This is a genomic window from Agromyces sp. NPDC004153, from assembly GCF_053603635.1.
Window position 1 is genome coordinate 623,507 of the sequence record NZ_JBSGFY010000002.1, and the last position, 56,292, is coordinate 679,798.

Here is a 56,292-nt window from a genome sequence, read left to right on the forward strand (position 1 = left end):
GAGCGGATGCCTCGGCGGGCACGCCCGCGACCGTCGCCCTCACCCACGCCGGCGTCGCCTTCACCGCGCACGCCTACGAGCACGACCCCCGTGCCGCCGCGTACGGACTCGAGGCGGCCGAGAAGCTCGGCATCGACCCCGACCGGGTGTTCAAGACCCTGCTCGCGAACGTCGACGGCGCGCTCGCGGTGGGCATCGTCCCGGTCGCGCAGCAGCTCGACCTCAAGGCGCTCGCGCAGGCGCTCGGCGGCAAGCGCGCCGAGATGGCCGACCCGGCGGTCGCCGAGCGCAAGACCGGCTACGTCGTGGGGGGCATCAGCCCGATCGGCCAGAAGACCGCGCTGCCGACCGTCCTCGACGAGTCCGCGATCCTCTGCGAGACGATCCTCGTCTCGGGCGGCCGTCGGGGCCTCGACCTCGAGCTCGCGCCCGACGACCTGCTCGCCATCACCGGCGGCCGCTACGCGCCGATCGCCCGCGGGCGCTGACTTCCCTGCCCGCTGAGCCCGTCGATGCGAGCACCACGGCGGGGGTCCCCTTCGACGAGCTCGGGGACCGGGTCTCACCCCGCGACGGCGACGAGCCCGAGCTCCGCGGGCGACGTGAGCAGCGGATGCCGCGGAACCACGCGCACCGTGTACCCGAATGCGCCGGCGCGGTCGAGCACCACGGTGCCCGTGTACAGGCGCGGACCCGACGCGCTCGCGGCATCCGTCGACCGGTCGGGCTCGAGGGTCGTGCGGCGCACGCCCTCGATCGACTCGTCGCTGCGGCTCCGGCCGTACACGACCTCGACCGCGACATCGTCGGGGGCGAGCCCGTCGAGCTCCACGTAGGCGCGGAGGTTCAGCTCGTCGCCGACGTGCGGCGACTCGACGCCGCCCGACTCGACGTGCACGACCTGCACCTTCGGCCAGGAGGTGCGGACGCGAGCGCCGAACGCCGCGAGCTCGCGTGCGCCGCGGTCGCCGTCGGCCTCGACGCGGGCGGCCTGCTCGGCCGCCGGGCGGTACAGCTCCTCGACGTACTGGCGCACCATGCGGTCGGCGCCGAGCTCGGGCGCGAGGGTCGTCAGGGTCTGCCGCACGCGGCGCACCCACTCCACGGGCACGCCGTCGCCGTCGCGCTCGTAGTACCGGGTCGCGACGCGGTGCTCGAGGAGCTCGTAGAGGGCGGCCGCCTCGAGGGCGTCGCGCTCGCCGGCATCGCCCGCGGCATCCGCCGACGGGATGACCCAGCCGTAGTCGTCGCCCGCGTACTCGGCCCACCAGCCGTCGAGGATCGACAGGTTCAGGGCGCCGTTCATGGCGGCCTTCATGCCCGACGTGCCGCACGCCTCGAGCGGGCGCAGCGGGTTGTTGAGCCACACGTCGCATCCGGGGTAGAGCAGCTCGGCCATGCCCATGTCGTAGTCGGGCAGGAAGACGATGCGCTCGCGGAGCTCGGGCTGCTGCGCGAACTGCACCAACTGCTGGATGAGGCGCTTGCCCTCATCGTCGGCGGGGTGCGACTTGCCGGCGATGACGAACTGCACGGGTCGCTCGGGGTTCGTGAGGATCGCCTTCAGGCGCTCGGGGTCGCTGAGCATGAGGGTGAGGCGCTTGTACGTCGGCACGCGTCGCGCGAAGCCGACCGTGAGCGTGTCGGGGTCGAGCACGCGCGAGACCCACGAGGGCGCCTGGCTGCCCGCATGCTGCTCCGCCCACGCCGCGCGAAGCCGCCGCCGCGCGTCCTCCACGAGCTGCAGGCGCATGCCGCGCTTGACCGCCCAGAGCTCGCCATCGCTCAATGCGGCGCTGTTCCAGTCGGCGTGCTCGGTGTCGCCCGTGCCGAGCCGGGACTCCGCGAGCCCGATGAGCGCGGGATCGGTCCACGTGGGCGCGTGCACGCCGTTCGTGATCGAGGCGATCGGCACGTCGTCGGCGTCGAACCCGGGCCAGAGGTCGCCGAACATCCGGCGGCTGACCTGGCCGTGCAGCTTCGACACGCCGTTCGCGCGCTGCGCGAGCCGCAGGCCCATGACCGCCATGTTGAACGGGCTCGTCGCCGGGTCGGCGCCGGGCTCCACGCCCAGCGCGAGCGCGTCGGCGGGATCGACGCCGGGCAGCAGCGAGCTGGTGAGGTAGCGCTCCACGAGGCCGCGATCGAACCGGTCGATGCCCGCGGGCACGGGCGTGTGGGTCGTGAACACGGTGCCGGCGCGCACGAGCTGCAGCGCCTCGGCGAACGAGCGCCCCTCGGCGATGTGGGTCGCGATGCGTTCGAGCCCCAGGAAGCCGGCGTGGCCCTCGTTCATGTGGAACACGTCGGGTGCGGGGCCGCCGCTCAGCTCGGTGTAGGCGCGCACGGCGCGCGCGCCGCCCACGCCGAGCAGCAGCTCCTGGAGCAGGCGGTGCTCGCCGCCGCCCCCGTACAGGCGATCGGTGACCGAGCGCAGCTCGTCGTCGTTCGCGGGGATGTCGGTGTCGAGCAGGAGCAGCGTGATCCGCCCGACCGCTGCCTTCCACACACGGGCGTGCAGCGCGGCGTCGTCGGGCAGGGCGAGCGTGACCTGCACGGGCGAGCCGTCGGGGCGGCGCAGCACCGAGAGCGGGAGGCCGTCGGGGTCGAGCACCGGGTACCGCTCCTGCTGCCAGCCGTCGGGCGAGATCGACTGCGAGAAGTAGCCGGCCTTGTAGAACAGGCCGACGCCGAGCAGCGGCACGCCGAGGTCGGATGCCGCCTTCAGGTGGTCGCCCGCGAGGATGCCGAGTCCGCCCGAATACTGCGGCAGCGCCGCGGTGATGCCGAACTCGGGCGAGAAGTACGCGACGAGCCGCGGGGCATCCGTGCCGAGCGACTGGAACCAGCGCGGCTCCGAGAGGTACTCGCGAAGACCGGCCCGCTCGCGCTCGGCCCACTCGACGTACCCGTCGTCGGCCGCGAGCCGGTCGAGGCGGGCCGGGTCGACCTCGCCGAGGAAGGCCACCGGATCGCGCCGCGACGTGCGCCAGAGCTCGGGATCGATGTGCTCGAACAGGCGCTTCGTCGGCTCGTGCCACGACCAGCGGAGGTTGCCGGCGAGCTCCTCGAGTGCGGAGAGCGAGCCGGGCACCACGGCCCGGACGGTGAACTTGCGGATGGGCTTCACGCGCTCCACCCTAAGTCGGACGCGTGTCGAATGTGTGAACGGGCAACCCCGCGACGCGGATGCCCATTCCGCGCTACGGTCGGAGCGTGACGACCCACGCAGTGCAGGCCGGCCGCATCCCGGTGACCCGGGTCACCCCAGCCCTCCCCGACGGGCGGTGGAGACCCAAGGCGTACGAGGGCGAGGTCGTGCCGTTCCGGGCCACGGTCTTCCGCGAGGGCCACGACCAGGTCGGCGCGATGCTCGTGATCACGAGCCCGTCGGGCACCGTTCGCCACGAGCGGATGTCGCCGCTGACGGCCGGCACCGACCGGTGGGAGGCGCAGGTGCTCCTCGACGAGCGCGGCGTCTGGCGCTGGCACGTCAGGGGCTTCGACGACGAGATCGCCACCTGGCGGCACGACGCCGCCCTGAAGGTGGACGCGGGCGTCGACGTCGAGCTCATGTACGAGATCGGCGCGCGCCTCCTGGATCGCGCCGCCGACGAGAAGGCGCGACCCGTCGCCGCCCGTCGCCGGCTCGCGTCGCTGGCGACTGCCCTGCGCGACGACACGATGTCGCCGGCAGAGCGCCGCGCCCTCGTCGACTCGCCGGTGCTCGGCCTGTTCGCCGGCTGGCCGCTCGCGAAGCTCACGAGCGACACGCCCGAGCACGAGATCCTGGTGGAGCGCCGCCGTGCCGGAGTCGGCGCCTGGTACGAGTTCTTCCCCCGCTCGGAGGGTGCGAAGCGGTTCCGCGACGGTCGCTGGAAGAGCGGCACGTTCCGCACGGCCGCGAAGCGCCTCGACGGCGTCGCCGCCATGGGCTTCGACGTCGTGTACCTGCCGCCGATCCACCCCATCGGCGTCACGAACCGCAAGGGCCGCAACAACACGCTCGACCCGGGCCCCCAGGATCCGGGATCGCCATGGGCGATCGGCGCCGCAGAAGGCGGCCACGACGCGATCCATCCCGACCTCGGCACGCTCGCCGACTTCCGTGCCTTCGTGCGCCGCGCATCCGCCCTCGGCATCGAGGTCGCGCTCGACCTCGCCCTGCAGGCCTCCCCCGACCACCCGTGGGTGGCGGAGCATCCCGACTGGTTCACGCAGCTGCCCGACGGCACCATCCGCTACGCGGAGAACCCGCCGAAGAAGTACCAGGACATCTACCCGGTCAACTTCGACGACGACCCCGAGGGGATCTACGACGAGGTGCTGCGCATCGTGCGGCACTGGATCAAGCAGGGCGTCCGCATCTTCCGCGTCGACAACCCGCACACGAAGCCCCTCGCGTTCTGGGAGCGCCTCATCGGAACCGTGAACGCCGAGGATCCCGACGTGGTGTTCCTCGCCGAGGCGTTCACGCGCCCCGCGATGATGCAGGCGCTCGCGATGGTGGGCTTCCAGCAGTCCTATTCGTACTTCACCTGGCGGAACACGAAGCAGGAGCTCGAGGAGTTCCTGACCTCGGTGTCGCAGGACACGGCGGACTTCATGCGGCCGAACCTGTTCGTGAACACCCCCGACATCCTCACCGAGTACCTGCAGTTCGGTGGCCCGGCGGCATTCACGGTGCGCGCCACCGTGGCCGCGACCGCCGCGCCGCTCTGGGGCGTCTACGCAGGCTTCGAGCTGTTCGAGTCGGTCGCCCGGCCCGGCGCCGAGGAGGCCATCGACAACGAGAAGTACGAGTACAAGCCGCGCGACTTCGCGGCCGCCGAGAAGGAGGGCCGTTCGCTCGCGCTCTACCTGGGCATCCTCAACCGCATCCGCGCCGACCACCCCGCGCTCGGGCAGCTGCGCAACATCCGGTTCCACGGCAGCGAGGACGACTCGGTGCTCGTGTACTCGAAGCACCTCGACGGGCGCTTCACCCACGACGGCGTCGCCGACACGATCATCGTGGTCGCCAACGTCGACCCGCACTCCGTGAGGGAGACCACCGTGCACCTCGACCTCGCCGCCATCGGGCTCGAGCCCGGATCCCGCTTCGAGGTCGAGGACCTCGTCACCGGGCACCGCTGGGACTGGGGCGATGCGAACTACGTGCGGCTCGACGCCTTCACGAGACCGGCCCACGTGCTGCACGTCGTGCGGGGGTCGCGATGACCGAGCGGATGCCGCGTACCGGCCCCGTCGTCGCCGACGGCGAGCTCGCCGCGATCGCCGAGGGCCGCTCCTTCGACCCGCACGCGGTGCTCGGCCAGCACGGGTTCGACCTCGCCGGATCCCCCGGTTCCCACACCGTGATCCGCACCAGGCGCCCGCTCGCCGACCGCGTCGAGGCGCTCCTCGACGGCGGCGGCGCGCTCGAGCTGGAGCACGTCGGCCACGGCATCTGGGCGGGCGCCGGCGACTTCGGCCCCGTCGACTACCGCATCCGGGCCGCCTACGGCGACGACGAGTGGACGAGCGACGACCCCTACCGGTTCGCCCCGACCATCGGCGAGCTCGACCTGCACCTCATCGGCGAGGGACGCCACGAGGAGCTCTGGCGCGTCCTCGGCGCGCACTACCGCGAGCACTGGGGCGTCGGCTCGGGCGTGCGCGGCACGAGCTTCACCGTGTGGGCCCCGCGAGCTCGCGCCGTGCGCGTCGTCGGCGAGTTCAACCGGTGGGACGGCGCGGGCCACGCCATGCGCAGCATGGGCTCCGCGGGCATCTGGGAGCTGTTCGTTCCCGACCTCGAGCCCGGCACGGTCTACAAGTTCGAGATCCTTACCGCCTGGGGCGAGTGGATCATGAAGGCCGATCCGATGGCGCGGCAGGCGGAGGTGGCGCCCGCGACCGCGTCGGTCGTCAGCACGAGCTCGCACGACTGGGCCGACGGCGACTGGATGTCGCGGCGCACCCGGGTGAACCCGCACAACGAGCCGATGAGCATCTACGAGCTGCACCTCGGGTCCTGGCGGCCCGGGCGCGGATACCGCGACGTGGCCGACGAGCTGATCGAGTACGTCCAGTGGCTGGGCTACACGCACGTCGAGTTCATGCCCCTCGCGGAGCATCCGTTCGGCGGCTCGTGGGGCTACCAGGTGACCGGCTACTTCGCCGTGACCAGCCGCTTCGGCTCTCCCGACGACCTCAAGCACCTCATCGACCGGCTGCACCAGGCCGGCATCGGCGTGATCATGGACTGGGTGCCCGGGCACTTCCCGAAGGACGACTGGGCGCTCGCGCGCTTCGACGGCGAGGCGCTCTACGAGCACGCCGATCCGCGGCGCGGCGAGCAGAAGGACTGGGGCACGTACGTCTTCGACTACGGCAACCCGCGCGTGCGCAACTTCCTCGTGGCCAACGCGCTGTTCTGGCTCGAGGAGATGCACGTCGACGGGCTGCGCGTCGACGCCGTCGCGTCGATGCTGTACCTCGACTACTCGCGCGAGGACGGCGAGTGGCTGCCGAACATCCACGGCGGCCGCGAGCACCTCGAGGCGATCGGGTTCCTGCAGGAGGCCACCGCGACGGCGTACAAGCGCAACCCGGGCATCGTCATGATCGCCGAGGAGTCGACGAGCTGGCCGGGCGTCACCGCCCCCACGAGCTCGGGCGGCCTGGGCTTCGGCTACAAGTGGAACATGGGGTGGATGCACGACACGCTCCAGTACATCGAGAAGGACCCGATGTACCGTTCGTACCACCACCACGACCTGACGTTCTCGTTCCTCTACGCGTTCAGCGAGCACTTCATCCTGCCGATCAGCCACGACGAGGTCGTGCACGGCAAAGGATCGCTGCTGCGCAAGATGCCGGGCGACCACTGGCAGCAGCTCGCGAACGTGCGCGCGTACCTCTCGTACATGTGGGCGCACCCGGGCAAGCAGCTGCTGTTCATGGGCCAGGAGTTCGGGCAGCTCTCGGAGTGGAGCGAGGAGCGCGGGCTCGACTGGTGGATCCTCGACCAGCCGACGCACAAGCAGCTCGCCGAGTTCGTCGGCGCGCTCAACCGCACCTACCGCGAGCAGCCGGCGCTCTGGCAGCTCGACGACGACTCCTCCGGCTTCGAGTGGGTCGAGGGCGGCGCGGCATCCGAGAACGTCATCGCGTTCCTGCGCTACGACCGCGACCGGCGGCCGCTCCTCTGCGCCGTGAACTTCGCCGGTCGGCCGCACGAGGGCTTCCGGCTCGGGCTCCCGAGGGCGGGTCGCTGGCGCGAACTGCTGAACTCGGATGCCGCGGAGTTCGGTGGCTCGGGCGTCGGCAACCTCGGCGGCGTCGAGGCGACCGACGACCCCTGGGCCGGCCGGCCGGCGTCGGGCGTCTTCACGCTGCCGCCGCTCGCGGCCGTGTGGTTCACGATCGACGAGTGAGGCGCGTGGGCTAGAAGAGCAGGTTGGCCAGGCGGCGCCGGGCCGCGGTGACGCGGGGGTCCTCGGTGCCGACGACCTCGAACAGCTCCACGAGGCGCTCGCGCACGCGCTTCTTCCCGTCGCCGTCGAGCTTCGGGAACAGCGACAGCAGCCGGTCGAACGCATCGTCGACGTGGCCGCCCGAGACGTCGAGGTCGGCGACGTCGAGCTGGGCGTCGAGGTCGTCGGGGGCGGATGCCGCGGTGTTCCGGATGGCGTCGAGCGTCTTGCCCTGCAGGCGCCCGAGGAGGTTGGCCTGCGCGAGGCCCGCCACGGCGAGCTCGTCGCGGGGATCCTGCGCCATCGCCGTGCGGTAGGCGTTCGCGGCGGCTTCGTAGTCGCCACGCTCGATCGCGTCGTACGCCTCCTGGTGCAGCGGCGGGAGCGGCTCCTCGACGGGCTCGGCGGGCTCGGCGCCCTCGGACCCCGTCTCGGCGTCGATGCGACCCGTGACGCCGTGCTGGCCGGCGAGCTCGAGCAGCTGGTCGAACACCTGGTCGATCACGTCGTCGGGCTGCACGCCGGCGAAGAGCGGCACGGGCTGGCCGGCGACGACCGCCACGACCGTGGGGATGGCCTGCGCCTGGAACGCCTGCACGAGCTGCGGGCTGCGATCGGCCTCGGCGGCGGCGAGCACGAGGCGCCCCTCGCGTGCGCGCACGAGGCGCTCGAGGGTGCCGACGAGCTCGGTCGACTGCTCGCTCCACGTGGCCCAGAGCACGACGACGACCGGGACGGTGCGCGACAGCTCCAGCGTGGAGCCGAAGCTCGCGTCATCCGTCGCGAAGACGACCTGGTCGCCCGTCGCGTCGCCGCCTGCCGCCGCCGGCTGCGGCTGCTGGCGCTGCACGAGCGCCGAGAGGTCGACGGCTCCGCGGAGGCCGCCGGTCGGGGTGGGGTCGGTCACGGTACCTCCGATGCTCCGATCAGGCTCTCGGACCACCCGAGGAGCCGGATCTGCTCGTCTGAGCCGACGCTCGGCACGTAGAACAGCAGCTGCACGCCGATGACGCGCTGCACGCCCCTGGCGCTCTTCTCGGTGAAGCCCGACAGCGCCGCGCCCGGCGCGCCGGCCTCGAATCCGATGGTGCCGCCGTCGTTCGGGGTGACCTTCTCGGTCTGCTCGATCGAGGCGGTCACGAGGGCGCCGGAGTCGTTCGTCGCGAGCGCGACGACGGGGCTCTCGCCGACGACGTTCGAGAACGTGATGTCCGCAGTGGCTGGCAGCGCGTCGTTGATCGCCTGCTGGCCCGTGACGCCGAGCTGCTCGCGCAGCACGTCGCCCTCGGGGTCGAACAGCGTGGCGTACTGGGACGCGTCGCCCTGCAGCAGCACGTCGGCGTAGGCCGCTGCGACCTGGCCGGGCGGCAGCACCAGGCCCTTGAACTCGGGCGAGATGAGCGGGGCGCCGATCGACGCGGGCGCCACCTCGGGCACGTCGGCGTCGGGCGCGAGCGACATCGCGTAGGCGATCTTGTAGTTGTCGCGGGGGGCGACCTGCTGCAGCACGAGCGCGGTCGGCGCGACCGTGGGGTCGTCGCCGTTGGTCGCGATCGTCAGCACCGTGCGACCCGAGGCCGGCCATCCGGCGACCTGCTGCGGCAGCGTGAGCGTGAGCGGCGCGGCGGGGATCGGCGTGGGCCCGGGCTGGTCGGGCAGCGTGTTGCGGATCGTGTAGTTCGCCTGGCGCGCCTCGAGGGCCGGTCCGGTGAACCGCGCCGGGAGCGCAGCGCCGTCGCGCGCCTCGTCGGCCTCGTTCGTCGAGACGGCGATCGAGCGCATGATCCGCTCCATCTGCGGCACCGTGACGGCGGGCTCCATCTCCTCGGACTCCGCGGGCGCCTCGGCCTCCCCCGTGGGCGCGGGAGTCTCGGTCGCGGGCGCCGTCGACGCCGGAGCCGCATCGAACGTCGGCCAGTAGTCGGCCGAGCACGCGCTCAGCGCGAGCGCCGGGATCGCGACGAGCGGCACGATCGCTACCCGCTTCGCACGGCTGATGGACCGGCGGCCGCCGCTCGTGACCTGATTGCGGCGCGAGGGCTTCGGCGCGCTGGGGAGCTTGCCCCGGTTGCGTCGCGGCCCGCGCGACCGGCGGTGGTGCACGAAGCCGGAGACCAGCAGCGCGATGCCGAGGCCGAAGACGAGGGCGCCGCCGAGGATCAGCGGGCCGGCCCACGGCGTGGCGTTGTCGAGCGGCCAGGCGATCGCGAGGTCGTTCGGCGCGGGCGCGGTGCCGTCGCTGGCGAGCAGCACCGAGATGTCGTCGGGCACGTCGATCGTGGTCGTGACCTCGTTCTCGCCGGTGAACTCGTCGAGCCAGAGGTCGGAGCCGACGGGGGACGCCGCGGGATCGGGCACGGCCGGAGCGACCGGCTCGGTGGCCGGCGGCGTCGCCGTGGCCGTGCCGTCGGTCGCGGCATCCGTCGACTCGGGCTCGACGACCTCGCTCGTGAACTCGTCAGCCTCGGCGTCGTAGCCGACCACGACGTAGGGCTCGTCGCCGATCCACGCCGCCACGTCGGAGCTGCGGCCGTACGAGACGAAGACCGCGTCGGATCCCGAGACCGTGATCGTCTGCTTGCCGGGATGCGCCCCGAGGGCCTGGGGATCGATCACCGTGTACGCGGCCTCGTCCTCGATCTCGGTCGACAGCGAGACGCGGTCGGGCTCGAGGAAGACGGTGCGCTGGGCGATGCCGAACCCGATCATCACGGCCGCGGCGAAGAATGCCACGATTGCCAGGGCGAATCGCACGAACGTTACCTCCGGTGCCGCCAGGGAGCGGCTTCGAACAAAGACACCCCACACTACCGGCGGTGTCTGGGAGGTTCCTAACCACCTCCTGAGCGTCGGGTCGGCCGCCCGTCCACCACCGTCGGTCGGCTCGCGCACCCCTCGGCGCCTGTGCACGACGCGCACGGCGGATGCCGCGTGCCTCTACAATCGACACATCCCGCACGAGCCCCCACGAACGCGGGACAGAGCCCGGAGGAAGAATGGCCGTCGAAGAGACCGAGTTCACGCAGGTGTTCCGCGGATACGACAAGGACGAGGTCGACAAGAGCATCAATGGGCTCCGTCGCGACGTCATCAACACGAACAACCAGCTCGCCGAGCAGGGCAAGGAGAACAAGCGCCTGCTCGCCCGCATCGAGGAGCTGACCGCCGAGCTCGAGGAGGTCGGCAGCCCCACGTTCTCGGGCCTCGGCACCAAGCTCGAGAACACGCTCCGAGTCGCCGAGGAGCAGTCCACCCGCCTCATCGCGCAGGCCGACATCGACGCCGAGAAGCTGCGTCGCGCCGCTGAAGACGAGGCGCACCTCATGCGCTCCGACGCCCACGAGCTCGCCGAGCGCACCCTCACCGAGGCGCGCGCGCAGGCCAACCGCCTGCTCGAGAACGCCCGCGCCGAGGTCGACGACATGGTCTCCCGCGCGCACGAGTCGAGCGAGCAGCTCCGGCAGGAGGCCGCGCGCGACGCCGCCTCGATCCGCGGGGCCGTCGCCACCGAGGCCGCAGAGGCCCGCTCCAGCGCGAAGCGCGAGGCGTCGGCCGCCGTGTCGTCGGCCGAGCGCAAGGCATCCGAGATCCTGGTCGCTGCGAACACCGAGGCGAACGAGGCGCGCGCGACCGCCGCCGGCCTCGCGCAGGAGACCGAGCAGACGCGCGCCGAGGTCGCCATCGAGCTCGACCGGGCTCGCGCCGAGCTCGCCAAGGAGACCGAGCAGGCCCGCATCGACCTGGCCCGCGAGACCGAGCAGTCGCGTCTCGACCTCGAGCGCGAGTCCGCAGAGGGTCGCGCCGACATCGAGGCCGAGATCACCGAGCGCCGCGCCGCCCTCGTGCACGAGCTCGAGCAGGCCCGCGCCGACCTCGACAAGGAACTCGAGGGCGGCCGTGCCCAGCTCGCGCAGCAGCAGGAGCAGGCCAAGGTCGACCGTGAGCGCGAGGCCGAGGCCGCGCGCCTGAAGCTCAAGCACGAGCTCGAGCGCATCCGCGCCAAGCACGCCGCCGACCTCGACCAGATGCGCGCCGACCTCGCCCTCGAGCAGGAGCAGGCCCGCGCCGACTTCGAGGCGGAGTCCGAGCAGTCGCGCATCGACCTCGACAACCAGCTCACCGCGATGCGCAAGAAGACCACGCACGAGGTCAATCGCCTGCGTCGCGAGGTCGAGAAGGCCCGCCTCGACCTCGAGGCCGAGCTCGCCACCAAGCGCGACGAGGCCGAGCAGGAGCTCCTCGCCGCCCAGCAGGAGGCGACGGCGCAGACCCAGAAGTTCCTCGACGAGGCGAACGCCGAGCTCGCCGAGACGAGCTCGCGCACGGCGGAGACCCGCGCCGAGGCCGACCGGCTCGAGGCGAAGGTGCGCAGCGAGATCGCCGTGGTCCGCGACAAGGCCGACGAGGAGGCCCGCGACCGCGTGGCCGCCGCGCACGACCAGGCGCGCAAGCTCATCGCCGACGCCGAGGAGCGCACGCGTGCGCTCGTGGCCGACGCCGAGGACCGCCTCTCCCAGATCAAGATCGAGCGCGACGCGGTCGCGGGCTACTTCGAGAGCCTCCGCGGCGTGCTCACCCAGGCCGAGCAGGTGGCTGCGGACAACCGCTGAGCCGACGGGCGGCCGGCCCCATGAAGATCCAGAACGCGTTCCGCATCGGCCTCATCGGAACGCTCGGGGTCGGGGTCGGCCTGCTCATCCTCATGTCGATCGCGAGCCTCTCGACGATCATCGCCTACATCGGCGCGGCACTCTTCCTGGCCCTCGGCCTCGATCCGGCGATCAGCTGGCTCGAGCGCCGGGGGCTTCCGCGTTGGTCCGCGATCCTCATCGTGATGACCGCCGTCGGCCTCGTCGTCGCAGCCCTCGTGCTCGCGGTGGTGCCCATCGTGGTCGACCAGGTGAGCCAGCTCGTCGACGAGATCCCGTTCATCGTGGCGCGCGTGAACTCACAGGACTGGATCGAGAGCCTGCAGGAGCAGTTCCCGCAGGTCCAGGTCGACGAGATCAGCCGCCAGGTCACCACCGCGGTGAACGAGTTCGTCACGAACCCCGAGAAGCTCAGCGAGCTCGCCGGCGGCGTGCTGCAGGTCGCGGTCGCGATCGGCGCCGGCCTCTTCGCCGTCGTGATCGTGTTCATCCTCACGCTGTACTTCGCCGCGTCGCTGAACAGCATGAAGCGCGCCACCTACCAGCTCGTGCCGGCCTCACGTCGCGAGCGGTTCGCCGACCTCACCGAGCAGATCACGCAGTCGGTCGGCCGATACGTGGCCGGGCAGGTGTCGCTCGCGGCGGTCAACGGCGTGCTGAGCTTCATCTTCCTGTCGATCATCCAGGCCCCGTTCCCGGCGGTGCTCGCGTTCATCGCGTTCCTGTTCTCGCTGGTGCCGCTCGTCGGCACGGTGACGGGCTCGGTGATCATCGTGCTGGTCTGCCTCATCCCGGGGCTCGGCTCGCCCGTCACGGCCCTCGTGGCGGCGATCTACTACTTGGTCTACATGCAGGTCGAGGCCTACGTCCTGAGCCCGCGCATCATGAACCGGGCCGTCAAGGTGCCCGGCGCGCTCGTCGTCATCGCGGCGCTGGCCGGCGGTGCGCTGCTCGGCATCCTCGGCGCCCTCATCGCCATCCCGGTCGCCGCGTCGTTCCTGCTCATCATCAAGCAGGTCGTGATCCCGCGCCAGAACGAGCTCTGAGCGGCGCGGCGGACCCCGCCGAGGGGCGTCGAAGCCCGACTCGGCGACGACGACTCAGACCACCTCAGCCCGCCGGAGGTGCCTGCGTCGCGGTGGCGGGCCCGGGCGGCCACGTCGTGGGCAGCGGCAGCGCCGAGGGGTTGACGGCCGCCACGATCTCGTCGAGCACCCGACGCGTCTGCGACTCCCCCACCCAGAGGTGCCTGCCGCCGGCGACGTCGACGCGACGGAGCCGGGGCAGCACCGCGAAGCGCTCCTCGGCCTGGTCGGGCTTCAGGTAGTCGTCGTGCTCGGGGATGACCGCGACGATCGGCGCGGCCGAGCCGTTCCAGCGACGCAGCTCCTCGTCGGTCGTGCGATGCAACGGCGGCGACAGGAGGATCGCGCCCGCGATGCCGTGCTCCAGCCCGTACTTCAGTGCGAGCTCGGTGCCGAAGGACCAGCCGACGAGCCACGGGTTCGGCAGTCCTCGCGCCGCGACGAAGTCCATCGCCGCGGCCACGTCGGCCCGCTCGGCCACGCCCTCGCCGAACGCGCCCTCGCTCGTGCCGCGTGGCGACGACGTGCCGCGCGTGTTGAACCGCAGCACCGCGAGGTCGGCCAGCGCGGGCAGCCGCGCCGCGGCCTTGCGGAGGATGTGCGAGTCCATGAAGCCGCCGGCGGTGGGCAGCGGATGCAACGTGACGAGGGTCGCGACCGGCGGGCGGTCGACCGGGGTGGCGAGCTCGCCCACGAGGCGCAGGCCGTCGGCCGTGTGCAGCTCGATCTCCTCGCGGACCGCGGGCAGCTCGACTCCGGCGCGGATGTCGACAGGGGTCGTGTCAGGGGCGTTCACCGGGCGCCGATCCTCCAGCAGTGCGTGTGCCAATGACGCCGCGCCGCGAGGTCGGCGGCGTCGCCCAGCACGCCGTCCGCGCGCCAGGTGACGAGGTGCGCCACGCCGGGCGCCACCTCGAGTCCGCAGCCCGGGCAGACGTAGGCCTTCACGGCCTGCGCCTCCGAGACGGGCTGCACGTTCCATTCGCGGCCGCCGCGCACCTCGGTGCGTCGCCAGCCGGCGGTGAGCCGATCCACGTCGAGCTCGGGGTGCTCTTCGCGAGCACGGGCCGCACGACCGCGTGATCGGTTCGAGCGTGCCATGGGTTCCAGTCTAGGTGGGGCGCGGCATCCGCCAGTTCGTCGACCGCCCGCCCGGCGACGCACCGCAATGGCGTCGAGCGGACGTCAGCGCAGCGATCGGATCTGAGGCGTCAGTACCAGCCGACGTCCTGCGAATGCGCCCAGGCGCCGCAGGGCGCCGCGTAGCGGCCCTGGATGTAGCCAAGGCCCCACTCGATCTGCGTGGCCGCGTTCGTCTCCCAGTCGGCGCCGGCCGTGGCCATCTTCGACCCGGGCAGGGCCTGCGGGATGCCGTAGGCGCCGCTCGACGCGTTGTAGGCGTTCACGCGCCAGCCCGACTCCTTGCTCCAAAGCGCGACGAGGCAGTCGAACTCGGTCGACGGCCAGCCGCGCGCGGCGACGGCGCCGGCCGCGTAGGCCTGCGCCGAGCCGGGGTCGGGGGTGATCGCCGGCGGAGCCCAGCCGCTCGACGCGGAGGTCGAGGCGGGCGCGAGCTTCACCTCGGGCTTCTTCTCGACGACGTAGCCCTCTTTGGAGACGTCGATCGTGTACTCGCCGTCGACGTCGAACGCCTGCACCTCGGCGCCGCCGAACCGCTCGCCGCGCTCGGCGAAGTCGGGCGAGGCGGTGGCGCCCGAGAACGGGTCGACCACGTTCACGAGCAGGAAGCTGACCGACGCGACGAACGCGAACACGACGGTCGCGCCCTGCTTGACGGCGCTGCGCGTCGAGGTGCGCGGTGCGGGGCCCGAGGTCGAGCGCGACGCGGCAGGAGCGGCCGCAGGAGTCGTGGAACGGCCGATGGACGGTTGACGCACGGGTGCCGTCGAAGCTTCGTTCCCGGTATGCCTGCCCACGATTCGTCGAGTGTATCGGAGCGATCGCCGCGGAGTCGAACCCGAGGTCAACGTACGGCGAGCATGACGTCGACGACGGCGTCGAGCACGAGGTCGACCTGCGACTCGCGGTAGCCGCCGCGCTGGGTCGTGAAGACCACCGTGCGCACGTCGTCGATGGAGATGGGCCATCCGTCGCGGAAGTAGCGGGTGAGCTTGTCGGCGAAGCGATCCACATCGCGCACCCGGTAGCCGAGCGCGAGCGGGCTGACTCGGTCGAAGCGCTGGCCCTCGGGGCGTGCGAGCCGGTTGGAGACCACCTGCGCGGTCGTGCGCGCCTCGCTGAGCCACGCTTCGCTGCCGTGCAGGCGGGCGGCCACCTGGCGCTCCTCGGCCGCGAACGCGTCCTCGAGTCGCTCGAGCGCCGCATCGACGTGCGCCGTGGAGTATCCGCCCTTCTGCATCGCGAACGCGGTCAGGCGGATGCGCTCGGACGACAGCGGCGGGTCGTCGTGGCGGGCAGTGCCGTCGTACGCGCGACGGGCCACTTGCAGGAACTCCTCGACCTGGGCGGTGTTGTATCCCAGCTGAGGCTTTCTGACGCGAGGGAAGGTGGAATCCACCGCACCATTATCGCGGACGCTCAGCCGAAGATCCGGAAGGCCACGAACGCAACCGCCGCCGACGGCAGGATCGAGTCGAGCCGATCGAGGAAGCCGCCGTGCCCCGGCAGCCACGAGCTCATGTCCTTGATGCCGATGTCGCGCTTCACGAGGGACTCGGCGAGGTCGCCCAGCGTGGCGGTGAGGAAGATTGCGACGCCGAAGATCAGGCCGAACCACCACGTGTTGCCGAGCATGAAGAGCGAGAGCAGCACGCCGGCGACGAGGCTGGCGCCGGCTCCCCCGGCGAAGCCCTCCCACGTCTTCTTCGGGCTGATGACCGGCGCCATCTTGTGCTTGCCGAACATGAGACCGAACGCGTAGGCGCCCACGTCGGCGGCGACCGCGATGATGATGAACGCGAGGGTCCACCACTGCCCGCCCTCGGCCGCCGTCAGCACGACCGTGAACGTGGCGAGGAGCGTCACGTACCCCTGCACGAAGACGCCGGCCGTCAGGTCGCGCAGGAGGCTCGCGCCGGTGCGTCGTCGCGACGGCACCGTCTGCTCGAGGAGCCGCCACGCCGTGACCACCACGATGCCGCCGAGCACCGCGAGCAGCTGCCCGCTCGCGCCGCCGTAGTACGCGATCGGCACCGCGATGACCGCGGCGGCCACCGTCGGGATGCGCGGGACGTCGTACTCGCCCTTCCGCAGCGCCTGGCTGAGCTCGTAGGCCGCGAAGCCCGAGAGCACCACGGCGAAGAGCATGAACAGCTCCTTGATCACCAGGAGGCTGAGCAGCAGGACGCCGCCGAACGCCAGGCCGATGATGATCGCCAGGATCAGGTTGCGGCCCGTGCGGGCCTTGATCTTCTCCTGCGCCTGGTCGAACTGCGCCTTCGACGCCTCGAACTGCTTCTCGAGGTCGGCCTTGCGGGACTGCACCTGCGCGCGGAACTCGTCGCGCGAGGTCCGTTCATGCCCCCCGGCGTCCGACCTGTCATCCCCTGGGACGCCCGACATCGTGCTCCCTCAGACCTCGAGGAGTTCGGCTTCCTTGCGCTTCAGCGCATCGTCGATCGCGTCGACGTTCGCCTTGGTGATGTGCTCGAGCTCCTTCTCGCCGCGGGCCACCTCGTCGTCGCCGACCTCGCCCTTCAGGGCGTCGAGGTCGTCCTTCGCCTTGCGACGGATGTTGCGCACCGACACGCGGGCGTCCTCGGCCTTCGACTTCACGATCTTCACGTACTCCCGGCGCCGCTCCTCGGTGAGCTCGGGCAGGGTGACGCGGATGATGTTGCCGTCGTTGTTGGGGTTCGCCCCGAGGTTCGGCATGTCGCGGATCGCCTGCTCGATGTCCTTCAGGGCGCTCTTGTCGTAGGGCGTCACGACGAGTGTGCGCGCCTCGGGGTTCTGCAGCGAGGCGAGCTGCGAGAGCGGCGTCGGCGTGCCGTAGTAGCTCACCATGATCTTCTGGAAGAGCTGGGGGTTCGCCCGCCCCGTGCGCACGGTCGCGAAGTCCTCCTTGGCGACTTCGACGGCCTTGTGCATGCGTGCGGTGGCATCGGAAAGTACATCCGCGATCACGGGGGCTCCTTCTGTTCGCTGCTCGGGACAGTCTATCGAGTGGACACCGGCACGCCGTTGCTCACGACCGTGCCGAGTTCGGTGCCGAGGATGGCCTTGGTGACGTTGCCGCTCGGCTCCATGCCGAACACCTGCATGGGCATGCCGTTGTCCATGCACAGGCTGAACGCCGTCGAGTCGACGACCTTGAGGCCGCGCTGCAGCGCCTCCTGGTAGCTGATGCGGTCGATCTTGTGGGCGTCGGGGTTGGTGCGCGGGTCGTCGGAGTAGACGCCGTCGACGCCGTTCTTCGCGACGAGCACGACGTCGGCGCCGATCTCCAGGGCGCGCTGCGCGGCGACCGTGTCGGTCGAGAAGTAGGGCAGGCCCGCGCCGGCGCCGAAGATGACGACCCGGCCCTTCTCGAGGTGGCGCTCGGCACGGCGCGGGATGTAGGGCTCGGCGACCTGCGTCATCGAGATCGCCGACTGCACGCGGGTCTCGGCGCCCGCCTGCTCGAGGAAGTCCTGCAGCGCGAGGGAGTTCATGACCGTGCCGAGCATGCCCATGTAGTCCGCGCGACCGCGGTCCATGCCGCGCTGCGAGAGCTCGGCGCCGCGGAAGAAGTTGCCGCCGCCGACCACGATCGCGACCTCGACGGTGCGCGCGGCATCCGCGATCTCGCGTGCGAGTGCGCTCACGACGTCGGGATTGACCCCGAGCGCTCCCCCGCCGAACGCCTCTCCGGAGAGCTTCAGCATCACCCTGCGCTTGCGTTCCGTCATCCCCGACCGTCCCTTCGTCCCCGTGTCAAAACTAGTGGTTCACCGGCCCCGATGCAGTGCCGGTGCCGGATGTCGCGCGGCGTGCCACTCGGCCACGGCACGTGGCGGCGGCATCCGCGCATGGAAGAGGGAGCCCGGATCGCCTGTGCGATCCGGACTCCCTCACCTCGACTTACGCGCCGACCTTGAAGCGAGCGAAGTCGCTCACCGTGAGGCCCGCGTCCGAGAGCACCTTGCCGACGGAGACCTTGTCGTCCTTGGCGTAGGGCTGCTCGAGGAGGGCGACCTGCTTGAAGTAGGCACCGAGGCGACCCTCGATGATCTTCGGCAGGGCGGCCTCGGGCTTGCCCTCGTCGCGCGTGATCTGCTCGACGATGGCACGCTCCTTCTCGACCGCGTCCGCCGGGACGTCCTCACGCGTGAGGTACTCGGGGTTCGCGAACGAGATGTGCTGCGCCACCGAGCGCGCGGTCTCCGCGTCGTCGCCGGCGTAGCCGAGCACGACGCCGACCTGCGGGGGCAGGTCCTTCGACGTCTTGTGCAGGTAGATCGAGAACTGCTCGCCCGTGACGAGGCGGATGCGACGGAGCTCGACCTTCTCGCCGAGGATCGCGGCCTCCTCGCTGATGACGTCGGCGACGGTCTTGCCCTCGGCGGGCGCGGCCAGGGCGGCCTCGACGGTCTCGGCGCGAGCCGCGGCGGCGGCGGCGAGCACGCGGTCGGCGAGGCCGACGAACTTGTCGCCCTTGGCGACGAAGTCGGTCTCGCAGGCGAGCTCGATGAGCGTGGCGGTGCCGTCGCCGTTGTCGACGGCGGCGACGAGGCCCTCGGCGGTGGAGCGGTCGGCACGCTTCGCGTTGCCCTTCGCGCCCTTCAGGCGGAGGATCTCGACGGCCTTCTCGAGGTCGCCGTCGGCCTCCACGAGTGCGTTCTTCGTGTCGACCATGCCGGTGCCGAGGCGCTCACGCAGGGTCTTGACGTCTTCGAGGGTGAAGTTGGCCATAGTTGTCTCCTGGACTTGTGGTCGTAGGTGGAGTGGATTACTTGGACTCGGCGGCGGCGGCGCCCTCGGCGTCCGCCTCCGACTCGGTCGCGGCGATCTCCGTCGCGGCCTCGTCGACGACCTCGGCCGCCTCGGCCTTCGCCTCGGCGACGGTCTCCGCGACATCCGCGGTCTCGGCCGACGCCTGCTCGGGGGTGGTCGCGCTGCCGGCCTGGAGGAGCTCCTGCTCCCATTCGGCGAGCGGCTCGACGGCCGAGACGTTGCCCTCGGCCTCGGGCTTCTGGTGGCGCTCGATGAGGCCCTCGGCTGCGGCGTCCGCGATGATGCGGGTGAGCAGGCTCACCGAGCGGATCGCGTCGTCGTTGCCCGGGATGGGGTACTGCACCTCGTCGGGGTCGCAGTTGGTGTCGAGGATGCCGATGACGGGGATGCCGAGCTTCTTGGCCTCGTCGATCGCGAGGTGCTCCTTCTTGGTGTCGACCACCCAGAGCGCCGACGGGGTCTTCGACAAGTTGCGGATGCCGCCGAGCGACTTGTGCAGCTTGTCGAGCTCGCGCTTCTTGATGAGCAGCTCCTTCTTGGTGAAGCCGCTGGTGGTGCCCTCGTAGTCGAGCTCCTCGAGCTCCTTCATGCGCGCGAGGCGCTTGGAGACCGTGGAGAAGTTGGTGAGGAGGCCGCCGAGCCAACGCTGGTTGACGTAGGGCTGGCCGACGCGGGTCGCCTGCTCGGCGATCGACTCCTGGGCCTGCTTCTTCGTGCCGACGAAGAGGATGGTGCCGCCGTGGGCGACCGTCTCCTTGACGAAGTCGTACGCCTTGTCGATGTAGGCGAGCGACTGCTGCAGGTCGATGATGTAGATGCCGGAACGCTCGGTGAAGATGAAGCGCTTCATCTTCGGGTTCCAACGGCGGGTCTGGTGCCCGAAGTGCACGCCGCTGTCGAGCAGCTGGCGGATGGTGACGACGGCCATGAGCCGTACTCCTTTGTTCTCAGTTGTCGCTCGCGCCGGCGGCGCGGAGCCCTGGTGCCCGGCACGGCTCCGCCTGCTCGGCTGGAGACCAGCGCTTCGCGGGACTGAGTGGAGTCGGTGGCCGAATGGCACGCGTAGTCACCCCGGCGGGCCGAGGTGCATCGGATACTCTACCACGGCACCCGTCCTCCCCAGCCCGGGCGCGGGCGTCGGCGGTGCCCGGTGCCGTTGCATGCGAGCACGGATGCCGCGTGCCCGGCCAGCATCGGCGCATGACCGTCACCGCCTCCTCCTCCACTTCTCCCGAACGCTCGTCGGCCGCTCGCCGATCCCGGCGGATCGGCGCACTCGCCGCTGCCGTCCTGAGCCTGCTCGTCGGCGCTGCGCTCGTGTCGATCAGCCCCGGCGCGGCCGATGCACTCGGCCGCTCATCGGCCGCCTCGGCTCCCCCGGCGGTGGCCGCGCCGGTGCAGTGGCGCTGGCCGGTGCCGCCGCCGATCCGCGTCGTCTCCCCGTTCAGGGCACCCGCCTCGCCGTACGCCTCCGGTCACCGCGGCATCGACATCGAAGTCGATCGGGGCGCGACGATCGTGGCGCCCGAGTCGGGCATGGTCAGCTTCGCCGGTGCGGTCGCCGGGCGGAACGTCGTCGCGATCGACCACGGCGACGGGATCGTGAGCGCGATCGAGCCGGTCGACGGGCTCGTGAGCGAGGGTCAGGCGGTCGCGGCCGGCGATGCGATCGGCGTCGTTTCGTCGGGCGGCCACTGCGACTCGGGCTGCGTGCACTTCGGCGTGCGCATCGACGGGGAGTACGTATCGCCGTTCCTGTTCCTCGGCGGCGTCCCGCGCGCGGTGCTGCTGCCGTTCTGACGGAGGGCTCTCCCGGGCGACTCCCCGTGCCGGGAGAGCCCCCGCATCGGGGATGCCGGCCGACGACTCAGGCGCGGGGGTGCGCCGTCCGGTAGCTCTGCTTGAGCCGCTCCGCCGAGACGTGCGTATAGATCTGCGTCGTGCCGAGGCTGGCGTGGCCGAGGAACTCCTGCACGGCGCGCAGGTCGGCGCCGCCGTCGAGCAGGTGGGTCGCGGCACTGTGGCGGAGAGCGTGCGGGCCGCCCGGGCCGGAGCCCGGGATGTCCTCGAGGAGCGAAGCGATCTGCCGATGCACGCTGCGGACGCCGAGGCGGCCTCCGCGCACTCCGAGGAAGACGGCCGACGTCTTCGGCGCCCCCTCGGCGCCCGAGACCAGTGCAGGACGAGCGGACTCGAGGTAGCGGTCGAGGGCGCGCGCGGCGGGTGCGCCGTACGGGACGACGCGTTGCTTCGCGCCCTTGCCGGTGACCAGAACGGTGCGTCGACGACGGTCGACATCGGCGAGGTCGAGCCCGACGAGCTCCGAGACGCGCAGCGCAGCGGCGTAGAGCAGTTCCGCGATCGCGGCGTCGCGCACCGCCACCGGGTCGCCGTCGGCCGCACGGTCTCCGAGTGACGCGAGCGCCTCGGCGAGAGCATGCTCGGTGACCACGCGCGGCAGCGTGCGTTGCGCCCGCGGCGCCTTGAGCCGTGCGCCGGCGTCGGCTGCGATCAGGCCGCGCCGATGCAGCCAGGCGGTGAAGCCCCGAGCGGATGCCGCGCGACGCGCGATGCTCGCGCGCGCGAGTCCGCGCTCGGTCGCCGCCCAGAGCCAGTCGCGCAGCAGCCCGAGGTCGATCCCGCCGGGATCGTCGACGCCGCGCTGCTCGGCGAACCCGATGAGGTCGACGAGGTCGGCGCGATACCCCGCGACGGTGTGCTCGGAGTACCCGCGCTCGGTGCGGACGTGCGCGAGGTAGTCGTCGAGGGCGCCGTCGAGGGTCATGGCCCCTCGGGCTTGCGCGAGAAGCGATCGAGCCGGCCCTCGGGCGGAAGCCCCTCGACCTCCGCGAGGAAGGCCTCGCCGAAGCTCGTGACGACCGGGAAGGGGCCGAGCGGCACGACGATCGTGACGTGCGCGTGGTCGTACACGTGCACGAGGTCGAACGACCGGCCACCGTCGACGCCGACGAGTTGGCGCGGCGGCGCGGAGAGGTCCATGGTGTACGCCGTGGCGCCCGCGACCGAGACGGGGATGCCGGCGAACTCGCCGTTCGTCGGGTAGTGCAGGTGCCCGCCGAGGATGAGCCGGATGTCGCGACCCCGGATCACGTCGGCGAGCGCGTCCTGTCCGCGCAGCTCGAGCACGTCCATGAGCGCGAGGGGCGTCGCCAGCGGCGCGTGGTGCATCGCGAGGACGGTGCCCTCGGGCGCAGGTTCGGCGAGGACACGATCGAGCCATTCGAGCGAGGCGTCGTCGAGGGCGCCGTGATGCCAGCCGGGCACGCTCGTGTCGAGCGCGATCACCCGGAGTCCGTCGAGATCCACGACGTGGTTGACGGGCTCGTCGGAGGCCGGTTCGCCGAGCAGGCCCTCGCGGAACGCTCCGCGCACGTCGTGGTTGCCCATGACCCAGACGACCCGGGCGCCCGACGACGCGGCGAGCGGATCGACGAGCTCGCGCACGCGCCGGTACGCATCGGGCTCCCCGAGGTCGGTGACGTCGCCCGTCACCACGATCGCGTCGAGGCGGTCGCCGAGCCGTTCGAGCTGGGACACCACCTGCCGCAGCGCGCCGACCGTGTCGGCACGGCCGCCGAGGGGCGCACCACCGTGGAGCAGGTGGGTGTCGCTCACGTGCGCGATGACTCGTCTCGCCGCCGGATACCTGCCGAGCTGCTCCGCCATGCCGACCTCCTCGCGGTCAGCCTATGGCGTGCCTCCCGAGCTGCTCCGACGTTCACCCGGCACGCCGCCGACGCCAACCTCGCGCGTCCCGCACCGCGACACCCTCGGCCTCGAGCGATCCGAGCACCGACATCACCTCCGTCACGGCCAGGCCGGCGCGCCGCGCCACGTCGGCGAGCGGCCGCGGCGTGCGACTGCTCATGGCGTCGAGCACGCGGATCAGCCTCGGGTCGGCGCGATCGTCGGGAAACGATGCCGTGACGCCGGCGTCGCCGGATCCCGCCTCGCCGTCCAGGTCGATGCCGGCCTCGCCGCTCCAGCGCGGTCGACCGCCGGCCGCCACGAGCTCGGCCATCTGGTCGGCGTCGACGACGCAGACGGCGTCGAACTCGCGCAGCAGCCGGTGGCATCCGGCCGAGGCCGGACTCGTGACCGGCCCCGGCACCGCGCCCAGCGGACGTCCGAGGGCGGCCGCGTGCCCGGCCGTGTTGAGGGAGCCCGAACGCATGCCCGCCTCGAGCACGACGGTCGCCTCGCCGACGGCGGCGATCAGCCGGTTCCGCTGCAGGAACCGCCACTTCGTGGGCGCCGCGCCGCAGGGCAGCTCGGCGACGACAGCACCGGACTCGGCGATGCGCGCGAGCAGCGACTCGTGTCCGAGCGGGTAGTAGCGGTCGACCCCGCCCGCGAGGAACGCCACCGTCGTGCCGTCGCTCGCCAGCGCAGCACGATGCGCCATGCCGTCGATGCCGTACGCCCCGCCCGACACAATCGCGAAGCCGCGGTCGACGAGCCCCGCCGACGCCTCCATCGTCACGTGCTCGCCGTACCCTGTGGCCGCACGAGCGCCGACGAGCGCGATGGCGGGCTGCCCGCCCGCGAGCGCGTCGACGCGGCCGCGCACCCACAGGGCGAGCGGGGCGTGCGCGCCGAGCTCGTCGACGCCGCTCGGCCAGCTTGCGTCGCCCGGCACGAGGAGTCGTGCGCCCACCCGCGCGGCCTGCGCGAGCGACGTGACGAAGCCCCGATGATCGAGTCGCGGAAGCCAGCGGTCGCGCGCCGAGCTCGCCTCGCGCCCGTCGAGGTCACCGCCGGCCCCGACGACCGCGTCGACCAGCGCCTCCGCGGGGGCGCGGGCGAGCAGGTGCTCGGCGACCGCCGGCGCGCCCGCGGCGGAGATCGCGCGCCCGAGCACGCCGTCCCCCGGTTCGGCGACGAGTCCGAGCACTGCGCGTGCGAACGCGTCGAGCGATGGTTCCGCGCCGCGACGCACGGCGGCGAAGTCTGTCGCGGACGCTCCTGCGGCTTCGGTCAACAGCTTCACTGGTCGAATCCCCTCCTCAGGAACAGTGCGCGGCCGACATGCTCCCGGGTGGGCGCGACCGCCCCCCCGAGGTCCGCCAGGGTCCACGCGGTCTTCAGCACGCGGTCGTAGCCGCGCATCGTGAGGCCGCCGAGTTCGAGCGCCCGGTCGGCCGCGGCGCTCGCCCGACCGCCGGGATGCAGGCGACCGGCTCCGCGCATCCACGGGCCGGGCATCTCGGCGTTGGTGCGCCAGGGCGTGCCCCCGAGCCGATCGCGTGCGACCTGCCGCGCCGCGACCACACGGGCTCGCGCCTCGGCGCTCGACAGGCCGGGCCGATCGACGGCGAGCCGCAGGCCGGCCGCCGTGATGCGCGGCACCCACACCTGCAGGTCGATGCGATCGAGCAGGGGTCCGGAGATGCGCCCGAGGTACCGACGCCGCATGATCGGCGTGCACGTGCACTCCACCCCCTTCAGGCCATGGTTGCCGCACGGGCACGGGTTCGCCGCCACCACGAGTTGGAAGCGCGCAGGGAAGGACGCCACCGAGTTCGCCCGGTGGATGCTGATGGTTCCCGACTCGAGGGGCTGCCGCAGCACGTCGAGCACGGCCGACGGGAACTCGGGAGCCTCGTCGAGGAAGAGCACGCCGTGAGAGGCGCGCGACGCGGCACCTGGACGGATCAGGCGGCTGCCGCCTCCCACGATCGCGGCGGCCGTCGCGGTGTGGTGCGGTGCCTCGAACGGCGGCCGTACCGAGAGGGCGTCTCCAACCGAGCGGCCCGCGAGCGAACGGATCGACGAGACCTCCAGTGCCGCGTCGGGAGGCAGGTCGGGCAGGATGCCGGGCAGCCGGGAGGCGAGCATGGTCTTGCCCGCTCCCGGGGGCCCGAGGAAGTAGACGTGGTGACCGCCGGCCGCGGCGGTGAGCAGCGCGTCGACCGCGTCGTCGTTGCCCGCGACGTCGGCCAGGTCGCCGGCCGGCGCCTCCGCGTCGTCGCCGCGCGCCATGGCCGCAACCGGCTCCACCGGTCGCTCCTCGAACTCGCCGCCGTGCCGGATGGCCGCCTCGAGCAGCGACGCGACGCCGATCACCTCGACGCCGGGCACGAGCGCCGCCTCGGCGGCGTTCGCGGTGGGCACCATCACGGTGTCGTGCCCGGCGCGCGATGCCGCGAGCACGGCGGGCAGGATCCCGTCGATCGGACGCAGCCGCCCGTCGAGGCCGAGCTCGCCGAGGTGCACGACGCGATCGACGGACTCGACCGACACCTCGCCGGCCGCGGCGAGGCACGCCACGGCGATCGCGAGGTCGAAGCCCGATCCGTGCTTCGGGAGCGCGGCCGGCGAGAGGTTCACCGTGAGCTTGCGCGACGGCAGCGGGCAGCCGGCGTTGGTCGCCGCCGACCGCACGCGTTCCCGCGCCTCGGCGAGGGCCGCGTCGGGCAGCCCGATGATCGAGATGCCGGGCAGCTGCGACGAGAGGTCGGCCTCGACCTCGACGATGGAGCCCGCGAGCCCGAGGAGGGCGACCGAGCGGGTGCGTGCCACGGGCATCAGCCGATGCCCTCGAGGTGCTCGATCATGGCCGGCGCTTCCGTCGGCGCGAGCACGGCGACCGCGTCGATGCGGATGCGGGCCACCGGAGCATCCGTCGCCTCGCACCAGGCCACCGCGAGGCGTCGCAGGCGCGCGAGCTTCAGCGGCGTGATGGCCTCGAACGGATGCCCGAAGTCGTGGGTGGTGCGGGTCTTCACCTCGACGAACACCGTGTCGCGGCCGTCGCGCGCGACGATGTCGATCTCGCCGAGCCGGCAGCGCCAGTTGCGGTCGACCACCGTCATGCCGCGACCGAGCAGGTGGTCGACCGCGAGCTGTTCGCCGCGCCGACCGAGTTCCGCGTTGTGGGCCATCCGCACCACCTCCGCGACCAGCGTGGCGGCGAGAGGTCGCTCGGAACCGAGGTTCGACGCGCAGGTCAGACGGAACTCAGGAGGCCCTCGATTGTCGAGGACGAGTGCGGATCATTCGACGCGACGGCGGGATTCGAACCCGCGACGCACCCGATAGAGCATGTGCCCCGGTCCACCCGGAACGTCGCGATGCGGCGATGTTACCTTTTCGTTATCTTTCGCCGCGAGTCCTCCTTTCGGAGGACACGGAGGCCATTCGGGGGACACGAAGGCCCGGCCGAGGACGACCTCGAGGACCCGACGGTTCGCCGCGAACACCCGACGATCACTCGTCGAGCGCGAGCTCCTTGGGCAGCTCGAACTCGCGCGTCGCGAGCTCCTCGACGTTCACGTCCTTGAACGTGAGCACGCGCACGGACTTCACGAACCGGTCGGCGCGGTAGACGTCCCAGACCCAGACGTCCTTCATGTTGAGCTCGAAGTAGAAGTCGTGCTCGGTGTCGCGGCGCACCAGCTCCACCTCGTTCGCGAGGTAGAAGCGCCGCTCCGTCTCGACCACGTACTGGAACTGCGACACGATGTCGCGGTACTCCCGGTACAGGGCCAGCTCGACCTCTCGGTCGTAGTCTTCGAACTCGTCCTCATCCATCGTGGATCATCCTACGCCGAGCTCGAACAGCGCCGGCTCCGCCTCCGCAGGGCGCTCGTGCAGCCAGGTGTGGCGGTGCAGGTCGCTCGGCCCGTGCTCGTCGAGGGCGGCGAAATGGCCGCGGCTCGAGTACCCCTTGTTCTCGTTCCAGCCGTACAGCGGCAGCTCGTCGTGGGACCGTCGCATGCCGCGATCGCGATGCACCTTGGCGATGACGGATGCCGCGGCCACCGACGCGCAGTCGCGGTCGGCCTTGATGCGCGTCGAGACCTGGACCCGGTGCTCGACCGAGGCGCTCAGCCAGTCGTAGTTGCCGTCGAGCAGCAGCGGCGTGCCGAAGGCGATCTCTTCAGCCGCGGTCAGCGCCGCGAACGCCCGGGCGCCGGCGAGTCCGAGGCACGCCATGATGCCGAGCTCGTCGATCTCGGCGGCGGATGCCTCGCCCACCGCCCAGCCGCGCACCCATGCCGCGGCGCGCGGCGCCATGGCCTCGCGCTTGGGCTCGGCGAGCAGCTTGGAGTCGCGGAGCCCCGCGGGCATGCGTCGCACCGTCGGATCGATGAGCACGAGCCCGACCGTCACGGGCCCCGCGATCGCGCCCCGCCCGACCTCGTCGCATGCGAGCACCAGTCCGGCGCCCGTGTCGAAGAGCTCGCGCTCGACCTTGAGGTTCGGGATCGCCGACGGGCTCATCTCAGCCGGCCCCCTCGTCGACGCCCGCGAACACCTCGGGGTAGTTGCCGAGCCACGCCCAGTGGTCGATCGGCCAGCTCACCACGAACGCGCGGCCCACCACGTTGTCGATCGGCACGAAGCCCTTGAGCGGCGTCTCGGTGTTGTAGCGCGAGTCCTTGGAGTTGTAGCGGTTGTCGCCCATGACCCACAAGGAGTCGTCGGGCACCGTGACGTCGAAGTCGTCGCGCGAGACCTTGGTCTCACCCGGGGGAAGGGCCACGTAGGGCTCGTCGAGGGGCACGCCGTTGACGCTCATCTGGCCGAGCGCGTTGCAGCAGATGACGTGGTCGCCGGGCAGTCCGATGACCCGCTTCACGAGGTGGTCGTTCGAGTCGGGCGCCGACAGTCCCACGAACGCGAGGAACCAGTCGACGGCCGCGATGAGCGGCGGCTGCTCGGTCTCGGCGCGGGCCGGCAGCCAGCCGCCCGGGTCCTTGAAGACGACGACGTCGCCGTGCTCGATCGGCGTCACCTCGGGAACCAGCTGGTTCACGATGATGCGGTCGTCCATGACCAGGGTCTCCTCCATCGACTGCGATGGGATGAAGAACGACCTGATGAGGAAGGTCTTGATGAGGAACGAGACCAGCACCGCCACCAGGAAGATGACGAGCAGGTCTCGCAGGAAGAGCAGCGTGCTCTTCTTCCTGCGTGCCGATGTCGAGCCCGCGCGGTCGATCCGCGTGGTGCTGATTTCTTCTGTCATTTAACCGCCCGAGCTCCCCACCCAGTCTAGGGGTGGGGAGCTCGGGGAAATGACGCGGTCGCCCGCGACGCGCGGACGGATGCGACGGATCAGCTGTCGCGCTTCTCCTTGATCTTCGCCTTCTTGCCGCGGAGCTTGCGCAGGTAGTAGAGCTTCGCGCGGCGGACGTCACCGCGGGTGACGATCTCGATGTGGTCGATGATCGGCGAGTGCACCGGGAACTTGCGCTCGACGCCGACCTGGAAGCTGACCTTGCGGACCGTGAAGGTCTCGCGCACGCCCTCGCCCGAACGGCCGATGACGACGCCCTGGAAGACCTGGATGCGCGAACGGTTGCCTTCGACGATGTTGACGTGCACCTTGACGGTGTCGCCGGGGCGGAAGTCGGGGATGTCCGACTTCAGGCTCGCGGCGTCGACGTGGTCGAGGATGTGCATGATGGTTCGCTCTCTGCGCCCGCCACCGGTCGAACGCGGATCATGGATGGAAGTGTCTGGTGCCGCCCGCGCGATCGCTCGCACTGTGCGTGCTCCCCGGAGGCAGAGTCCTGCGGCGGCACAATCCTCTATTGTGCCATGTCCCGGCGCCGTGCGCCAAAGCGAGCCGCCGGATGCCGCCGCCCGCCGCCTGCTTTCAGTCCCGGACCTCGTGGATGATGATGACGTCGTCGCCACCGTCGTCGAACGGCGGACGTCGCACGGACGGGCCGCCCGCGGCATCCGTGCCGGACGCACCGGACTGCTGCGCGGCGAGGCGCTCGAACTCGGCCATGCTCGCCTGCACCCGACGGGCGCCGTCGGACACGAGCTGCCAGATGCTGCTCCAGAAGGCGCCGATCGCCAGCAGGATGGCGAGCACGCTGAGGATCGCCGTGCTCTCGCCGTAGAGGCCGACCCCGATAATCGAGAGGTGCCAGGCGCCGACGACGGCGACGTCGACCCACGACACGGCGCGCTCGGCGCGCACCGTCGGACGAGCCCACACGAGCAGCGCGATGATGCCGAGCGAGAGGAACGCGACGGGCACCGTGATGATGAGGCCCAGCGTGCCCCAGCCGCCACCGCCGAAGATCGCCCAGCCGACGCCGAGCCAGACGGGCAGCACGACGACGGCTGCGACCAGCCACCTCAGGAACGCCCGCCGGATGAGCATGCGAGAAGCGTATCGCCGCTCCCTGCACGTCGGCCGGGTGTTCACTCAGGGCGGACCCGCCAGAATGGAGGGCGGAAAGGGATGAGCGTGATCGAACTGAGGACCCCGGCCGAGATCGAGCAGATGCGTCCGGCCGGACGCTTCGTGGCGAGCGTGCTGGAGGCGACGGCGCAGGCCGCGGCCGTCGGCGTGAACCTGCTGGAGCTCGACGCCCTCGCGCACGAGATGATCCGCAAGGCCGGCGCCGAGAGCTGCTACATCGACTACCACCCCTCGTTCGGCGCGAGCCCGTTCGGCAAGGTCCTCTGCACGTCGGTGAACGACGCCGTGCTGCACGGACTCCCCCACGACTACAAGCTGCGCGACGGCGACCTGCTCAGCCTCGATTTCGCGGCCGCGGTGAACGGCTGGGTCTCCGATTCGGCCCTCTCGATCGTGGTCGGCACGCCGCGCGACGAGGACCTGCGCCTCATCGACACGACCCGGCGCGCGCTCGATGCCGGCATCGCCGCCGCGCGCCCCGGCAACCGCATCGGCGACATCTCACGTGCGATCGCGGATGTCGCGAAGGCCGAGGGCTACTCGATCAACACGGACTTCGGCGGGCACGGCGTCGGCCGCACGATGCACGGCGACCCGCACGTGCCGAACAACGGGCGCCCCGGACGCGGACTGCCGTTGAAGCCGGGACTCGTCGTCGCGATCGAGCCGTGGTTCCTCGAGACCACCGACCGCATCTTCACCGACCCCGACGGCTGGACCCTGCGCAGCGCCGACGGCTCGCGCGGCGCCCACTCGGAGCACACCATCGCGGTCACCGACGGCGACCCCATCGTGCTCACGCAGCGCGGCTGAGCCGTCAGGCGTCGAGCTCGACCTCGATCATGCCGCCCACCACGCGCGTGCGATAGGTGCGGAGCGCGAGCGACGCGTCGGTGAAGCACGCGCCCGTGCCGAGGTCGTAGACCTGCTTGTGCAGCGGCGAGGCGATCGTCGGCCGGTCGCCGCGCGAGCCCACGATGCCGCGCGCCATCACGGGCGCACCCGTGTGCGGGTCGTGGTGGTCGACGGCGTAGACCTCGTCGCCGGCGACGCGCACGAGCGCGACCTGGCGGGCGCCGAGCAGTGCGACCTCGCCCCAGCCGGGCTCCAGGTCGTCGAGCTCGCACGTGCGCTCCCAGGTGGTCGTCATCTCGATCGTCGGCACCATGGCGGTCTCCCCTCGTCCTGCCGACGACGCTAGGTTCCTGGTGTTTCCTCCGCGGCATCCGGGTGTTACCCCGACGTGAAACTCCCCTCACATCGGCACCCATCGCATGTGCGGATGCGTGCCCACGCGGTTACGTCGCCGTAACAGGGCGGAAACGGGCCGGTCGTAACGTCGCCTGCATTCCCAGCCATGGAGGCCCCCATGACCGAGACCACCCACACCCCCGCCGGGGTCCGCGACGTCGTCATCGTCGGCGGCGGACCCGCCGCGCACCGCCTCGCCGACAGCCTGCACGCCCGCGACGAGGAGCGCACCCTCCGCGTGACCGTCGTCGGCGAGGAGCTGCACCGCCCCTACGACCGCGTGGCGCTCAGCACGAGACTGGCGGATGCCGCGACCGACCTCACGCTCGAGCCCACCGCGATGTGGGACGAGGGCCACACCCGGCTCGTCACCGGCGAGCGCGTCGTCGCGGTCGACGCGGCGTCGCGCACGGCGACCACCTCGGGTGGACTGGTGCTGCCCTGGGACGAGCTCGTGCTCGCCACCGGCTCGAGCGCGCCGGTGCCCGATCTCCCGGGCCGCGATCACGCCCGCGTCTACCGCACCATCGACGATGTCGACGCGCTCGTCGCCGAGACGCGCGAGCTCGCCGAGCGCCACGGACGGCCCGCGCAGGTCGTCGTCGCCGGCGGCGGGCTCCTCGGCCTCGAGGCGGCCGGCGGACTCGCGAAGCTCGGGGCGCACGCCGCGGTGGTGCACTCGGGCGGCTGGCTCATGTCGGCCCAGCTCGACGAGGGCGCCGGACGCGCGCTCGGCCGGATCATCGCCGGACAGGGCATCGGCCTGCACCTCGGCACGCGGCCGGCCGAGGTCGTCGTCGAGGACGGCGCGGTCGTGGCCGTCCAGCTCACCAATGGACGCCTCATCGCCTGCGACCTCATCGTCTTCGCGATCGGCATCAGCCCGCGCGACGAGCTCGCGCGCGACCTCGGGCTCGAGCTCGGCCCGCGCGGCGGCGTCGCGATCCACACCTCCTGCGCGTCATCCGTCGCGAACATCTGGGCCATTGGCGAGGTCGCGAGCTTCGAGGGCCGCTGCACCGGCCTCGTCGCGCCCGCGAACGCGATGGCCGAGGTCGTGGCCGACCGCCTGCTCGGCGGCGCCGCCGAGTTCACGAGCGTCGACGACGCGACGAAGCTCAAGCTCTCGGGCGTCGACGTCGCGAGCTTCGGCGACGCGCTCGCCCGCACCGAGCAGGCGCTCGAGATCGTCTACGCCGACCCGGCGCGCGGCCTGTACCAGAAGCTCGTCATGACCGACGACGCGAAGACGCTCCTGGGCGGCATCTTCGTGGGCGACGCGTCGCCGTACGCTTCGCTGCGTCCGCTGCTCGGCACCGAGCTGTCGGCCGAGCCCGCCGCCTACCTGTCGGCCTCGGGCATGGAGGCGCCCGCGGGCGACGAGCTCCCCGCGGCCGCCCTCGTGTGCGCGTGCAACAACGTCACGGCTGGCACGATCCGCGACGCGGTGAACGGCGTCGGCCACGAGGAGGGCTGCACCGAGCTCGGCGCGCTCAAGACGTGCACCCGGGCGGGCACCCAGTGCGGCTCGTGCGTGCCGCTGGTGAAGAAGCTGCTCGAGTCCGAGCTCACGAAGTCGGGCCAGGCCATCTCGCGCGCGCTGTGCGAGCACTTCGAGCTGTCGCGGCAGGAGCTCTTCGAGAGCGTGCGCGTGCTCGAGCTCACCTCGTTCGAGGAGATCATCGGCCGGCTCGGCACGGGCCGCGGCTGCGACGTCTGCAAGCCCGTCGTCGGCTCGATCCTCGCGTCGCAGCACGGCTCGTACATCCTCGACGGCGGCCGCGGCGGCCTGCAGGACACGAACGACCGTGCGATGGCGAACATGCAGAAGGACGGCACGTACTCGGTCGTCCCGCGCATCCCGGCCGGCGAGGTCACGCCCGAGAAGCTCGCGGTCATCGCACAGGTCGCGATGGAGTTCGGGCTCTACACGAAGATCACGGGCGGCCAGCGCATCGACCTCTTCGGCGCCCGGCTCGACCAGCTGCCCGACATCTGGAGGATCCTCGTGGACGCCGGGTTCGAGTCGGGCCAGGCCTACGGCAAGTCGCTGCGCAACGTGAAGAGCTGCGTCGGCTCGACCTGGTGCCGCTACGGCGTGCAGGACTCGGTCGCGATGGCGATCAAGCTCGAGCTGCGCTACCGCGGGCTCCGCTCGCCGCACAAGCTGAAGTTCGGCGTCTCGGGCTGCGCGCGCGAGTGCGCGGAGGCCCGCGGCAAGGACGTCGGCGTCATCGCCACCGACCAGGGCTGGAACCTCTACGTCGGCGGCAACGGCGGGTTCCAGCCGGCGCACGCGCAGCTGCTCGCGAGCGACCTCGATGATGAGACGCTCATCCGCTACATCGACCGCTACATGATGTACTACATCCGCACCGCCGACCGGCTGCAGCGCACCGCACGCTGGATGGAGGACCTCGAGGGCGGCCTCGACCACGTGCGAGAGGTCGTCGTCGAGGACTCGCTCGGCCTGGCCGAGGAGCTCGAGGCGGCGATGGCCAAGCACGTCGACACCTACGAGGACGAGTGGGCGGCGACCCTCGCCGATCCCGAGCGACTCCGACGGTTCCGCTCATTCGTGAACGCGCCCGGCACGCCCGACCCGTCGGTGGCCCGCGTCCCCGAGCGCGGGCAGTTCCGGCCGGCGACCGCCGAGGAGCGCGAGCGCGGCGAGGCCGTGCTCGTCGCGGGCACCACGATCCCCGTGCGGGGGGCCGACGCATGACCGGCCGGGTGACCCTCGTCGGCGGCGGCCCCGGCCGCGAGGACCTGCTCACGCTCGCCGCGGTGCGTGCCCTCGCGGCCGCCGACGTCGTGCTCTACGACCGGCTCGCGCCGCACGACGGGCTGCCCGAGCTCGCGCCGAACGCCGAGCTCGTCGACGTCGGCAAGCGACCCGGCCACCACGCCATCCCCCAGCACGAGATCGAGCGGCTTCTCGTCGCGCACGCGCTCGCCGGGCGGCACGCCGTGCGCCTCAAGGGCGGCGACCCGTACGTCCTCGGCCGCGGCGGCGAGGAGGTGCTCGCGTGCCACCGCGCCGGTGTGCCGGTCGAGGTGATCCCGGGCGTGACGAGCGCCGTCGCCGTGCCGGGCGCCGCGGGCATCCCGCTGACGCACCGGGGCGTGAGCCACCTCTTCACGGTCGTGTCGGGCAACGCCCCGCTCACCGACGCGGAGCTCGAGCACCTCGCCGGGCTCGGCGGCACGATCGTCGTGCTCATGGGCGTCAACTCGCTGCCCTCGCTCACCGCGGGTCTCGCGCGCGCCGGCATGCCGGCCGGCATGCCGGTCGCGATCATCGAGCGCGGCTTCAGCGCCGACCAGCGCACGACCGTCGGCGACCTCTCCGACATCGTCTGGGCGGCCGGACGGGCGCGCGTGTCATCGCCCGCCGTGGTCGTGGTCGGCGAGGTCGTGCGGCTCGCCCACGACGGCGACGCCGCGGCATCCGAGCTCATGGAGCGCGCGGCCGGCTACGCGGCGGTGGCGACGTGACCGACGTCCTCGAATGCGCGCCGGGCTTCCGGCCCGACCAGCTGGCCGGATTCCGGATCGGCGTGACGAGCGACCGCCGCTCCGCCGACCTCATCGACGCGCTCGCCCGGCGCGGCGCGCAGGTCGTGCACGCGCCGACGCTGCGCATGACGAACGCGATCTCCGACGATCCCGTCATCGCCGACACGCGGGCGATCATCGCGGCCCGGCCCGACGTGCTCCTCGCGACGACCGCCTACGGCGTGCGCCGCTGGTTCGAGGTCGCGGATGCCGCGGGGCTCGGCGAGGACCTCGTCGACGCGCTCGCCGACACGGCCATCCTCGTGCGCGGCCCCAAGGCGCGCGGCGGCGTGCGCGCCGCCGGCCTCAACGACGTGGGCATGAGCGCGGAGGAGACCACCGAGTCCCTCATCGACGAGGTGCTCGCGAACTACCCGTCCGGGCTCACGGTCGCCGTGCAGTTGCACGGGTTCCTCAACCCGTCGCAGCTCGACCGGCTGCGCGACGCGCACGACCGCGTGCTCACGGTCGAGCCGTACCGGTGGGTGCAGCCCGACGACGGCGACGACCGCGTCGACCGGCTCATCGAGGCCGCCTGCACGGGCGGCCTGGACTGCATCACGTTCACGAGCGCGCCGGCCGTGCACGCCCTGTTCGGCGCCGCCGAGGCCCGGGGCCGCTACGACGACCTCGTCGACGCGATGTGCGGGCCGGTGGTCGCGGCCGCCGTCGGGCCCGTCACCGCGCAGCCGCTCGTCGCGGCCGGCATCGTGCCGATCCAGCCCGAGCGGTTCCGCATGGGGGCGCTCATCCGGCTCGTCTGCGAGCACCTCGAGTCGACGCGGGTCCTCCGGCTCGACACCCGGCACGGGCCGCTCGCGCTGCGCGGCTCGGTCGTCGACGTCGACGCACGACGGGTCTCCCTCGCCCCCGTCGCGCTCATGATCCTCCGCACGCTCGTGCAGGCCCGCGGCTCGGTCGTGGGCCGCGAACGGCTCGCGTCGGGCCTGCCGGGCACGAACGACGAGCATGCGCTCGAGGTCGCCCTCAGCCGCCTGCGCCAGACGCTCGGAGTGCCCGGGCTCATCGCCACCGTCGTCAAGCGCGGGTACCGGATCGATGTCTGAGAACGACCTCACACGGACGCCCGTCCCGGGTGAGCAGGTCGAGACGCAGGGTTTACCACCGGACCGATCCGAGGAAACACGCCGCCCATAGCGTCGGCTGCACGAGTTCCACCACGTGACCGACACCCCCGGAGGCACCGATGACCGAGACCCTGAGCTCCGCTCCGCCGCACGGCGCACCCCAGCAGGCCCCCGAGTCCACCGCGCCCGCGCTCGCCACCCGGCCGGGCCGCTGGATCGACAACTGGAACCCCGAGGACTCCACGCAGTGGGCGTCCCAGGGCCGCGCGATCGCGCGCCGCAACCTCAACTGGTCGATCTTCGCCGAGTTCCTCGGCTTCGTCGTCTGGCAGCTCTGGAGCATCGTCGCCGTGACGCTGCCGGACGCCGGATTCGACCTCAGCACCGGTGAGATCTTCTGGCTCATCTCCATCCCGAGCCTCGTCGGGGCGACGCTGCGCATCCCCTACTCGTTCCTCGTCCCGATCTTCGGCGGCCGGAACTGGACGATCATCTCGGCCGGCCTGCTCCTCGCACCGACGATCGCGCTCGCCCTGTGCGTGTCGAATCCCGACACGCCCTTCGGCGTGCTGCTCGCGGCCGCTGCCCTGGCCGGTTTCGGCGGCGGCAACTTCGCCAGTTCGATGTCCAACATCACCTACTTCTACCCCCAGCGGGAGAAGGGCTGGGCGCTCGGCCTCAACGCCGCCGGCGGGAACATCGGCGCCGCGGTCGCCCAGTTCGTCGTGCCGATCGCGATCAGCATCGGCGCGGGCGCGACCCTCAACCTGCCGGTCGCCGGCTGGATCTGGGTCCCCTTCATCCTGCTCGCGATGTTCGGCGCCTACCGCTACATGGACAACCTCTCGAATGCCAAGGCCGACCTCTCCGGTTCCGCCGCAGCGCTCAAGGAGCCGCACCTCTGGCTCATGTCCGTCCTCTACATCGGCACCTTCGGCTCGTTCATCGGCTTCGCCAGCGTGTTCCCGAAGCTCATCGCCGACCAGTTCCCCGAGTTCTCGTCCTTCGCCGTGGGCGGCACGTCCATCGGCCTGGCGTTCCTCGGCGCGCTCGTGGGGTCGCTCGCACGCCCCTTCGGCGGGCGGCTCTCCGACCGGTTCGGCGGCGCCCGCATCACGATGGTCGCCTTCGCGGGCATGGCGACGATCACCGTCGGCGTGCTGCTCACGCTGCCGCTCGGCAACTTCTGGCTGTTCCTGGGCCTGTTCCTCCTGCTCTTCGCGGCGGCGGGCGTCGGCAACGGCTCGACGTACCGCATGGTGCCGATCGTCTTCGCGCTTCGCGCTTCGGGCGACGAGACCGCCCGCAAGCGCAAGGCGGCCGCCGCGCTCGGCCTCATCTCCGCGATCGGGGCGTACGGCGGCTTCCTCATCCCGCAGGCGCTGAACCTCTCGTTCCAGGCCACCGGCGGCTACGCCGGCGCGTTCGTCGGCTTCATCGCCGGGTACGCCGGGCTCCTCGTGCTCACCTATGTCGTCTACGTGCGCTCCAGCCGCTTGGGCGCGCACAAGATCTGAATCGAGGCCGCATGAACCGTCCCGCCGACTCGCACTGCCCGTACTGCGCACTGCAGTGCGCGATGACCCTCACCCCGACGGATGCCGCAGCGGATGCCGCGACCCCGCCCGTGACGGTCGCCGGCCGCGACTTCCCGACGAACCGCGGCGGACTGTGCAAGAAGGGCTGGACCTCGGCGGAGCTGCTCCGCGCACCCTCGCGCCTCGGCGCCCCGCTCCTGCGGGGCGCCGACGGCGCGTTGCGCGAGGCGAGCTGGGACGAGGCCCTCGACCTCGTCGCGGCGCGGCTGCGCGACATCCGCTCGGCGCACGGCGCGGACGCGGTCGGCGTGTTCGGCGGCGGCGGCCTCACGAACGAGAAGGCCTACCTGCTCGGCAAGTTCGCCAGGCTCGCGCTCGGCACGAGCCGGATCGACTACAACGGTCGGTACTGCATGTCGTCGGCCGCGGCGGCCGGCAATCGCGCGTTCGGCGTCGATCGCGGACTGCCGTTCCCGCTCGAGGACCTCGACGGTGCGTCCACGATCCTGCTGCTCGGCACGAACGTGGCCGAGACGATGCCGCCGTTCATCGGGCACCTCGCGGGCGCCCAGGCCGCCGGCGGCCTGGTCGTCGTGGACCCGCGGCGCACCGCGACCGCGCGGCTCACCGAGGAGGGGAAGGGCCTGCACGTGCAGCCGGCGCCCGGAACCGACCTGGCGCTGCTGCTCGGCCTCATCCACGTCGTGATCGCCGAGCGGCTCGTCGACGAGGCCTACATCGGTGCGCGCACGGTGGGGTTCGACCGCCTCCGCCGCAGCGTGGCGTCGTGGTGGCCCGAGCGCGTGCAGTCGGTCACGGGCGTGGCGGCGCTCACGCTGCGCCGGCTCGCACGACGGCTCGCCTCGGGAGAGGGCACCTACATCCTCACGGGCCGGGGCGTCGAGCAGCACGTCGACGGCACCGACACCGCGACGGCCGCGATCAACCTGGCGCTGCTGCTCGGCCTGCCGGGACGCTCCGGCAGCGGCTACGGCACCCTGACCGGTCAGGGCAACGGCCAGGGCGGTCGCGAGCACGGCCAGAAGTGCGACCAGCTGCCCGGCTACCGCAAGATCGTCGACCCCGAGGCCCGCGCGCATGTCGCTCGAGTCTGGGGCGTCGACCCCGACGACATCCCCGGACCGGGCGTCCCCGCGGTCGAGCTGCTGCAGATGCTCGGGCGGCCGGGCGGCGTGCGCGCGCTCATGGTGCACGGATCGAACCTCGTGGTGTCGTCGCCGAACGTCGACGCCGTGCGCGCCGGCCTCGAGCGGCTCGACCTGCTCGTGGTGTGCGACTTCTTCCCCTCCGAGACCGCAGACCTCGCCGACGTCGTGCTGCCGATCACGCAGTGGGCCGAGGAGGAGGGCACGATGACGAACCTGGAGGGACGCGTCATCCGTCGCCGCCGGGCGATCACGCCGCCCGCCGGCGTGCGCGACGAGCTGTGGATCCTCGCGGAGCTCGCACGGCGCCTCGACTGCGCCGCCGCGTTCGACACCGACCCCGAGCGTGTCTTCGAGGAGCTGCGCCTCGCATCCGAGGGCGGCATCGCCGACTACTCGGGCATCGACTACGCGATGCTCGACCGCGGCGAGGAAGCGTACTGGCCATACCCTCGCGGCAGCGCCGGGACACCTCGCCTGTTCGCCGAGCGGTTCGCGCACCCCGACGGGCTCGCCCGTCTCGTGGCCGTGTCGGTGCGCGAGTCGGCGCGGCCGCGGCCGGGCGACGACGAGGTGACCCTCGTCACCGGGCGGCTGCTCGAGCACTACCAGAGCGGCGCGCAGACACGGCGGGTGCCCGAGCTGCTCGACGCCCAGCCCGAGGCCCTCGCCTCGCTGCATCCGGCCACCGCCGACCGGCTCGGCATCGCCGACGGCGACGACCTCGAGGTCGCGAACCATCGCGGCGCGGTGCACGTGCGGGCACGGCTCACGACCGACATCCGGCCCGACGCGGTGTTCCTGCCGTTCCACTACGGCGACGCGCAGGCCGCGAACCTGCTCACCTCCGACGCGGTGGACCCGGTCTCGGCGATGCCCGAGTTCAAGACCAACGTCGTGCGCGTCACGCGCACCACGAACCCCGCGAGCCCCGCTCGCCGCACGGAAGCCGAGGTCCCCGCATGAGCGCGCTCAGGATCGTCCTCGTCGGCTACGGGCCGGTCGGCGCCCGCTTCGTGGAGGAGCTGCTGCCGTCGGTGCGCAGCGGCGCCGTCGAACTCACGGTCGTCGCCGGTGAGGACGTCGAGGCGTACAACCGCGTGCTCGTCGCCGAGTACGCGGTCGGCAACACCGACCTCGACGCCATGCTCGTCGGCGACCGCGAGGCCGAGGAGGCCGGCGCCCGCGTGCTGCTCGGGGTCGCCGCGACCGCGATCGACCGCGCCGCGCACGTCGTGCGGCTCAGCACCGGCGAGGAGCTCGCCTACGACCGGCTCGTGCTCGCCACCGGATCGCGAGCGAACGTCCCGACGCTCGACGGGGTCGAGCGCCATCGCCGCGACCTCGCGTCGCTCGAGAAGTACGCCCGGCAGCTCGTGGCGCGCGACGACGACCTGCCCACGGGGGTCACGGCGCTGCGCGACCTCGCCGACGCCGAGCGGGTGCTCGAGGCCGTGCGCGAGCGCCGCCGCATCATCGTGCTCGGCGCCGGCGTGCTCGGGCTCGAGCTCGCCCTCGCGGCGGCGCACGCGGGTGCGCAGGTGTGCGTCGTGCACCACGGCCCGCACCCGATGCCGCGCAACCTCGACCGGGGCGGCGGCCAGGTGCTGCGGGCGGCCCTGCGGCGGACCGGCATCACCGTGATCGCGCACAGCCGCGCCGAGGCGGTCGCGTTCCGCACCGACGAGGAGGGACGCCGCCGGTTCGACATGCTCGTGACCGCCGACGGCAAGCAGCTCCGCGGCGACCTGCTCGTGCTCTCGTGCGGCGTGAGCCCGCGCAACGAGCTCGCGACGCTCGCGGGCCTGCGCACCGCCGTCGGGATCGTGGTGAACCCGCGGCTGCAGTCGTGGAGCGACCCCGACGTGTACGCGATCGGAGACTGCGCCCAGGTCGTCGAGCGCACCGAGGAGCTCGCTGGGCAGCGCGTGCTCCCCGGCGCGCCGTCGGGCCTCATCGGCCCGGGCTGGCGCCAGGCCGCGTGGCTCGCCGAGGCGTTCGCGACCGAGGCCGCGGGCCGCTCGGGCGGCGCAGACGAAGCCGACGCCGTGCCCGCCGAGCGCGACCCGATCGTCATGCTCAAGGCCGAGCACATCGACGTCGTCGCGGTCGGCGACATCTCAGCCGACCCCTGGGACGACGATGCGCTCCACCCGCGCCGCCGGGTCTCCCAGTGGGCTGATCCCGAGCACCTGCGCTACGTGAAGATGGTCACCGAGGACGGCGCCCTCACGGGATTCGTGAGCGTCGGGATGCCGCGCACCGCCGCCGAACTCACGCTGCTGTTCGAGCGCCGCGGCGAGCTCCCGGCCGACCGCTCGCTGCTGCTGCGCTTCGACGGGCCCGACTACGACCCGAACGAGGACGCCGACGCGTTCGCGCCCGCGACGACCGTGTGCTGGTGCAACGGCGTCACCGTGGGCCGCATCGAGGAGTCGGCCGCGTGCGGCAACACGACCGTCGAGTGCGTCGGCCGCGACACCCGCGCGGGCACGGGCTGCGGCGGGTGCAAGGGCCGGATAGCGGAGGTGCTCGCGCGCGTCGCGGAGGCGGACGGGACACCCAGCCTCACGGCGTGAGCGACGGTGCCGGCGATCTTGGCAGCGCCTCGAGCGGCCGAGAGCGCGATCGCTCAGCCCCTCAGGCGGGCTCCCAGTCGTTCGCATCGACCGCGGCGTAGCGCTCGAGCACGAGCTCGACGAGCTCGTGGGGCGCGGGCTCGTCTGGCAGCAGCAGCGGCTCGGCGATGAGGTCTCCCCCGGCGCCCGCAGCTGCGTCGTAGAACGTGCCCGGCGCGAGCAGGTAGGCGCCGACGACGACGCGCGTGCCCGGGTGCACCTCGCGGATCATCTCGATCGCGTCGGGCAGCCGCGGGATCGCCGCGGCGATGAACCCGACCGTCACGGGTCGGCCGAGCCGTTGAGCCAGCCGTCGTGCGGTCTCGAAGCACTCGCGCACCGCGCGCGGGTCGTTGGACCCGGCGGCCGCGAGCACGACGGTGTCCTCCTCGTCGAGCCCAAGGTCGCGGAGGCGTCGGGCGAGCACGGCGACGATGCGGTCGTCGGGCCCGAGCTCGTCGGCGAGCTGTGCGCCGCCGCCGAGGCGGTCGAGGCCGAGCGACAGCCCGGTGCGCACGTGGAAGCCGGCGGAGAGCACGAGCGGCACGATGACCGCGTCGGGCTCGGCGGCGGCCGCGAGGGATGCCGCGACGTCGCGGTTCGCGGCATCCACGAAGCTGATCGACACGTCGAGCTCGGGCCGCTCGGAGGCGACGGCGTCGACGAGCCGGATCACGGCCTCGCGGTTCTCCGCCGAGGGGGCGCCGTGTGTGACCGCGACGAGCCGGAGAGGGTGGATGCCGGGTATGTCCGCCGGCACGTCCGCACCGCTCGTCCCGACCATGTTCCGCCCCGCGCTTCCCGGCGGAATCCGGTCTCGCCGCCGGTTTCGACGCTATGCACGGCGTGTTTCGCAGGCGGGGCTCGCGTGTTTCCGGGACGTGAAGACTGCCTCACGCCTGCGCTGGGCGGCTGCGCGGCGGGCAGGCAGGCCGGGGGGCGCAGGCGCGCCGCCGCGGCATCCGATCGCGTCGTGGCGCCTCAGTCGTCGAGCAGCTCGGGCCGCACGCGCCGGGTGCGCTCGACCTGCTGCTCGTGCCGCCACGCGGCGATCGCGCCGTGGTTGCCCGAGAGCAGCACGGGCGGCACGTCGAGCCCGCGCCACGATGCGGGCTTGGTGTAGCTCGGGTACTCGAGCAGGCCGTCCTCGTGCGACTCCTCGACGAGGCTCTCGGGGTTGCCGACGACGCCGGGCACGAGCCGGCCCGCCGCCTCGATCATCGCCATGACGGCCACCTCGCCGCCGTTCAGCACGTAGTCGCCGAGGCTGATGAGGCGCACGCGCATCCGCTCGCCGTAGTGGTCGACGACGCGCTGGTCGATCCCCTCGTAGCGGCCGCATGCGAACACGAGGTGCGCCTCGGCGGCGAGCTCGCGCGCGGTCGCCTGCGTGAACGGCTCGCCGGCGGGCGACGGCACGACGAGCAGCGCATCGGATGCCCCGTCGCCCACGATCTCGTCGAGCGCCTCACCCCACGGCTCGGGCTTCATGACCATGCCCGCACCGCCGCCGTACGGCGTGTCGTCGACCGTGCGGTGCCGATCGTGCGTGTGCTCGCGGAGGTCGTGCGTGCGGACGTCGATCAGTCCCGACTGCCGCGCCTTGCCGAGCAGCGACAGGTCGAGCACGTCGAAGAACGACGGGAAGATCGTGACGATGTCGATCCGCATGGGCCGACACTACTCGGCGGGATCGTCGGCGCGGTCGGATGCCACGGCGTCGCCCTCGGCGGCCGACACGTCAGGTGCGTTCGCCTCGGCGTCGGACGTCTCGCCCTTCCCCTCGGCGGCGGGCGCCTCGGGCTCCTCTGGGAGCTCCTCGAACAGCCCGGCGGGCGGCGTCACGGTGAGCGTGCCTGCGGCGATGTCGACCTCGGGAACGATGGCCGACACGAACGGCACCATGACCTCGCGGCCCTGGGCCTTCACGATGAGCAGGTCTTGGGCCGGGAGGTGGTCGACGTGCACGACCTCGCCGACCTCGACGCCGTCGCGCATGACGGTGAGGCCCACGAGCTGGTGGTCGTACCAGGCGTCGTCCTCGGGCGTCTCCTCGTCGACGTGCTCGACCCAGAGGATCGCCTTCACGAGGCCCTCGGCCGCCGTGCGGTCGTCGACGCCCTCGAAGAAGCCGACTGGATGGCCGTTGTACCAGCGGAGCTCGCGGAGCGTGAGGTGCTTGCCGTGCCACGGCGACGACTCTGGCACCTGCAGCGAGAACTCCGCGCCCGGCACGAAGCGGCGCTCGGGGTCGTCGGTGTAGAGCTCGAGCTTGATGGCGCCCTTGAGGCCGTGGGCCTTGGTGAGGCGGCCGACCCTGAGCTGCGTGCGGGGTGCGCGCGCCACGTCAGTCGTCGGTGTCGACGACGTCGACCCGCACGCGGCGACCGTCGGCGAGCGCGGTCACCAGGGTGCGCAGCGCCTTCGCCGTGCGACCGGCGCGGCCGATCACGCGACCGAGGTCCTCGGGGTTCACGTGAACCTCGAGGACCTCGCCGCGTGCGCTCGACGCGGTGACGACCTTCACGTCGTCAGGATGATCGACGATCCCCTTGACGAGGTGTTCGAGCGCGGACTGGAGCAAGGCCTACGCCTCGTCCGTCGTGGTCTCGTCGGCGTCGGCAGCCTCGGCGGGGGCCTCCTCGGCCTTCGCGGGCTTCTCGGCCTTGGGCTTGAGGACCGGCTTCTTCGACTCGTCGGCGACGAACGCGGCCTTGGCCTCGGCGACCTGGACGGTGGACTTCGCGTCCTTGTCGCCCTTGAACTTGCCCCAGTCGCCCGTGAGCTTGAGGATCGCGGTGACCTGCTCGGTCGGCTGGGCGCCGACGGAGAGCCAGTACTGGGCGCGGTCCGAGTCGACCTCGATGAACGAGGGGTTCTCGGTGGGGTGGTACTTGCCGATCTCCTCGATCACACGACCGTCGCGCTTGGTGCGCGAGTCGGCGACGACGATGCGGTAGTACGGCGCCCGGATCTTGCCGAGGCGCTTGAGGCGGATCTTGACAGCCACAATTCTCCTGAAATGTTGTGAGGTGGGCGAACTGACAGCCGTGAGCGTGGGGTGCACACTCGGCGGAAGCTCTGATGAGGCTCTGCGCGCCGGATAGAGGGTCGGGCGGTACAGAACTCGACTGACCATTCTTGCAGATTCGCGGATGCCCCGCCAATCCGCCGAACGGCGGTGGTCACGCGTGCATCGGCCGGTCGATGACAGGAGGGTTGGTGCTACGTGACATATTACACATTACTCTTTAGACTACCCTCATGCCCGGCGTGCTCGACTCCATCCAGCTCATCGACGGCGACGCCCTCGAGCGTCGCGTCACGATGTCCGCCGCGATCCGCGCCATCCAGCGGCTGGTACGTGACGGCTTCGACCCCGATCACGATCCGGCGCGCGCCATCGTCGACGTGCCGAACGGCCAGCTGCTGCTCATGCCGTCCGCCATCGACGGCCTCGCCGGCCAGAAGCTCGCGACCGTCGCCCCCGGCAATCCCGCGCGCGGCCTCGAGCGCATCCAGGCGGTCCACGTCGTGCTCGACGGCGACACGCTGGCCCCGATCGCGCTCGTCGACGGCACGGCGCTCACGAGCCTGCGCACGCCCGCGGTCTCGGCGGCGGTGCTCGACATCACCGCGACGCCCGACGCGTCCTCGCTCGTCGTGTTCGGCACGGGCCCGCAGGGTGTCCGACACGTCGAGGCGATCGCCGCCATCCGTGGACTGCGTCGCGTACGCTTCGTCGGCCGTGACCGCGCGAAGGCCGGGCGCGCCGTCGAGGCCGCCCGCGCCTACGCCCCCGTGGCGGAGATCCACGTGGGCACTGCGGCCGACGTCGCCGACGCCGACCTCGTCGTGTGCGCCACCACGGCGGCCGAGCCGCTCTTCTCCGCCGACCTCGTCGCCGACCGCGCCGTGATCGTCGCCGTCGGCTCCCACGAGCCCGACCGGCGGGAGCTCCCGGGCGCCCTGCTCGCGCGCGCCCAGGTCATCGTCGAGACCGAGCGGATCTCCCGTGCCGAGGCGGGCGACGTCATCATGGCGGTCGCCGAGGGGCACCTCTCCGCGGATGCCGTCGTGCCGATGGCGCGCATCCTCGACGGCCGCGTCCCCGTGCGTTTCGATCGACCGCGCGTGTTCAAGACCTGCGGCATGGGGTGGCAGGACCTCGCGGTCGCGAGGCTCGCACTCGAGACGGGCGCCGCCGGCGCCGGGAGGACGGACTGATGCACTGGAGCACCGAGGACTGGCACACCGCGGGCGAGCCGTTCCGCATCGTCGACGGCGTCGCGACCGCGGGCGCGACCGTCGCCGAGCGGCGCGTGCACGCGATGACGGGCGACGCCGACGCGGTTCGCCGGTTCCTCTGCCTGGAGCCGCGCGGGCACGACGACATGTACGGCGGGTTCCTGACCCCGCCCGACGACGACGGAGCCGACTTCGGCGTGCTGTTCTGGCACAAGGACGGCTTCTCGACGGCCTGCGGGCACGGCACCATCGCGCTCGGCGAATGGGCGGTGCGCACCGGCCGGGTCGCGGCGCCCGACGACGGCGAGGCCGTCGTGACGATCGACGTGCCCAGCGGCCGCGTGCAGGCACGGGTGCAGCGCGAGGGCGGCCGCACGACCGGCGTCGTGTTCCGCAACGTCGAGTCGCGTGTGCTCGAGCGCGGCATCCGCCTGGAGACGAGCGGAGGCGAGGTCGACGTGGACCTCGTCTTCGGCGGCGCCGTGTACGCGACCCTGCCGGCCGCCGCCGTCGGCCTTTCGGTCGCGCCCGAGCACACGAGCGAGCTCATCCGGCTCGGACGCGAGATCAAATGGGCGTTGAACGAGCACCCGGCAGCGCAGGTCGACGACGAACGCCTCTCGGGCGTCTACGGCACGATCTGGGTCGACGACCTGGGTCGCACCGAAGCCGGACCGTGGCAGCGCAACGTGACCGTCTTCGCCGACGGCGAGGTCGACCGCAGCCCCTGCGGATCGGGCACCGCGGCGCGCGTCGCACTGCTCGCGCACACCGGCGTGCTCGGCGAGGGCGAGGTCCTCACGCACGACTCGATCATCGGCACCCGCTTCCTCGCACGCGTCGCCGGGCGCACCGCCGACGGCGTGATCCCCGAGGTGACGGGCCATGCGTACCGCGTCGGCCGGTGCGAGTTCGAGCTCGACGAGGGCGACCCACTCGCCGACGGCTTCTCGCTGCGGTGAGTGCGGGGTGCCCCGGTCGTCTTCCGGCGCACCACGCGGCATCCGCGCGCTCAGTACTCGCCCGAGAGGCTCCCCCATCCGCCGGATCGGCCGGCGTCGCTGCGCCGCTGCGGCACACCCCACGGATTGTCGTCGCGCAGGGGCGGCGGGAGCAGCGACCGCGGCGCGCCCTGGTAGGCGACGCCGCGCAGGAATCGGGTGATCGCCGCAGTGCCGACGCTCGTGGCATCCGTCGTCGTCGCGGGGAACGGGCCGCCGTGCTGCATGGCGCTCGTCACCGCCACCCCGGTCGGCCACCCCCCGAACAGCACTCGCCCGCTCGTCTCGGCCAGCACGTCGACGAGCTCGGCGAGACGCCCGTCGGCCAGCTCGTCGACGCTCGCGTGCACGGTCGAGGTGAGGTTGCCCGGGAACAGCTCGCGGTGCAGTTCCGGCAGGACGTCGGCGTCGGCGTACCGCACGAGGATCGACAGGGGCCCGAAGGACTCCTCGAGCAGCTCGTCGCGGTGCGCGAGCAGCGTGTCCACGTCCACCTCGACGACGGTGGGCGTCGCGAAGCGCTGGTCGGCCTCGTCGACGCGGACCGCGCCCTCGGCGAGGACGGTCACTCCCGGTGCTCCGAGGACCGCGGTGCGGCGCTCCTCGAAGGCTCGGCCGATGCCGGGATTGAGCAGGCGATGCTCGGGCACGGCCGCCGCGGCATCCGCCACCGGTTCGAGCTCGGCGTCGGCCGGGACGAACAGGAAGCCGGGCTTCGTGCAGAGCTGCCCGGCGGAGCCGGAGACCGAGCCGAGGAAGCCCTGCAGCAGCCCGGGGTCGGCGGCCACCGCGCCTGCGGTCGCGTACACGGGGTTCACGCTGCCGAGCTCGCCGTAGAACGGGATGGGGCGCGAGCGCGACGCCGCGATGTCCGCGAGCAGGCGCCCCACGTGGGTCGAGCCCGTGAACGCGCCGGCGCGGATGCGGTCGTCGCGCAGGAGCGCGACGCCGCGCTCCTGGCCCTCGACGAGCTGGAAGACGCCGTCGGGCATGCCCGCTCCTGCGAGCGCCGCCGTGACGACCTCCGCGGTGCGGCGCGAGAGCTCGGGGTGGCCCGAGTGCGCCTTCACCACGACCGGGCACCCCGCGGCGAGCGCGGCCGCCGAATCGCCGCCCGCGACGGAGAACGCGAACGGGAAGTTCGACGCGGCGAAGTTGAGCACCGGCCCGACGGGCTCGAGCACGCGGCGCACGTCGGGCCGCGGTCCGATCACGTAGTCGGGGTCGGCCGCGTCGATGCGCGCGTCGAGGTAGGCGCCGTCGACGATGACCTCGGCGAAGAGCCGCAGCTGGCTGGAAGTGCGGCGCATCTCCCCCGCGAGCCTGGCCTGGGCGAGCCCGGTCTCGCGCATCGCGACGGCGATGAGCTCGTCGGAGGCGGCGTCGAGCGCGTCGGCCACGGCGACGAGCGCCTGCGCCCGTGCGCGGGGTTCGGTCTCGGCGAACGGTCGTGCAGCGCGCGCCGCGTCCGCGGCGATCCGGTCGGTGTCCATCGATGCTCCTGGTCGTCGGCGTGCGTGGTCGGTCAGAAGACGAAGCCCTCGGGAAAGGGGTCGTCCTCGTCGAGGAGGTACTGGCCCATGCCGGTGACCCAGGCACGGCCCGAGATGGTCGGCACGACCGCGGGGACGCCGCCGACCACGGTCTCGCGCAGCAGGCGACCCGTGAACTCGCTGCCGATGAACGACTCGTTCACGAAGTCGGTCTCGAGCGCGAGCTCCCCGCGAGCATGGAGCTCGGCCATGCGCGCGCTCGTGCCCGTGCCGCACGGCGAGCGGTCGAACCATCCGGGATGGATCGCCATCGCATGGCGCGAGCGGACCGCGTCGGAACCGGGCGCGATGAACTCGACGTGGTGCACGTGATCGGCCCCCGAGAGCTCGGGATGCCTGGGCGGCTTCTGTTCGTTGATCGCGTCCATGATCGCGAGGCCGGCGCGGAGGATGTCGTCCTGTCGCTCCCGGTCGAACGGCAGCCCGAGGTCCTCGAGGTCGACGAGCGCGTAGAAGTTGCCGCCGAACGCGATCGAGTACGGCACCTCGCCGTAGCCCGGCACCTCGATCGTCTCGTCGAGGCGCTCGACGAAGCTCGGCACGTTCTCGATCGTGACGCGCTTGGCTCGGCCGCCCTCGACCTCGACGCGCGCGACGACGAGGCCGGCGGGCACGTCGAGCCGGATCTCGGTGACGGGCTCGGTCACCTCGACCATGCCCGTCTCGACGAGCACCGTGGCAACGCCGATCGTGCCGTGGCCGCACATCGGCAGGAAGCCGCTCGCCTCGACGAACACCACGCCCCAGTCAGCGTCGTCGCGTGCGGGCGGCTGCAGCAGCGCGCCCGACATGGCGGCGTGGCCGCGCGGCTCGTTCATGAGGAACCCGCGCAGGCCGTCGAGGTGCTCGATCGCCCACAGCCGCCGCTCGTTCATCGTCGAGCCGGGGATCCGTCCGACGCCGCCCGTGACGACGCGGGTCGGCATGCCCTCGGTGTGCGAGTCGACGGCCGAGACGACCCGACGGGTGCGCATCAGCGGGCCGCCGCGAGTGCCGCGAGCGCGCGCTCGGTGTCGGCGGTCACCTGCGCGCGCTGCTCCGCCGAGAGCGGGCCGCGCGGCGGGCGCGTCGGGCCGCCGTACGAGTTGCCGCAGATGTCCATCGAGAGCTTGATGGCCTGCACGAACTCGGTGCGCGAGTCCCAGCGGAACACCGCGACGAGCTGCTCGTAGAGCGCCTTCGCCTCGTGCCACTTGCCGTCGGCGCAGAGGTTGTAGAGCTCGACCGCCTCGCGGGGGAACGCGTTCGGGTAGCCGGCGAACCAGCCGACCGCGCCGTTCACCATGAGCTCGAACAGCACGTCGTCGGCACCGGCGATGATGTCGATGTCGCACAGCTCCTTGATCTCGTAGACGCGGCGCACGTCGCCCGAGAACTCCTTGATGGCGACGACCTCGGGGATCTCGGCGAGCCTCGCGACGAGCGACGGCACGAGGTCGACCTTCGTGTCGAACGGGTTGTTGTAGGCCATGATCGGCAGGCCGACCTTGGCGACCTCCTCGAAGTGCGCGATGACCTCGCCCTCGTTGGCCCGGTACACGGTCGGCGGGAGCAGCAGCACGCCGTCGGCGCCGTCCTCGCGGGCGAGCTCCGCCCATTTGCGCGCCTGGTGGCTGCCGACGCCGTGCGCGCCGGCGATGACGATGCCGCGCCCGTCGACCGCCTCGACGGCGACCTGGATGACCTTCCGTCGCTCCTCGTCGGTGAGGGACGAGTACTCGCCGAGCGATCCGTTCGGGCCGACGCCGCGGCATCCGTTCGACATGAGGAAGTCGACGTGCTCGGCGAACCGGTCGTAGTCGACGGCGAGGCCGGCCGGGGCGGACGGGTCCTCCTTGAAGGCGAGGGCGGTGGCGACGACGACGCCGCCGAGGTCCATGTTCTGCTCGGTCATTCCTGCTCCTGGTGCTGGGTTCGGTCGTGGGTGTGGTGGAGGCCGGCGAGCTCCCCGATGCGGATCGAGGAGAGCACCGGCCGCTGGTCGTAGTCGACGGATGCCGCGACGAGCGCCTCGACGCTGCGGCCGCAGGTGCGACCCTGGCACGCGCCGAGGCCGGCGCGCGTCGCGAGGCGCATGCCGCGGCTCGAGGCGTCGGCGTACTCGGCGATGCGCGCACGCGTGACGGACTCGCAGCGGCAGACGATCGTGTCGTCGTCGAGCCAGGCGGTCCATCCCGGTCGGATGGCGTGGGTGGCGAGTCGTTCGGCGAAGGCGTGCATCCGACGCCGTGCGTCGACGATGCGGCGCAGTCGCGGATCGTCGAGCTCGCCGCCGGCGGCGAGGAATCCGGCGACCGCGCCCTCGGCCAGCGCCGCGTCGGCGCCCGCGATGCCGGTGACCTCGCCAGCCGCGAAGACGTCGGGCACCGACGTCGCCTGTCGCTCGTCGACCTCGACGAATCGGTCGGGCGAGATCACGCAGCCGGCCTGGATCGCCGCCTCGAGGCGGGGGGTGAAGCCGTGGCCGAGGGCGACCGAGTCGCATTCGACGACGCGCTCGGTTCCCGGGATCGGACGCCAGTCGGCGTCGACGCGCTGGATGGTCACCCCCTCGACCGTACCGACCCCGTGGATGCGCGTGACGGCGCTGCCGAAACGGTAGGGCGTCCGGTGGCGGAACAGGTCGCCGAGGTACTCGGCGAGCTCGCCCGCCTTGCCGGCCGCGCCCGCGAGCCGCCACGGACTGCGGCCCCAGCCGCGCGCGATCGCGCCGACGCCAACGGCTTCGACGACCTCGGCGACCGTGCCGCCGGCGAGGCCGATGCTCGCGGCGACCGGCAGCAGGAACGGGCCGGCGCCCGCGACGACGGTCCGACGCCCCGGGGCGACGCCGTCGCGCTTCGCGAGCGCCTGCGCGGCGCCGGCGGTGATCACGCCGGGGAGGGTCCACCCGGGCACGGGCAGCGCACGGTCGTGCGCACCCGTGGCGAGGACGAGCGCATCGGCCCCGACCGTGAGGGCCGTGCGGCCGGCCGCGTCGGCCGGGCCGACGAGCGCGTGCACGCGGAGGCCGTCGTCGGCCTGGACGTGCCAGACGCTCGCCTGGGCGTGCACCTCGGCCCGGTCGAGGGCTCCGCGAAGTCGCTCGAAGCGCGGCCACTGGTGCTGCATGCGCGGATCGGTGAGTGCATCGTGGTGGCGCCAGAACTGGCCGCCAGGACGCTCCCCCTCGTCGAGCACGGTGACGTCGGCGCCGTGCGCAAGCGCGGCCTGTGCGGCGGCGAGACCCGCGGGGCCCGCACCGAGGATGACGACGCGCCGGCTCATCGCGTCTCCCGCTCGACCACGTCGCCGTCGCCGGCGGTGCGCTGGCAGGCTCGGATGCCCTCGACGCCGTTGACGGTGACCAGGCAGTCCTGGCAGATGCCGATGCCGCAGAACACGCCGCGCTCCGCGCCGGCCGCCGTGCGCCAGCTGCGCCGGCCCGCGCCGATCAGCACGCCGGCGATGGTCTGGCCGTCGCGCCCCTCGAGCTCGGCGCCGTCGACCGCGATGCGGATGGTCACGCCGCCTCCTCGAGGCTCGCCCGGGTAGGAAGGAACGGTGCGGGGTCGAGCGGTGCGGGCGTGCCGAGCACGGCGTGCGCCACGAGCTGGCCGGTCGTCGGGGCGAGGCCGATGCCCGCGCCCTCGTGCCCGGCCGCGTGGAACAGTCCGTCCACGCGGCCGTCGGCGCCGATGGCCGGCAGGTGGTCGGGCGTGTACGGCCGGAAGCCGACGTAGCTGCGCAGGAGCATCGTGTCGGCGAGGAAGGGGAAGAGTCGCGTCGCCTTCGCCGCGATCTCGGCGAGCGGCGCGAGCATGTCGGCCGTCGAGAATCCCACGCGCTCGCGGCTCGAGCCGATCAGCACGGTGCCGGCGGGGGTCGACTCCACGACGGTCGAGGTCTGGAGGGCGGCGTCGCTCGAACCGACCGCACCGACGTAGTCGGCGTCGTAGACCTTGTGGAAGACCCGCTGCGGCATGGGAGTGGTGACGAGGATCGCGCCGCGCCGGGGCCGGATGTCGAGGCGCGCACCGAGGAGGGCCGCGATGTCGCCGGCCCACGGGCCCGCGCAGTTCACGATCGCGTCGCCCAGGATCGCGCCCTCAGGCGTGGTCACGCCGGCCAGGCGATCGCCGTCGTGCACCGGACCCGTGACCTCGGTGATCCGGAACTCGGCGCCGAGGCGGCGCGCCCTGGCGAGCATCGCCTGGGTGGCGAGGCTCGGCTGCACCTGGGCGTCCTCGGGGTAGTGGATGCCGCTCGCGACCTCGGGGCTGAGGTGGGGCTCGAGGCGACCGAGGTCCTCGGAGGACACCGCGTCGGCGCGGATCCCGATCGAACGCTGCGACGCGGCGAACGCCTCGAGTGCGGTGGCCCCGCCCGCGAAGGCGACGACCACGCCGCCCTTCGCCTCGAACTCGGTGGCGGGCTGCCCGGGCGCGCGGTCGGCGTCGAGCCGGGCGGCGAGGTCGCGCCAGGCCTCGCGAGCTGCGATCGCCAGGTCGGCCTCGGCGCCGGGCGCCTTGTCGGAGACCAGGATGTTGCCCTCGCAGCGACTCGAGGTCTCCGCCGCCACGCCCGCGCGGTCGACGACGACGACCTCGGCGCCGGCCTCGGCGAGCGCGAGCGCGCAGGACGCGCCGATGGCGCCCGCACCGATCACGACGACGCGCATGCCCGGCTCCTTTCAGTGATACGTGACATATTACTCATACTCGACCGGAAGCGCACCCGCGGCGTGCGCGGGCTGCCCGGCGAGCCGGACCTACGCCTCGTGGCGCCCGCTCCAGAGGCCGGCCACGTGGCCGATGTGCCGGCGCATGAGGGCCTCGGCACCCTCGCCGTCGCCCTCGACGAGGAGGCGGATGAGCTCGGCGTGCTCGAGCGACGAGCTCTCCAGCTCGTCCGAATCGGCGAGGTTCACGAGCCCCACCAGCCGGGTCTGCTGGCGGAGCTCCGACACGAGCCGCACGAGGTGCCGATTCCCCGTCCGCTCGAGCAGCGTCAGGTGGAACGTCGTGTCCGCCTCGAGGTAGTCCTCGAAACGGCCCTCGCGGCCGGCGCGGACGATCTCGTCGGCCAGGCGCCGCAGCCGTTCGACCGTCTCGTCGGGCAGCGCTCCGGCGAGCGATCGCATGGGCGGCGCCTCGAGGAGCCGCCGGATCTCCCCGAGCTCGCGCAACTCGTCGTCCGAGACCTCGGTCACCTCGAACCCTCGGTTGCGGAGCGGACTCAGGAACCCCCGACGGGCCAGGTTGAGCATCGCCTCGCGCACAGGCGTCGCGCTCACGCCGAACTCGCCCGCCAGCGTCGGCACCGTCAGCACGGTGCCCGGTGCGAACTCGCCCGTTACGATGCGCGACGAGAGCGTGCGCTCGACCTGCTCGCGCAGGCTCAGCACCTCGAGCACGCGCATCTGCTGGCCGCTCATCGGAACCCGCCCGGGTGACGCATCATGCGGCACATCGTACTCGACGCTCGCACGAGCGCCTCGTTCCGACGCGCGACCGTCGCGCCGGGCGGGTCCGTGCGATGATTGCGAGCACGATTCCCGCACGCCCCGAGGGAGGCCGCGCATGCCGATCGAGTTCGCACGTTCCCCGCGTTCCACGATCGGCCTCGAGTGGGAGGTCGCGATCGTCGACCGCTCGACCGGCGAGCTCGCGTCCATCGCCGATCGCGTGCTCGAACTCCTCGACGAGCGCAGCGAGGGCGGGACGCATCCGTCGATCACGTCGGAGCTGCTGACCAACACGGTCGAACTCGTGAGCGGCGTGCACGAGCGGGTCGCGGGCGCCGTCGCCGACCTCGAGGGCCAGCTGGCCGAGGTGCGGGCGGTGATCGACGAGCTCGGCGAGTACGAGCTCATCTGCAGCGGCTCGCATCCCTACAGCCAGTGGTACGACCAGCGCCTCACCGACAAGCCGCGGTACCACAAGCTCATCGAGCGCACCCGCTGGTGGGGGCGGAACATGATGATCTGGGGCATCCACGTGCACGTCGGCATCGAGGATCGCGACAAGGCCCTGCCGATCCTCGACGGGCTGCTCGCGTACATGCCGCACCTGCAGGCGCTCAGCGCGTCGAGCCCGTTCTGGGCCGGCGTCGAGACCGGCTACGCCTCGAACCGAGCGCTCATGTTCCAGCAGCTCCCGACCGCCGGACTCCCCTACCCGCTCGCCGACTGGGCCGCCTACGAGCGCTACGTCGACGACCTCGTGCGCACGGGCGTCATCGAGGACCACACCGAGGTGCGCTGGGACATCCGCCCGTCGCCGCGCTGGGGCACCGTGGAGGTGCGCGTGTGCGACGGCGTGTCGACCGCCGCCGAGATCGCGGCGATCGGCGCGCTCGTGCAGTGCCTCGTCGAGTGGATGAGCCAGCGCCTCGACGACGGCGAGACGCTGACCGTGCTGCAGCCCTGGTACGTGCGCGAGAACAAGTGGCGTGCGGCTCGCTACGGCATGGACGCCGAGATCATCACGGATGTCGCGGGCAGCGAGCGGCTGGTCGGCGACGACCTGCGCGACCTGCTCACGACGCTCGTACCCGTGGCCGAGCGCCTCGGCTGCCAGGCCGAGCTCCAGCAGGTGCGCGCGATGCTCGACGGCGGGGCGAGCTACCAGCGGCAGCTGCGCGTCGCCGAGTCCGCCGGCGGCGACCTCACGGCCGTCGTCGCGCACCTCGCGCGCGAGCTCCGCGAGGGCGTGAACCCGCAGGCGTGAGGCCCGCCTTCTGAGCGCGCGGGCCGGAGGGCCGCCCCGCGGCATCCGCTCGACTACGCCGGGATGGCCCTCGTGCGGATGAGCTCGGCGTACCACTTCGCGCTGTCCTTCGGCAGCCGCTCGAGCGTGTCGTAGTCGACGCGCACGATGCCGAAGCGCTTGGAGTAGCCGTAGCCCCACTCGAAGTTGTCCAGGAGCGACCACACCTGGTAGCCGCGCAGGTCGACGCCCCGGGCCATCGCGCGGTGGGCGGCGGTGAAGTGCCGGCGCAGGTAGTCGACGCGCTCGACGTCGTGCACGGCCGGGCCGTCTGGTTCGTCGGTCACCTCGTCGTCGAACGCGGCGCCGTTCTCGGTGACCATGAGCGGCAGCGACGGGTAGGCCTCGTGCAAGGCGACGAGCAGGTCCTCGAGGCCCGACGGGTCGATGTTCCAGCCCATCGCCGTGTAGGGGCCCTGCTGCACGAGGAACTCCACGTGCTCAGAGCCGGGCCAGGGCGTACCGCCCATGTCCTTGTGGCCGTCGGCCTTCACGCGCGGAGACACGCCGTCCCACATCTCGACGGTGACGGTCGAGTAGTAGTTCACGCCGAGCAGCGAGATCGGCTGGCGGATGAGCTCGAGGTCGCCGGGCTTCACGAACGACCAGTCGGTGACCTCGGCGGTGTCGGCGATGACGTCGGCGGGGTACTCCCCGTCGAGGAGCGGCCCGAGGAAGACCCGGTTCGCGAGCCCGTCGATGCGTCGCGCCGCCTCGGCCCCGGTCGGCCCGTGCGGGCGGATCACGTGCAGGTTGAGCGTGATCGAATAGCCCGGGTCGTTCGTCACGACCTCGCGCAGCGCCGCGATCGCCAGGCCGTGCGCGAGGTTGAGGTGGTGCACCGCGGCGAGCGCCTTGGCGCCGTCGAGGAGGCCGGGCGCGTGGGCGCCCGAGCCGTAACCGAGGTAGGCGCTGCACCACGGCTCGTTGAGGGTCGTCCACACGGCGATCCGGTCGCCGAGGCGCTCCCCCACGATGCGCGCGTAGTCGGCGAATGCCTCGGCGGTCGCGCGGTTCGCCCAGCCGCCCTCGTCCTCGAGCGCCTGCGGGAGGTCCCAGTGGTAGAGCGTCGCGATGGGGCGGATGCCGCGGGCGATGAGCCCGTCGACGAGCCGCTCGTAGAACGCCAGGCCGGCCTCGTTCGCCGGCCCGCGCCCCGTGGGCTGGATCCGCGGCCACGCGATCGAGAACCGGTACGCCTCGAGGCCGAGCTCCACCATGAGGTCGAGGTCCTGCTCCCAGCGGTGGTAGTGGTCGTCGGCCACGTCGCCGGTGTCGCCGTTCCAGACCTTGCCGGGCGTGTGGCTGAACGTGTCCCAGATGGACGGCCCACGGCCGTCCTCGTCGACCGCGCCCTCGATCTGGTACGACGCCGTGGCCGATCCGAAGAGGAAGTCGTCGGGGAAGGCGAGACCCGCGTCGCGGTAGTCGGCCGAGCCGGTGGTCATGGTGGTGCTCCAGTCGTCGTGTCGCGGCATCCGCCGGTCGTTCGCGGCATCGGGCCTGCCGCCGCGTTCACTGTAGCGCGTCGGCCGACCGCGCGACTTACCGTGCTGTAAGCATTCGCAACGGACGTGGTTGCCGCCGCCGCTCAGTACCAGTAGTCGCCCGTGCGCTCGCGATGCGCGGCGAGGAACGCGCTCTCCCCCACGCGCCACGCCTCCCCGCGCTCCTCGTGCGAGAGCTGGAAGGCGGGCATGTACTCGAGCACGTCGCGCGTGAAGGCGCTCTTGAAGACGAGGATGCCCTGGCCAGGGGCATCGGGCTCTCCCGGCGGCGGGACGTGGCCGAGCTCGTATCGCGAGATGCCGTCGGACGCCAGGTCGCAGATGATGCGCCACTGCAGCAGCCGTGACGCCATGACCTGCGGGTGCTCGCGGGTCGAGCCGCCGTCCTTGTACCAGGCGTTCGGCCCGTAGCGGGCGATGAACGCGCCGGCGACGACCTCGTCGCCGTACCGGGCGAAGTACAGCTGGCCGCGATCGTCGGCGGCGAACGTCTCCCAGACCCCTTCGAGGTAGTCGTCGCCGCGGAAGAAGGCCCCCGAGCGCTCCTCGGTCTCGCGCACGAGGTCGATCATGCGGGCGCGGTTCGCGGCGTCGAGCTCGGCGCGTCGCACCTCGACCCCGTGGCGCTCGGCCACGCGGATCTCGGCGCGGGCGCGCTTCTTCATGTTCGCGAGGATCTCCTCCTCGCTCGCCGACGTGTCGACGACGACCGTGT

At 72.2% G+C, this 56,292-nt stretch carries 53 protein-coding genes and 1 tRNA gene (2 of these 54 only partly in view); 16 read left to right on the forward strand and 38 right to left on the reverse strand.

All coding sequences use genetic code 11. The features are described 5' to 3' along the window. A protein-coding gene (ybaK, locus tag ACWEOH_RS16875) for a Cys-tRNA(Pro) deacylase (RefSeq protein ID WP_452032913.1) crosses the window boundary here: on the forward strand, nt 1–488 show its 3' portion. 10 nt of this gene lie to the left of the window's left edge; only the last 488 of its 498 coding nucleotides appear in the window; its start codon lies beyond the left edge, outside the window; its stop codon occupies nt 486–488. 74 nt (nt 489–562) lie between these two features. Here ybaK and glgP read toward each other — a convergent pair whose 3' ends face one another. After that, the gene (gene glgP / locus ACWEOH_RS16880; RefSeq protein ID WP_452032915.1) at nt 563–3,130 is read right to left on the reverse strand and encodes an alpha-glucan family phosphorylase; all 2,568 of its coding nucleotides are present in this window, start codon (nt 3,128–3,130) and stop codon (nt 563–565) included. Nucleotides 3,131–3,189: 59 nt separating this feature from the next. Here glgP and ACWEOH_RS16885 point away from each other — a divergent pair, with 59 nt between their 5' ends. Further along, a complete protein-coding gene (locus ACWEOH_RS16885) occupies nt 3,190–5,220 on the forward strand; it encodes an alpha-1,4-glucan--maltose-1-phosphate maltosyltransferase (protein ID WP_452032917.1) in 2,031 nt (676 codons plus the stop codon). Next, the gene (gene glgB / locus ACWEOH_RS16890) at nt 5,217–7,421 is read left to right on the forward strand and encodes a 1,4-alpha-glucan branching protein GlgB (protein ID WP_452032918.1); all 2,205 of its coding nucleotides are present in this window, start codon (nt 5,217–5,219) and stop codon (nt 7,419–7,421) included. Before ACWEOH_RS16885 ends, glgB begins: the two co-directional genes overlap by 4 nt. 10 nt (nt 7,422–7,431) lie before the next feature. Here glgB and ACWEOH_RS16895 read toward each other — a convergent pair whose 3' ends face one another. Together ACWEOH_RS16895 and ACWEOH_RS16900 are read right to left on the reverse strand one after the other, a co-directional pair. Beyond that, on the reverse strand, nt 7,432–8,367 hold the full coding sequence (locus ACWEOH_RS16895) for a tetratricopeptide repeat protein (RefSeq protein ID WP_452032919.1): 936 nt from the start codon (nt 8,365–8,367) through the stop codon (nt 7,432–7,434). Next, nucleotides 8,364–10,214 carry a hypothetical protein gene (locus ACWEOH_RS16900; protein WP_452032920.1) on the reverse strand — a complete coding sequence of 617 codons (1,851 nt, stop codon included), beginning with the start codon at nt 10,212–10,214 and terminating at the stop codon, nt 8,364–8,366. Before ACWEOH_RS16900 ends, ACWEOH_RS16895 begins: the two co-directional genes overlap by 4 nt. 242 nt (nt 10,215–10,456) lie before the next feature. On the opposite strand from ACWEOH_RS16900, the gene ACWEOH_RS16905 reads away from it, so the two are divergent. After that, nucleotides 10,457–12,070 carry a DivIVA domain-containing protein gene (locus ACWEOH_RS16905; protein WP_452032922.1) on the forward strand — a complete coding sequence of 538 codons (1,614 nt, stop codon included), beginning with the start codon at nt 10,457–10,459 and terminating at the stop codon, nt 12,068–12,070. A gap of 20 nt (nt 12,071–12,090) precedes the next feature. Continuing rightward, the gene (locus tag ACWEOH_RS16910) at nt 12,091–13,155 is read left to right on the forward strand and encodes an AI-2E family transporter (protein WP_452032924.1); all 1,065 of its coding nucleotides are present in this window, start codon (nt 12,091–12,093) and stop codon (nt 13,153–13,155) included. A gap of 64 nt (nt 13,156–13,219) precedes the next feature. On the opposite strand, the gene ACWEOH_RS16915 is transcribed toward ACWEOH_RS16910, so the two are convergent. The 9 genes from ACWEOH_RS16915 to rpsB form a co-directional block, all read right to left on the reverse strand. Beyond that, the gene (locus ACWEOH_RS16915; RefSeq protein ID WP_452032926.1) at nt 13,220–13,990 is read right to left on the reverse strand and encodes an alpha/beta hydrolase; all 771 of its coding nucleotides are present in this window, start codon (nt 13,988–13,990) and stop codon (nt 13,220–13,222) included. Then, nucleotides 13,987–14,295, reverse strand: coding sequence for a hypothetical protein (locus ACWEOH_RS16920; RefSeq protein ID WP_452032927.1), 309 nt, complete (start codon nt 14,293–14,295; stop codon nt 13,987–13,989). Before ACWEOH_RS16920 ends, ACWEOH_RS16915 begins: the two co-directional genes overlap by 4 nt. A 110-nt stretch (nt 14,296–14,405) precedes the next feature. After that, nucleotides 14,406–15,092, reverse strand: coding sequence for an aggregation-promoting factor C-terminal-like domain-containing protein (locus ACWEOH_RS16925; RefSeq protein WP_452032929.1), 687 nt, complete (start codon nt 15,090–15,092; stop codon nt 14,406–14,408). Nucleotides 15,093–15,178: 86 nt separating this feature from the next. Then, nucleotides 15,179–15,733, reverse strand: a complete 555-nt coding sequence (locus ACWEOH_RS16930) for a DivIVA domain-containing protein (protein WP_452032931.1) — start codon at nt 15,731–15,733, stop codon at nt 15,179–15,181. Between the two features lie 20 nt (nt 15,734–15,753). Further along, nucleotides 15,754–16,659 carry a phosphatidate cytidylyltransferase gene (locus ACWEOH_RS16935; protein WP_452032933.1) on the reverse strand — a complete coding sequence of 302 codons (906 nt, stop codon included), beginning with the start codon at nt 16,657–16,659 and terminating at the stop codon, nt 15,754–15,756. A gap of 87 nt (nt 16,660–16,746) precedes the next feature. Continuing rightward, the gene (gene frr / locus ACWEOH_RS16940; RefSeq protein ID WP_452032935.1) at nt 16,747–17,301 is read right to left on the reverse strand and encodes a ribosome recycling factor; all 555 of its coding nucleotides are present in this window, start codon (nt 17,299–17,301) and stop codon (nt 16,747–16,749) included. Between the two features lie 32 nt (nt 17,302–17,333). After that, the gene (gene pyrH / locus ACWEOH_RS16945; RefSeq protein ID WP_452032937.1) at nt 17,334–18,065 is read right to left on the reverse strand and encodes a UMP kinase; all 732 of its coding nucleotides are present in this window, start codon (nt 18,063–18,065) and stop codon (nt 17,334–17,336) included. Between the two features lie 172 nt (nt 18,066–18,237). Then, nucleotides 18,238–19,068: a translation elongation factor Ts gene (tsf, locus tag ACWEOH_RS16950; RefSeq protein WP_148734759.1), complete on the reverse strand. Its 831-nt coding sequence runs from the start codon at nt 19,066–19,068 to the stop codon at nt 18,238–18,240. Nucleotides 19,069–19,105: 37 nt separating this feature from the next. Then, the gene (gene rpsB / locus ACWEOH_RS16955) at nt 19,106–20,038 is read right to left on the reverse strand and encodes a 30S ribosomal protein S2 (RefSeq protein WP_452032939.1); all 933 of its coding nucleotides are present in this window, start codon (nt 20,036–20,038) and stop codon (nt 19,106–19,108) included. Between the two features lie 272 nt (nt 20,039–20,310). Between rpsB and ACWEOH_RS16960 the strand changes: the two genes are divergently transcribed. Next, nucleotides 20,311–20,910 carry a murein hydrolase activator EnvC family protein gene (locus ACWEOH_RS16960; protein ID WP_452032941.1) on the forward strand — a complete coding sequence of 200 codons (600 nt, stop codon included), beginning with the start codon at nt 20,311–20,313 and terminating at the stop codon, nt 20,908–20,910. Nucleotides 20,911–20,977: 67 nt separating this feature from the next. Here ACWEOH_RS16960 and ACWEOH_RS16965 read toward each other — a convergent pair whose 3' ends face one another. The 11 genes from ACWEOH_RS16965 to ACWEOH_RS17015 form a co-directional block, all read right to left on the reverse strand. Continuing rightward, on the reverse strand, nt 20,978–21,895 hold the full coding sequence (locus tag ACWEOH_RS16965) for a tyrosine recombinase XerC (RefSeq protein ID WP_452032942.1): 918 nt from the start codon (nt 21,893–21,895) through the stop codon (nt 20,978–20,980). Next, nucleotides 21,892–22,797 (reverse strand): phosphodiesterase, encoded by a 906-nt coding sequence (locus tag ACWEOH_RS16970; RefSeq protein ID WP_452032944.1) that lies wholly within the window; start codon nt 22,795–22,797, stop codon nt 21,892–21,894. Before ACWEOH_RS16970 ends, ACWEOH_RS16965 begins: the two co-directional genes overlap by 4 nt. A gap of 52 nt (nt 22,798–22,849) precedes the next feature. After that, entirely contained in the window at nt 22,850–24,121 is a 1,272-nt protein-coding gene (gene dprA, locus ACWEOH_RS16975) for a DNA-processing protein DprA (protein WP_452032945.1), read from the reverse strand. Beyond that, nucleotides 24,118–25,659, reverse strand: coding sequence for a YifB family Mg chelatase-like AAA ATPase (locus ACWEOH_RS16980; protein ID WP_452032947.1), 1,542 nt, complete (start codon nt 25,657–25,659; stop codon nt 24,118–24,120). Before ACWEOH_RS16980 ends, dprA begins: the two co-directional genes overlap by 4 nt. Next, nucleotides 25,659–26,015, reverse strand: coding sequence for a YraN family protein (locus ACWEOH_RS16985; RefSeq protein WP_452032949.1), 357 nt, complete (start codon nt 26,013–26,015; stop codon nt 25,659–25,661). The genes ACWEOH_RS16980 and ACWEOH_RS16985 overlap by 1 nt, the downstream gene beginning before the upstream one ends. A 118-nt stretch (nt 26,016–26,133) precedes the next feature. Beyond that, a tRNA-Glu gene (locus ACWEOH_RS16990) sits at nt 26,134–26,204 on the reverse strand. Nucleotides 26,205–26,340: 136 nt separating this feature from the next. Next, nucleotides 26,341–26,664, reverse strand: a complete 324-nt coding sequence (locus ACWEOH_RS16995) for a DUF2469 family protein (protein ID WP_130352672.1) — start codon at nt 26,662–26,664, stop codon at nt 26,341–26,343. Nucleotides 26,665–26,670: 6 nt separating this feature from the next. Next, nucleotides 26,671–27,357 (reverse strand): ribonuclease HII, encoded by a 687-nt coding sequence (locus ACWEOH_RS17000; protein ID WP_148734752.1) that lies wholly within the window; start codon nt 27,355–27,357, stop codon nt 26,671–26,673. Nucleotide 27,358: 1 nt separating this feature from the next. Further along, complete coding sequence (gene lepB, locus ACWEOH_RS17005; protein ID WP_148734751.1) at nt 27,359–28,105, reverse strand: signal peptidase I; 747 nt, start codon at nt 28,103–28,105, stop codon at nt 27,359–27,361. An 89-nt stretch (nt 28,106–28,194) separates the two neighbouring features. Then, nucleotides 28,195–28,542 carry a 50S ribosomal protein L19 gene (rplS, locus tag ACWEOH_RS17010; protein ID WP_148734750.1) on the reverse strand — a complete coding sequence of 116 codons (348 nt, stop codon included), beginning with the start codon at nt 28,540–28,542 and terminating at the stop codon, nt 28,195–28,197. Nucleotides 28,543–28,738: 196 nt separating this feature from the next. Beyond that, nucleotides 28,739–29,257 (reverse strand): hypothetical protein, encoded by a 519-nt coding sequence (locus ACWEOH_RS17015; protein WP_452032951.1) that lies wholly within the window; start codon nt 29,255–29,257, stop codon nt 28,739–28,741. 87 nt (nt 29,258–29,344) lie between these two features. On the opposite strand from ACWEOH_RS17015, the gene map reads away from it, so the two are divergent. Next, nucleotides 29,345–30,112: a type I methionyl aminopeptidase gene (gene map / locus ACWEOH_RS17020; RefSeq protein ID WP_452032952.1), complete on the forward strand. Its 768-nt coding sequence runs from the start codon at nt 29,345–29,347 to the stop codon at nt 30,110–30,112. Between the two features lie 4 nt (nt 30,113–30,116). On the opposite strand, the gene nirD is transcribed toward map, so the two are convergent. Continuing rightward, nucleotides 30,117–30,467, reverse strand: coding sequence for a nitrite reductase small subunit NirD (nirD, locus tag ACWEOH_RS17025; RefSeq protein ID WP_452032954.1), 351 nt, complete (start codon nt 30,465–30,467; stop codon nt 30,117–30,119). 201 nt (nt 30,468–30,668) lie between these two features. Between nirD and nirB the strand changes: the two genes are divergently transcribed. The 6 genes from nirB (at nt 30,669) to ACWEOH_RS17055 (ending at nt 40,479) form a co-directional block, all read left to right on the forward strand. Further along, on the forward strand, nt 30,669–33,275 hold the full coding sequence (nirB, locus tag ACWEOH_RS17030; RefSeq protein ID WP_452032956.1) for a nitrite reductase large subunit NirB: 2,607 nt from the start codon (nt 30,669–30,671) through the stop codon (nt 33,273–33,275). Further along, complete coding sequence (cobA, locus tag ACWEOH_RS17035; RefSeq protein ID WP_452032958.1) at nt 33,272–34,048, forward strand: uroporphyrinogen-III C-methyltransferase; 777 nt, start codon at nt 33,272–33,274, stop codon at nt 34,046–34,048. Before nirB ends, cobA begins: the two co-directional genes overlap by 4 nt. Then, nucleotides 34,045–35,175: a uroporphyrinogen-III synthase gene (locus tag ACWEOH_RS17040; protein WP_452032960.1), complete on the forward strand. Its 1,131-nt coding sequence runs from the start codon at nt 34,045–34,047 to the stop codon at nt 35,173–35,175. The genes cobA and ACWEOH_RS17040 overlap by 4 nt, the downstream gene beginning before the upstream one ends. A 140-nt stretch (nt 35,176–35,315) precedes the next feature. Beyond that, on the forward strand, nt 35,316–36,713 hold the full coding sequence (locus ACWEOH_RS17045) for an MFS transporter (protein WP_452032962.1): 1,398 nt from the start codon (nt 35,316–35,318) through the stop codon (nt 36,711–36,713). Between the two features lie 11 nt (nt 36,714–36,724). Continuing rightward, complete coding sequence (locus ACWEOH_RS17050; protein ID WP_452032964.1) at nt 36,725–38,866, forward strand: molybdopterin oxidoreductase family protein; 2,142 nt, start codon at nt 36,725–36,727, stop codon at nt 38,864–38,866. Next, entirely contained in the window at nt 38,863–40,479 is a 1,617-nt protein-coding gene (locus tag ACWEOH_RS17055; protein ID WP_452032966.1) for an FAD-dependent oxidoreductase, read from the forward strand. The genes ACWEOH_RS17050 and ACWEOH_RS17055 overlap by 4 nt, the downstream gene beginning before the upstream one ends. Before the next feature lie 61 nt (nt 40,480–40,540). Here the strand turns inward: ACWEOH_RS17055 and ACWEOH_RS17060 are convergent, their stop codons facing one another. The 5 genes from ACWEOH_RS17060 to rpsP all read right to left on the reverse strand — a co-directional run bounded on the left by ACWEOH_RS17060 (nt 40,541) and on the right by rpsP (nt 43,528). Beyond that, nucleotides 40,541–41,278, reverse strand: coding sequence for a sirohydrochlorin chelatase (locus ACWEOH_RS17060; RefSeq protein ID WP_452032968.1), 738 nt, complete (start codon nt 41,276–41,278; stop codon nt 40,541–40,543). A gap of 221 nt (nt 41,279–41,499) precedes the next feature. Further along, nucleotides 41,500–42,189: a tRNA (guanosine(37)-N1)-methyltransferase TrmD gene (trmD, locus tag ACWEOH_RS17065; RefSeq protein ID WP_452032970.1), complete on the reverse strand. Its 690-nt coding sequence runs from the start codon at nt 42,187–42,189 to the stop codon at nt 41,500–41,502. 9 nt (nt 42,190–42,198) lie between these two features. Further along, entirely contained in the window at nt 42,199–42,864 is a 666-nt protein-coding gene (rimM, locus tag ACWEOH_RS17070) for a ribosome maturation factor RimM (protein ID WP_452032972.1), read from the reverse strand. Between the two features lies 1 nt (nt 42,865). After that, the gene (locus ACWEOH_RS17075) at nt 42,866–43,102 is read right to left on the reverse strand and encodes an RNA-binding protein (RefSeq protein WP_148734738.1); all 237 of its coding nucleotides are present in this window, start codon (nt 43,100–43,102) and stop codon (nt 42,866–42,868) included. A gap of 3 nt (nt 43,103–43,105) precedes the next feature. After that, nucleotides 43,106–43,528 carry a 30S ribosomal protein S16 gene (gene rpsP, locus ACWEOH_RS17080; protein ID WP_148734737.1) on the reverse strand — a complete coding sequence of 141 codons (423 nt, stop codon included), beginning with the start codon at nt 43,526–43,528 and terminating at the stop codon, nt 43,106–43,108. Nucleotides 43,529–43,782: 254 nt separating this feature from the next. On the opposite strand from rpsP, the gene ACWEOH_RS17085 reads away from it, so the two are divergent. Together ACWEOH_RS17085 and ACWEOH_RS17090 are read left to right on the forward strand one after the other, a co-directional pair. Continuing rightward, the gene (locus tag ACWEOH_RS17085; protein ID WP_452032975.1) at nt 43,783–44,745 is read left to right on the forward strand and encodes an ornithine cyclodeaminase family protein; all 963 of its coding nucleotides are present in this window, start codon (nt 43,783–43,785) and stop codon (nt 44,743–44,745) included. Next, on the forward strand, nt 44,745–45,728 hold the full coding sequence (locus ACWEOH_RS17090; RefSeq protein WP_452032977.1) for a proline racemase family protein: 984 nt from the start codon (nt 44,745–44,747) through the stop codon (nt 45,726–45,728). The genes ACWEOH_RS17085 and ACWEOH_RS17090 overlap by 1 nt, the downstream gene beginning before the upstream one ends. 50 nt (nt 45,729–45,778) lie before the next feature. Here the strand turns inward: ACWEOH_RS17090 and ACWEOH_RS17095 are convergent, their stop codons facing one another. The 7 genes from ACWEOH_RS17095 to ACWEOH_RS17125 all read right to left on the reverse strand — a co-directional run bounded on the left by ACWEOH_RS17095 (nt 45,779) and on the right by ACWEOH_RS17125 (nt 52,736). After that, a complete protein-coding gene (locus tag ACWEOH_RS17095) occupies nt 45,779–47,260 on the reverse strand; it encodes an aldehyde dehydrogenase (NADP(+)) (protein ID WP_452032978.1) in 1,482 nt (493 codons plus the stop codon). A gap of 32 nt (nt 47,261–47,292) precedes the next feature. Beyond that, the gene (locus ACWEOH_RS17100; RefSeq protein WP_452032980.1) at nt 47,293–48,294 is read right to left on the reverse strand and encodes a proline racemase family protein; all 1,002 of its coding nucleotides are present in this window, start codon (nt 48,292–48,294) and stop codon (nt 47,293–47,295) included. Beyond that, nucleotides 48,294–49,214 carry a dihydrodipicolinate synthase family protein gene (locus ACWEOH_RS17105; protein WP_452032982.1) on the reverse strand — a complete coding sequence of 307 codons (921 nt, stop codon included), beginning with the start codon at nt 49,212–49,214 and terminating at the stop codon, nt 48,294–48,296. Before ACWEOH_RS17105 ends, ACWEOH_RS17100 begins: the two co-directional genes overlap by 1 nt. Next, nucleotides 49,211–50,587, reverse strand: coding sequence for an FAD-dependent oxidoreductase (locus tag ACWEOH_RS17110; protein WP_452032984.1), 1,377 nt, complete (start codon nt 50,585–50,587; stop codon nt 49,211–49,213). The genes ACWEOH_RS17105 and ACWEOH_RS17110 overlap by 4 nt, the downstream gene beginning before the upstream one ends. Continuing rightward, nucleotides 50,584–50,826 (reverse strand): (2Fe-2S)-binding protein, encoded by a 243-nt coding sequence (locus ACWEOH_RS17115; protein WP_452032986.1) that lies wholly within the window; start codon nt 50,824–50,826, stop codon nt 50,584–50,586. The genes ACWEOH_RS17110 and ACWEOH_RS17115 overlap by 4 nt, the downstream gene beginning before the upstream one ends. Further along, a complete protein-coding gene (locus ACWEOH_RS17120; protein ID WP_452032988.1) occupies nt 50,823–51,980 on the reverse strand; it encodes an NAD(P)/FAD-dependent oxidoreductase in 1,158 nt (385 codons plus the stop codon). Before ACWEOH_RS17120 ends, ACWEOH_RS17115 begins: the two co-directional genes overlap by 4 nt. A gap of 90 nt (nt 51,981–52,070) precedes the next feature. Then, a complete protein-coding gene (locus ACWEOH_RS17125) occupies nt 52,071–52,736 on the reverse strand; it encodes a GntR family transcriptional regulator (RefSeq protein WP_452032990.1) in 666 nt (221 codons plus the stop codon). 145 nt (nt 52,737–52,881) lie between these two features. On the opposite strand from ACWEOH_RS17125, the gene ACWEOH_RS17130 reads away from it, so the two are divergent. Further along, entirely contained in the window at nt 52,882–54,030 is a 1,149-nt protein-coding gene (locus ACWEOH_RS17130) for a glutamate--cysteine ligase (RefSeq protein ID WP_452032992.1), read from the forward strand. A 53-nt stretch (nt 54,031–54,083) separates the two neighbouring features. Here ACWEOH_RS17130 and ACWEOH_RS17135 read toward each other — a convergent pair whose 3' ends face one another. Continuing rightward, a complete protein-coding gene (locus tag ACWEOH_RS17135) occupies nt 54,084–55,547 on the reverse strand; it encodes a GH1 family beta-glucosidase (RefSeq protein ID WP_452032993.1) in 1,464 nt (487 codons plus the stop codon). A gap of 113 nt (nt 55,548–55,660) precedes the next feature. Beyond that, on the reverse strand, nt 55,661–56,292 hold the 3' portion of the coding sequence (locus ACWEOH_RS17140) for a lipid II:glycine glycyltransferase FemX (protein WP_452032995.1). It continues 397 nt past the right edge of the window; the window shows 632 of its 1,029 coding nt (coding positions 398–1,029); the start codon falls outside the window, past its right edge — the gene reads right to left on this strand; its stop codon occupies nt 55,661–55,663.

Bases quoted from the DNA above. Each gene is read 5' to 3' on its own strand.
- ACWEOH_RS16885 (WP_452032917.1), top strand. From the start codon at position 3,190: ATGCCCATTCCGCGCTACGGTCGGAGCGTGACGACCCACGCAGTGCAG.
- glgB (WP_452032918.1), top strand. From the start codon at position 5,217: ATGACCGAGCGGATGCCGCGTACCGGCCCCGTCGTCGCCGACGGCGAG.
- ACWEOH_RS16905 (WP_452032922.1), top strand. From the start codon at position 10,457: ATGGCCGTCGAAGAGACCGAGTTCACGCAGGTGTTCCGCGGATACGAC.
- ACWEOH_RS16910 (WP_452032924.1), top strand. From the start codon at position 12,091: ATGAAGATCCAGAACGCGTTCCGCATCGGCCTCATCGGAACGCTCGGG.
- ACWEOH_RS16920 (WP_452032927.1), bottom strand. From the start codon at position 14,295: ATGGCACGCTCGAACCGATCACGCGGTCGTGCGGCCCGTGCTCGCGAA.
- pyrH (WP_452032937.1), bottom strand. From the start codon at position 18,065: ATGACGGAACGCAAGCGCAGGGTGATGCTGAAGCTCTCCGGAGAGGCG.
- tsf (WP_148734759.1), bottom strand. From the start codon at position 19,068: ATGGCCAACTTCACCCTCGAAGACGTCAAGACCCTGCGTGAGCGCCTC.
- rpsB (WP_452032939.1), bottom strand. From the start codon at position 20,038: ATGGCCGTCGTCACCATCCGCCAGCTGCTCGACAGCGGCGTGCACTTC.
- ACWEOH_RS16960 (WP_452032941.1), top strand. From the start codon at position 20,311: ATGACCGTCACCGCCTCCTCCTCCACTTCTCCCGAACGCTCGTCGGCC.
- ACWEOH_RS16965 (WP_452032942.1), bottom strand. From the start codon at position 21,895: ATGACCCTCGACGGCGCCCTCGACGACTACCTCGCGCACGTCCGCACC.
- ACWEOH_RS16970 (WP_452032944.1), bottom strand. From the start codon at position 22,797: ATGGCGGAGCAGCTCGGCAGGTATCCGGCGGCGAGACGAGTCATCGCG.
- ACWEOH_RS16980 (WP_452032947.1), bottom strand. From the start codon at position 25,659: ATGCCCGTGGCACGCACCCGCTCGGTCGCCCTCCTCGGGCTCGCGGGC.
- ACWEOH_RS16985 (WP_452032949.1), bottom strand. From the start codon at position 26,015: ATGGCCCACAACGCGGAACTCGGTCGGCGCGGCGAACAGCTCGCGGTC.
- ACWEOH_RS16995 (WP_130352672.1), bottom strand. From the start codon at position 26,664: ATGGATGAGGACGAGTTCGAAGACTACGACCGAGAGGTCGAGCTGGCC.
- ACWEOH_RS17000 (WP_148734752.1), bottom strand. From the start codon at position 27,357: ATGAGCCCGTCGGCGATCCCGAACCTCAAGGTCGAGCGCGAGCTCTTC.
- lepB (WP_148734751.1), bottom strand. From the start codon at position 28,105: ATGACAGAAGAAATCAGCACCACGCGGATCGACCGCGCGGGCTCGACA.
- rplS (WP_148734750.1), bottom strand. From the start codon at position 28,542: ATGCACATCCTCGACCACGTCGACGCCGCGAGCCTGAAGTCGGACATC.
- ACWEOH_RS17015 (WP_452032951.1), bottom strand. From the start codon at position 29,257: ATGCTCATCCGGCGGGCGTTCCTGAGGTGGCTGGTCGCAGCCGTCGTC.
- nirD (WP_452032954.1), bottom strand. From the start codon at position 30,467: ATGGTGCCGACGATCGAGATGACGACCACCTGGGAGCGCACGTGCGAG.
- nirB (WP_452032956.1), top strand. From the start codon at position 30,669: ATGACCGAGACCACCCACACCCCCGCCGGGGTCCGCGACGTCGTCATC.
- cobA (WP_452032958.1), top strand. From the start codon at position 33,272: ATGACCGGCCGGGTGACCCTCGTCGGCGGCGGCCCCGGCCGCGAGGAC.
- ACWEOH_RS17045 (WP_452032962.1), top strand. From the start codon at position 35,316: ATGACCGAGACCCTGAGCTCCGCTCCGCCGCACGGCGCACCCCAGCAG.
- ACWEOH_RS17050 (WP_452032964.1), top strand. From the start codon at position 36,725: ATGAACCGTCCCGCCGACTCGCACTGCCCGTACTGCGCACTGCAGTGC.
- ACWEOH_RS17055 (WP_452032966.1), top strand. From the start codon at position 38,863: ATGAGCGCGCTCAGGATCGTCCTCGTCGGCTACGGGCCGGTCGGCGCC.
- trmD (WP_452032970.1), bottom strand. From the start codon at position 42,189: ATGCGGATCGACATCGTCACGATCTTCCCGTCGTTCTTCGACGTGCTC.
- ACWEOH_RS17085 (WP_452032975.1), top strand. From the start codon at position 43,783: ATGCCCGGCGTGCTCGACTCCATCCAGCTCATCGACGGCGACGCCCTC.
- ACWEOH_RS17090 (WP_452032977.1), top strand. From the start codon at position 44,745: ATGCACTGGAGCACCGAGGACTGGCACACCGCGGGCGAGCCGTTCCGC.
- ACWEOH_RS17095 (WP_452032978.1), bottom strand. From the start codon at position 47,260: ATGGACACCGACCGGATCGCCGCGGACGCGGCGCGCGCTGCACGACCG.
- ACWEOH_RS17100 (WP_452032980.1), bottom strand. From the start codon at position 48,294: ATGCGCACCCGTCGGGTCGTCTCGGCCGTCGACTCGCACACCGAGGGC.
- ACWEOH_RS17105 (WP_452032982.1), bottom strand. From the start codon at position 49,214: ATGACCGAGCAGAACATGGACCTCGGCGGCGTCGTCGTCGCCACCGCC.
- ACWEOH_RS17110 (WP_452032984.1), bottom strand. From the start codon at position 50,587: ATGAGCCGGCGCGTCGTCATCCTCGGTGCGGGCCCCGCGGGTCTCGCC.
- ACWEOH_RS17120 (WP_452032988.1), bottom strand. From the start codon at position 51,980: ATGCGCGTCGTCGTGATCGGTGCGGGCGCCATCGGCGCGTCCTGCGCG.
- ACWEOH_RS17125 (WP_452032990.1), bottom strand. From the start codon at position 52,736: ATGAGCGGCCAGCAGATGCGCGTGCTCGAGGTGCTGAGCCTGCGCGAG.
- ACWEOH_RS17130 (WP_452032992.1), top strand. From the start codon at position 52,882: ATGCCGATCGAGTTCGCACGTTCCCCGCGTTCCACGATCGGCCTCGAG.
- ACWEOH_RS17135 (WP_452032993.1), bottom strand. From the start codon at position 55,547: ATGCCGCGACACGACGACTGGAGCACCACCATGACCACCGGCTCGGCC.